This window comes from Micromonospora sp. NPDC049240, assembly GCF_040647835.1.
Lineage (GTDB): Bacteria > Actinomycetota > Actinomycetes > Mycobacteriales > Micromonosporaceae > Micromonospora.
In genome coordinates this window covers 114,780-172,450 of sequence record NZ_JBEZCX010000011.1, presented here as the reverse complement: position 1 = coordinate 172,450, position 57,671 = coordinate 114,780, and the positions used below count along the sequence as shown (strand labels likewise).

The 57,671-nt window shown below is 73.0% G+C and carries 46 protein-coding genes (2 of these 46 cut by a window edge); 19 read left to right on the top strand and 27 right to left on the bottom strand.

Going from position 1 to position 57,671, the window contains the following annotated elements; genetic code table 11:
- From AB0B02_RS18660 to AB0B02_RS18635, 6 genes are all read left to right on the top strand, one after another.
- Window positions 1-1,126 carry the 3' portion of an ABC transporter ATP-binding protein gene (locus AB0B02_RS18660; protein ID WP_357301799.1) on the top strand. 2 nt of this gene lie to the left of the window's left edge, so only the last 1,126 of its 1,128 coding nucleotides appear in the window; its start codon straddles the left edge of the window (only 1 of its three bases is visible, at window position 1); its stop codon occupies window positions 1,124-1,126.
- On the top strand, window positions 1,123-2,100 hold the full coding sequence (locus AB0B02_RS18655) for an ABC transporter permease (RefSeq protein ID WP_281941130.1): 978 nt from the start codon (window positions 1,123-1,125) through the stop codon (window positions 2,098-2,100). The genes AB0B02_RS18660 and AB0B02_RS18655 overlap by 4 nt, the downstream gene beginning before the upstream one ends.
- Window positions 2,101-2,103: 3 nt before the next feature.
- Window positions 2,104-3,138 (top strand): ABC transporter permease, encoded by a 1,035-nt coding sequence (locus tag AB0B02_RS18650; protein WP_281941128.1) that lies wholly within the window; start codon window positions 2,104-2,106, stop codon window positions 3,136-3,138.
- Between the two features lie 55 nt (window positions 3,139-3,193).
- Complete coding sequence (locus AB0B02_RS18645; protein ID WP_281941126.1) at window positions 3,194-4,201, top strand: ABC transporter ATP-binding protein; 1,008 nt, start codon at window positions 3,194-3,196, stop codon at window positions 4,199-4,201.
- 34 nt (window positions 4,202-4,235) lie between these two features.
- A complete protein-coding gene (locus tag AB0B02_RS18640; RefSeq protein ID WP_357301795.1) occupies window positions 4,236-5,645 on the top strand; it encodes a GH1 family beta-glucosidase in 1,410 nt (469 codons plus the stop codon).
- A 124-nt stretch (window positions 5,646-5,769) separates the two neighbouring features.
- Complete coding sequence (locus AB0B02_RS18635) at window positions 5,770-7,653, top strand: ricin-type beta-trefoil lectin domain protein (RefSeq protein WP_357301792.1); 1,884 nt, start codon at window positions 5,770-5,772, stop codon at window positions 7,651-7,653.
- Window positions 7,654-7,722: 69 nt separating this feature from the next.
- Here AB0B02_RS18635 and AB0B02_RS18630 read toward each other — a convergent pair whose 3' ends face one another.
- On the bottom strand, window positions 7,723-8,964 hold the full coding sequence (locus AB0B02_RS18630; protein WP_281941123.1) for an ROK family transcriptional regulator: 1,242 nt from the start codon (window positions 8,962-8,964) through the stop codon (window positions 7,723-7,725).
- 139 nt (window positions 8,965-9,103) lie between these two features.
- Here AB0B02_RS18630 and AB0B02_RS18625 point away from each other — a divergent pair, with 139 nt between their 5' ends.
- On the top strand, window positions 9,104-10,465 hold the full coding sequence (locus AB0B02_RS18625; protein WP_281941121.1) for a glycosyl hydrolase family 18 protein: 1,362 nt from the start codon (window positions 9,104-9,106) through the stop codon (window positions 10,463-10,465).
- A gap of 43 nt (window positions 10,466-10,508) precedes the next feature.
- Here AB0B02_RS18625 and AB0B02_RS18620 read toward each other — a convergent pair whose 3' ends face one another.
- Entirely contained in the window at window positions 10,509-11,981 is a 1,473-nt protein-coding gene (locus AB0B02_RS18620) for a M1 family metallopeptidase (protein WP_357301788.1), read from the bottom strand.
- 80 nt (window positions 11,982-12,061) lie between these two features.
- Here AB0B02_RS18620 and sthA point away from each other — a divergent pair, with 80 nt between their 5' ends.
- On the top strand, window positions 12,062-13,465 hold the full coding sequence (sthA, locus tag AB0B02_RS18615; protein ID WP_281941117.1) for a Si-specific NAD(P)(+) transhydrogenase: 1,404 nt from the start codon (window positions 12,062-12,064) through the stop codon (window positions 13,463-13,465).
- Window positions 13,466-13,758: 293 nt separating this feature from the next.
- Here the strand turns inward: sthA and AB0B02_RS18610 are convergent, their stop codons facing one another.
- The 6 genes from AB0B02_RS18610 to AB0B02_RS18585 form a co-directional block, all read right to left on the bottom strand.
- Window positions 13,759-15,546, bottom strand: coding sequence for a gamma-glutamyltransferase family protein (locus tag AB0B02_RS18610; RefSeq protein WP_357301784.1), 1,788 nt, complete (start codon window positions 15,544-15,546; stop codon window positions 13,759-13,761).
- A 36-nt stretch (window positions 15,547-15,582) separates the two neighbouring features.
- Entirely contained in the window at window positions 15,583-16,614 is a 1,032-nt protein-coding gene (locus AB0B02_RS18605; protein ID WP_357301781.1) for an ABC transporter ATP-binding protein, read from the bottom strand.
- Window positions 16,611-17,591, bottom strand: coding sequence for an ABC transporter ATP-binding protein (locus tag AB0B02_RS18600; protein WP_357302034.1), 981 nt, complete (start codon window positions 17,589-17,591; stop codon window positions 16,611-16,613). Before AB0B02_RS18600 ends, AB0B02_RS18605 begins: the two co-directional genes overlap by 4 nt.
- A gap of 110 nt (window positions 17,592-17,701) precedes the next feature.
- Window positions 17,702-18,586, bottom strand: a complete 885-nt coding sequence (locus AB0B02_RS18595; protein ID WP_357301778.1) for an ABC transporter permease — start codon at window positions 18,584-18,586, stop codon at window positions 17,702-17,704.
- Complete coding sequence (locus tag AB0B02_RS18590; protein ID WP_357301775.1) at window positions 18,583-19,527, bottom strand: ABC transporter permease; 945 nt, start codon at window positions 19,525-19,527, stop codon at window positions 18,583-18,585. The genes AB0B02_RS18595 and AB0B02_RS18590 overlap by 4 nt, the downstream gene beginning before the upstream one ends.
- A 1-nt stretch (window position 19,528) precedes the next feature.
- Window positions 19,529-21,064, bottom strand: a complete 1,536-nt coding sequence (locus AB0B02_RS18585; protein WP_357301772.1) for an ABC transporter substrate-binding protein — start codon at window positions 21,062-21,064, stop codon at window positions 19,529-19,531.
- A 168-nt stretch (window positions 21,065-21,232) separates the two neighbouring features.
- Here AB0B02_RS18585 and AB0B02_RS18580 point away from each other — a divergent pair, with 168 nt between their 5' ends.
- Together AB0B02_RS18580 and AB0B02_RS18575 are read left to right on the top strand one after the other, a co-directional pair.
- Window positions 21,233-22,861 carry an acyl-CoA dehydrogenase family protein gene (locus AB0B02_RS18580; RefSeq protein ID WP_357301769.1) on the top strand — a complete coding sequence of 543 codons (1,629 nt, stop codon included), beginning with the start codon at window positions 21,233-21,235 and terminating at the stop codon, window positions 22,859-22,861.
- Window positions 22,862-22,864: 3 nt separating this feature from the next.
- Complete coding sequence (locus AB0B02_RS18575; RefSeq protein WP_281941100.1) at window positions 22,865-23,686, top strand: MOSC N-terminal beta barrel domain-containing protein; 822 nt, start codon at window positions 22,865-22,867, stop codon at window positions 23,684-23,686.
- 35 nt (window positions 23,687-23,721) lie between these two features.
- On the opposite strand, the gene AB0B02_RS18570 is transcribed toward AB0B02_RS18575, so the two are convergent.
- Window positions 23,722-24,279: a GNAT family N-acetyltransferase gene (locus tag AB0B02_RS18570; RefSeq protein WP_281941098.1), complete on the bottom strand. Its 558-nt coding sequence runs from the start codon at window positions 24,277-24,279 to the stop codon at window positions 23,722-23,724.
- Between the two features lie 33 nt (window positions 24,280-24,312).
- Here AB0B02_RS18570 and AB0B02_RS18565 point away from each other — a divergent pair, with 33 nt between their 5' ends.
- Window positions 24,313-25,530, top strand: coding sequence for an aminotransferase class I/II-fold pyridoxal phosphate-dependent enzyme (locus AB0B02_RS18565; protein ID WP_357301764.1), 1,218 nt, complete (start codon window positions 24,313-24,315; stop codon window positions 25,528-25,530).
- Window positions 25,531-25,548: 18 nt separating this feature from the next.
- On the opposite strand, the gene AB0B02_RS18560 is transcribed toward AB0B02_RS18565, so the two are convergent.
- A complete protein-coding gene (locus AB0B02_RS18560; protein ID WP_357301761.1) occupies window positions 25,549-26,133 on the bottom strand; it encodes a DUF664 domain-containing protein in 585 nt (194 codons plus the stop codon).
- Between the two features lie 89 nt (window positions 26,134-26,222).
- On the opposite strand from AB0B02_RS18560, the gene AB0B02_RS18555 reads away from it, so the two are divergent.
- On the top strand, window positions 26,223-27,227 hold the full coding sequence (locus AB0B02_RS18555) for a WYL domain-containing protein (protein WP_357301758.1): 1,005 nt from the start codon (window positions 26,223-26,225) through the stop codon (window positions 27,225-27,227).
- Window positions 27,228-27,258: 31 nt separating this feature from the next.
- Here the strand turns inward: AB0B02_RS18555 and AB0B02_RS18550 are convergent, their stop codons facing one another.
- The 7 genes from AB0B02_RS18550 to AB0B02_RS18520 all read right to left on the bottom strand — a co-directional run bounded on the left by AB0B02_RS18550 (window position 27,259) and on the right by AB0B02_RS18520 (window position 35,449).
- Entirely contained in the window at window positions 27,259-27,570 is a 312-nt protein-coding gene (locus AB0B02_RS18550) for an NIPSNAP family protein (RefSeq protein WP_281941086.1), read from the bottom strand.
- Between the two features lie 23 nt (window positions 27,571-27,593).
- A complete protein-coding gene (locus tag AB0B02_RS18545; protein ID WP_281941084.1) occupies window positions 27,594-28,409 on the bottom strand; it encodes a TetR/AcrR family transcriptional regulator in 816 nt (271 codons plus the stop codon).
- A 100-nt stretch (window positions 28,410-28,509) separates the two neighbouring features.
- Entirely contained in the window at window positions 28,510-29,811 is a 1,302-nt protein-coding gene (locus tag AB0B02_RS18540) for an SWIM zinc finger family protein (RefSeq protein WP_357301754.1), read from the bottom strand.
- The gene (locus AB0B02_RS18535; RefSeq protein WP_357301750.1) at window positions 29,808-32,597 is read right to left on the bottom strand and encodes an SNF2-related protein; all 2,790 of its coding nucleotides are present in this window, start codon (window positions 32,595-32,597) and stop codon (window positions 29,808-29,810) included. Before AB0B02_RS18535 ends, AB0B02_RS18540 begins: the two co-directional genes overlap by 4 nt.
- Window positions 32,598-32,675: 78 nt before the next feature.
- Window positions 32,676-33,509: an ABC transporter permease gene (locus AB0B02_RS18530; RefSeq protein ID WP_357301747.1), complete on the bottom strand. Its 834-nt coding sequence runs from the start codon at window positions 33,507-33,509 to the stop codon at window positions 32,676-32,678.
- Window positions 33,506-34,477, bottom strand: coding sequence for an ATP-binding cassette domain-containing protein (locus tag AB0B02_RS18525; protein WP_357301743.1), 972 nt, complete (start codon window positions 34,475-34,477; stop codon window positions 33,506-33,508). The genes AB0B02_RS18530 and AB0B02_RS18525 overlap by 4 nt, the downstream gene beginning before the upstream one ends.
- A gap of 93 nt (window positions 34,478-34,570) precedes the next feature.
- A complete protein-coding gene (locus tag AB0B02_RS18520; protein ID WP_357301740.1) occupies window positions 34,571-35,449 on the bottom strand; it encodes an alpha/beta hydrolase in 879 nt (292 codons plus the stop codon).
- A gap of 105 nt (window positions 35,450-35,554) precedes the next feature.
- On the opposite strand from AB0B02_RS18520, the gene AB0B02_RS18515 reads away from it, so the two are divergent.
- Both AB0B02_RS18515 and AB0B02_RS18510 read left to right on the top strand, forming a co-directional pair.
- A complete protein-coding gene (locus AB0B02_RS18515; RefSeq protein ID WP_357301736.1) occupies window positions 35,555-37,504 on the top strand; it encodes a BTAD domain-containing putative transcriptional regulator in 1,950 nt (649 codons plus the stop codon).
- Between the two features lie 60 nt (window positions 37,505-37,564).
- A complete protein-coding gene (locus AB0B02_RS18510; protein ID WP_357301733.1) occupies window positions 37,565-38,932 on the top strand; it encodes a pyridoxal-dependent decarboxylase in 1,368 nt (455 codons plus the stop codon).
- A 38-nt stretch (window positions 38,933-38,970) separates the two neighbouring features.
- Here the strand turns inward: AB0B02_RS18510 and AB0B02_RS18505 are convergent, their stop codons facing one another.
- The 4 genes from AB0B02_RS18505 to AB0B02_RS18490 are packed head-to-tail and all read right to left on the bottom strand — an operon-like array spanning window position 38,971 to window position 49,318.
- Window positions 38,971-39,762 (bottom strand): class I SAM-dependent methyltransferase, encoded by a 792-nt coding sequence (locus tag AB0B02_RS18505; RefSeq protein ID WP_357301730.1) that lies wholly within the window; start codon window positions 39,760-39,762, stop codon window positions 38,971-38,973.
- A gap of 46 nt (window positions 39,763-39,808) precedes the next feature.
- Window positions 39,809-40,654, bottom strand: coding sequence for a serine/threonine-protein kinase (locus tag AB0B02_RS18500; RefSeq protein ID WP_357301727.1), 846 nt, complete (start codon window positions 40,652-40,654; stop codon window positions 39,809-39,811).
- A gap of 52 nt (window positions 40,655-40,706) precedes the next feature.
- A complete protein-coding gene (locus tag AB0B02_RS18495) occupies window positions 40,707-42,896 on the bottom strand; it encodes a UvrD-helicase domain-containing protein (protein ID WP_357301724.1) in 2,190 nt (729 codons plus the stop codon).
- Window positions 42,896-49,318, bottom strand: a complete 6,423-nt coding sequence (locus tag AB0B02_RS18490) for a DEAD/DEAH box helicase (RefSeq protein WP_357301721.1) — start codon at window positions 49,316-49,318, stop codon at window positions 42,896-42,898. Before AB0B02_RS18490 ends, AB0B02_RS18495 begins: the two co-directional genes overlap by 1 nt.
- 156 nt (window positions 49,319-49,474) lie before the next feature.
- On the opposite strand from AB0B02_RS18490, the gene AB0B02_RS18485 reads away from it, so the two are divergent.
- Entirely contained in the window at window positions 49,475-50,881 is a 1,407-nt protein-coding gene (locus AB0B02_RS18485; RefSeq protein ID WP_357301718.1) for a CBS domain-containing protein, read from the top strand.
- 34 nt (window positions 50,882-50,915) lie between these two features.
- Window positions 50,916-51,830 (top strand): hypothetical protein, encoded by a 915-nt coding sequence (locus tag AB0B02_RS18480; RefSeq protein ID WP_357301715.1) that lies wholly within the window; start codon window positions 50,916-50,918, stop codon window positions 51,828-51,830.
- A gap of 28 nt (window positions 51,831-51,858) precedes the next feature.
- Here AB0B02_RS18480 and AB0B02_RS18475 read toward each other — a convergent pair whose 3' ends face one another.
- Complete coding sequence (locus tag AB0B02_RS18475; protein ID WP_357301712.1) at window positions 51,859-52,257, bottom strand: hypothetical protein; 399 nt, start codon at window positions 52,255-52,257, stop codon at window positions 51,859-51,861.
- Between the two features lie 97 nt (window positions 52,258-52,354).
- Between AB0B02_RS18475 and AB0B02_RS18470 the strand changes: the two genes are divergently transcribed.
- From AB0B02_RS18470 to AB0B02_RS18460, 3 genes are read left to right on the top strand one after another with little or no spacing between them, the layout of a single operon-like run.
- Window positions 52,355-52,627 (top strand): hypothetical protein, encoded by a 273-nt coding sequence (locus tag AB0B02_RS18470; RefSeq protein WP_357301709.1) that lies wholly within the window; start codon window positions 52,355-52,357, stop codon window positions 52,625-52,627.
- Complete coding sequence (locus AB0B02_RS18465) at window positions 52,620-53,231, top strand: DUF6879 family protein (RefSeq protein WP_357301706.1); 612 nt, start codon at window positions 52,620-52,622, stop codon at window positions 53,229-53,231. Before AB0B02_RS18470 ends, AB0B02_RS18465 begins: the two co-directional genes overlap by 8 nt.
- A gap of 3 nt (window positions 53,232-53,234) precedes the next feature.
- Window positions 53,235-55,628, top strand: a complete 2,394-nt coding sequence (locus AB0B02_RS18460; protein ID WP_357301703.1) for a tetratricopeptide repeat protein — start codon at window positions 53,235-53,237, stop codon at window positions 55,626-55,628.
- Window positions 55,629-55,642: 14 nt separating this feature from the next.
- Here the strand turns inward: AB0B02_RS18460 and AB0B02_RS18455 are convergent, their stop codons facing one another.
- The 5 genes from AB0B02_RS18455 to AB0B02_RS18435 form a co-directional block, all read right to left on the bottom strand.
- Window positions 55,643-56,110, bottom strand: a complete 468-nt coding sequence (locus AB0B02_RS18455; RefSeq protein WP_357301700.1) for a hypothetical protein — start codon at window positions 56,108-56,110, stop codon at window positions 55,643-55,645.
- Window positions 56,111-56,113: 3 nt separating this feature from the next.
- Complete coding sequence (locus AB0B02_RS18450; RefSeq protein WP_357301697.1) at window positions 56,114-56,599, bottom strand: hypothetical protein; 486 nt, start codon at window positions 56,597-56,599, stop codon at window positions 56,114-56,116.
- 64 nt (window positions 56,600-56,663) lie between these two features.
- A complete protein-coding gene (locus AB0B02_RS18445) occupies window positions 56,664-57,152 on the bottom strand; it encodes a hypothetical protein (RefSeq protein WP_357301694.1) in 489 nt (162 codons plus the stop codon).
- Between the two features lie 6 nt (window positions 57,153-57,158).
- Entirely contained in the window at window positions 57,159-57,470 is a 312-nt protein-coding gene (locus tag AB0B02_RS18440; protein ID WP_357301691.1) for a hypothetical protein, read from the bottom strand.
- Window positions 57,467-57,671 carry the 3' portion of a hypothetical protein gene (locus AB0B02_RS18435; RefSeq protein ID WP_357301688.1) on the bottom strand. It continues 104 nt past the right edge of the window, so 205 of the gene's 309 nt are visible here — the last part of the coding sequence; its start codon lies beyond the right edge, outside the window; its stop codon occupies window positions 57,467-57,469. Before AB0B02_RS18435 ends, AB0B02_RS18440 begins: the two co-directional genes overlap by 4 nt.

Below are 57,671 nucleotides of genomic sequence, written 5' to 3'. Positions count from 1 at the left end.
GACGACGACCGAGAGCGCCCCGGCGCCGGCCGACGAGGTGGTGCTGGAGGCCGTCGGCCTGACCAAGCACTTCCCGGTCCGCCGGCGGCTGCGCGACCTCCTCTCCCGGACCTCGGCGGTGGTGCACGCCGTCGACGACGTCTCGATCGCGCTGCGCCGCGGCCGGGTGACCGCGCTGGTCGGCGAGTCCGGCTCCGGCAAGTCCACGGTGGCCCGGCTGCTGGCCCAGCTCTATCCGCGCACCGCCGGCGACATCCGGCTGCACGGCGTCCCGACCCGGGTCCGCGGCGGCCGGCGCTTCCGGGCGTACGTGCGCCGGGTGCAGTTGATCCTCCAGGACCCGTTCGCCTCGTTGAACCCGGTGCACACCGTGCGCTACCACCTCACCCGGTCGCTGCGCATCCACGGCAACGCCGGCGACGGCGCGGACGGGCTGGAGAAGGCGCTGGCCGACCTGCTCACCCGGGTCAGCCTCACCCCGCCCGAGCGCTACCTCGACGCGTTCCCGCACGAGCTGTCCGGCGGCCAGCGCCAGCGCGTCGCCATCGCCCGGGCGCTCGGCGCGGACCCGGAGGTGCTGCTCGCCGACGAGCCGGTCTCCATGCTGGACGTCTCGATCCGCCTCGGCGTGCTCAACCTGCTCCAGGACCTCAAGGACCGGCTGAACCTGGCCATCCTCTACATCACCCACGACATCGCCTCGGCCCGCTACTTCGCCGACGAGACGATCGTCATGTACGCCGGCCGGATGGTCGAGGGCGGCGACAGCGAGACGGTCACCCAGCGGCCGGCGCACCCGTACACCCGGTTGTTGATCGATTCGGCGCCGGACCCGGAGCGGATCACCGGCGCGGGCGCCGACGCTGTCGCGGCGGCCGGGCCGGACCACGGCGAGCCGCCGAGCCTGATCCGCCCGCCGGCCGGCTGCCGGTTCCATCCGCGCTGCCCGCACGCCATGCCCCGGTGCGCCACCGACCTGCCGCCGCCGATCCCGATCGACGACGGGCCCGGGCACTGGGCGGCGTGCTGGCTGTTCGACAGGGCCACCGTCGCCGAGGAGGGAACCGGAACCGCCGAGGCGACCGAAACGGCCGGCACCGCCGCCGGGCGGGAGGCTGCCCGATGAGGTTCCTGCTGCAACGGGTGGCCTTCTACCTGTTCACCGCCTGGGCGGCGATCACGCTCAACTTCTTCATCCCCCGGATCGTGCCGGGCGACCCGGTGCAGTCGTTGATCTCCCGTAACCAGGGTCGGATCAGCGCCGACGCGATCGCCTCGCTGCGGGTGCTGTTCGGGCTGGACTCCGACCGCAACCTGTGGGAGCAGTACGTCGCCTACTGGGGGCAGCTCCTGCACGGCGACCTGGGCCTGTCGTTCACGTTCTTCCCGGCGCCGGTGTCGGAGGTGATCGGGAGCAGCCTGCCGTGGACGGTCGGTCTGGTCGGCGTCACCACGGTGGTCAGCTTCCTGCTCGGCACCGCGCTGGGCGTGGGCGCCGGCTGGCGGCGCGGCTCGTGGATCGACGGGCTGCTGCCGGCCACCACGTTCCTCTCCTCGATCCCCTACTTCTGGCTGGGTCTGGTGGCGATCGCGTTGTTCGCCGGGCCGGGCAGCTTCTTCCCCTCCTCCGGCGGCTACGAGCCGGGGCTGGTGCCGGCGTTCGACGCGTACTTCATCCCGAGCGCGCTCCAGCACAGCATCCTGCCCGCGGCGACCATCCTGGTCTCCTCGATGAGCGGCTGGATCCTCAGCATGCGCAACATGATGGTCACCGTCGCCAGCGAGGACTACATCACGGTCGCGCACGCCAAGGGGCTCTCCGAGCGCCGGGTGGCGCTCAGTTACGCCGCGCGCAACGCGTTGCTGCCCAACGTCTCCGGCTTCGCGTTGTCGCTGGGCTTCATCGTCGGCGGCACGCTGCTGGTGGAGATCGTCTTCTCCTATCCGGGCCTGGGGTTCCAGCTCTTCCAGGCGGTCGGCAGCAAGGACTACCCGCTCATGCAGGGCATCTTCCTGATCATCACGATCTCGGTGCTGGTGGCGAACCTGCTCGCCGACGTCGCGTACCTGCTCCTCGACCCGCGGACCCGAAAGAGCTGAGCGATGACAATCTCCCCGTCGAGCATCGAGCAGGTCATCCCCGGCCAGGGCGCGATGGCGCAGCCGTCGGCCCGGGCGCGGCGCCGCCGGTTCCGCTTCGTGGCCAACGCCAAGGCCGCGACCGGCCTGGCCATCCTCGGCGTGTACGTGCTGCTGGCGGTCATCGGGCCGTGGATCGCGCCGTACGACCCGGACGCGCGAGGCGCGGACGTGCTCCAGGCGCCGTCGACCCGGCACTGGTTCGGCACCACCCACCTCGGGCAGGACATCTTCAGCCAGATCCTGGTGGGCGCGCGCAGCGTGATGGTGGTGGGCCTGATCGCCGGCGTGCTGGCCACGATCCTGTCCGTGCTGATCGGGGTGACCGCCGGTTACCTGGGCGGCGCGGCCGACGAGGGCCTCTCCGCGCTGTCCAACGTGTTCCTGGTGATCCCGGCGCTGCCGCTGATCATCATCGTGGCGTCGCTCGTCGACCAGGCCGGTGACCTGCTGGTCGCGCTGATCATCGGGCTCACGTCGTGGGCGTGGGGCGCCCGGGTGCTGCGCGCCCAGACGCTGTCGTTGCGGCGCCGCGACTACGTCGAGGCGGCGCGGGCCAACGGCGAGCGGACCTGGCGGATCATCGGCTTCGAGGTCCTGCCGAACCTGACCGCGATCATCGCCTCCGGCTTCGTCGGCACGGTGATCTTCGCGGTGATGTCGGAGATCACCCTGGCGTTCATCGGCATCTCGTCGGTCAGCTCCTGGAACTGGGGCACCATCCTGTTCTGGGCCCAGGGCCAGCAGGCGCTCGCGCAGGGCGCGTGGTGGTGGTTCGTGCCGGCCGGGCTGGCCATCGCGCTGCTCGGCACCGCGCTCGCGCTGATCAACTTCGGCATCGACGAGTTCGTCAGCCCCCGGCTGCGCACCGGCGGTCGGACCCGGATCCGCACCGCGGACGGCCGGACCGTCCGGATGCGGGTCGGCTTCACCCCCGTGCTGGCCCCGACGGCGGCCCCCGTCGAGATGCAGGACACCCGAAAGGACGTCGAGCCGTGAGCGCGAGGAGTGCAGCGGAGCGGAGCCCCGCAGTCGCGAACGAAGGGAGGCTCAGGTGAGCGACCAGGTGCTGGAGATCCGGGGACTGTGCGTCGACTACGGCGTCGGCGCGGACGCGGTGCGGGCGGTCCGCGACGTGGACCTGACGTTGCACCGCGGCGAGGTGCTCGGCCTGGCCGGGGAGAGCGGGAGCGGCAAGTCCACCCTGGCGTACGGGCTGACCCGGCTGCTGCCGCCACCCGGCGTGGTCAGCGGCGGCCAGGTGATCTACCACCCGACCGACGGCCCGCCGGTGGACGTGCTCACGCTGAGCCCCGCCCGGCTGCGTGAGTTCCGCTGGGCGGAGACGTCGATCGTGTTCCAGGGCGCGATGAACTCGCTCAACCCGGTGCACCGGGTCTCCACCCAGCTCCTCGACGTGATCAAGGCGCACGAGCCGAGGAGCACCGCCGCCGGCCGGCTGGCCCGCGCGAAGGACCTGCTGCGGCTGGTCGGGATCGCCGCCGACCGGCTGGACAGCTACCCGCACCAGCTCTCCGGCGGCATGCGGCAACGCGTCATGATCGCCATGGCGCTGGCGTTGGAGCCGCAACTGGTCATCATGGACGAGCCGACCACCGCGCTGGACGTGGTGATGCAGCGACAGATCCTCGGCCAGCTCACCGAGCTGCGCGAACGGCTCGGCTTCGCGGTGCTGTTCATCACCCACGACCTGTCGCTGCTGGTGGAGTTCTCCGACCGGATCGCCATCATGTACGGCGGCCGGATCGTCGAGGAGGCGCCCGCCGCCCGGTTGTACGCCGAGCCGCTGCACCCGTACACCGAGGGGTTGCTGCACTCGTTCCCGGCGCTGCACGGGCCGCGCCGGGAGCTGACCGGCATCCCCGGCTCCCCACCGGACCTGCGCGCCATGCCGGCCGGCTGCGCGTTCCACCCGCGCTGCCCGAAGGCGTTCACGCCGTGCGACGAGCGCCTGCCGGTGCTGGGCCCACCCGGTGTCGACGATCCGACCAGGGCCGTCGCGTGCTGGCTGCACCCGGCCGTCGCCCCCCTGCCCCGCTGAGAAGTCCGAGCCCACCGCTACCGCGAGGAGAACCATGGACACCGACCTCAACCGCCCGAGCGTCGATCAGGCCGACCCGATCGACACGCTGCCGCCGACCTTCCGGTGGGGGGTGGCGACGTCGTCGTACCAGATCGAGGGCGCGGTGGCCGAGGACGGTCGCACGCCGTCGATCTGGGACACCTTCTGCCGGGTCCCGGGAGCGGTGGCCAACGGCGACCACGGCGACGTGGCCTGCGACCACTACCACCGGATGCCGCAGGACGTGGCGCTCATCGCCGACCTGGGGCTGGACACCTACCGGTTCTCGGTGGCCTGGCCGCGGGTGCAGCCGGGCGGGCGCGGGCCGGCCAACGCGGCCGGGTTGGGCTTCTACGACCGGCTGGTGGACGAGCTGCTCGGCCGCGGCGTGGACCCGTGGGTGACGCTCTACCACTGGGACCTGCCGCAGGAGCTGGAGGACGCCGGCGGCTGGCCGAACCGGGACACCGCGTACCGCTTCGCGGACTACGCGGAGCTGGTCTTCGCCGCGCTCGGCGACCGGGTCCGCACCTGGACCACGCTGAACGAGCCGTGGTGCTCGGCGATGCTCGGGTACGCCTACGGCGACCACGCCCCCGGCCGGCGGAACCTGGGTGACGGCATCGCCGCCGCGCACCACCTGCTGCTCGGGCACGGGCTGGCCAGCCAGCGGCTGCGCACGGTCGCGCAGACGCCGATCGAGCTGGGGCTGACCGTGAACCTGTCCACCGCCGACCCGGCGACCGACAGCGCGGCGGACCGGGACGCGGCGCGGGCGGCGGACGGGCTGGGCAACCGGCTCTACCTGGACCCGGTGCTGCGCGGGTCGTACCCGCAGGACGTGATCGAGGACCTGGCGGCCGAGGGGGTGCGGATCCCGGTCGAGGACGGCGATCTGGACGTCATCGCCACCCCGATCGACGTGCTGGGCGTGAACTACTACTTCGGGCAGCTGCACTCCGGCGTGGACGAGCAGGGCCGGGAGCGCGACGACGACGGCCGGCCGGTGCGCCGGGTGGTCCGCCGGGACCTGCCGCGCACCGCGATGGACTGGGAGATCGTCCCGGAGTCCTTCACCGACCTGCTGGTGCGGCTGCACCGCGACTACCCGGGCGTGCCGATGGTGATCACCGAGAACGGCGCGGCGTTCGACGACGAGCCGGACGCGGAGGGGTTCGTGGCCGACGACGACCGGGTCGACTACCTGACCGAGCACCTGCGGGCGGTGGCCCGGGCCCGGCAGGCGGGCGCGGACGTGCGGGGCTACTTCGCCTGGTCGCTGCTGGACAACTTCGAGTGGGCGTACGGCTACGACAAGCGGTTCGGCATCGTCCGGGTGGACTACGACACCCAGCGCCGCACCCCGAAGCGCAGCGCGCTGTGGTACCGCGACACCGTCCGGCGAGCGCGCGAGCGGCGCTGATCCGGCGTAGGGGGCGGCCACGCGGAGCTTCCCGGGCGGCCGCCCCTTTCTTTCATGTCTTGACATAAGCCCGGAACAACGGTTCGCTCATTCACGGATGTCTATTCATCCGGAAGGAGCACCCGTGTCCCCCACCACCGTTGCCCGCCTCGCCGGCCGCGTCGCCCTGACGCTCTGCCTCACCGCCGGCGCCCTCGCCCCCACCACCGCGGCCCACGCCGCCGGTGAACGCGTCGACGTCTGGCTCACCGCCACCTCCGACAGCGGCGGCCGGACTGTCACCCGTGGGCTGCAACAGCAGAGCCCGCTCGCCTTCGCCGCCACCAGCCCCGGCGCCACGCACACCATCACCGTCGACGAGAACACCCGCTACCAGCCGTTCGAGGGCGCCGGCGCGTCCATCACCGACACCACCGCGTACCTGCTGCGCGGCGGCCCGATCAGCGCGGCCACCCGGGACGCGGTGATGCGCAAGCTGTTCAGCCCCACCGACGGGATCGGGCTGTCGTTCGTCCGCAACCCGGTCGGCGCGTCCGACCTGTCCCGGCCCGGCAACGTGTCCCTCGACGACACCTGCTGCGACCTCAACGACTTCGGCGCGAACGGCTACGACACGAACGTCGAGCTGCTCACCGCGCAGGCCCGCCAGCTCAACCCGGCGCTGCGGGTGATGGTGGTGCCGTGGAGCGCGCCCGGCTGGATGAAGGACAACGGCCGGATGGACCAGATGGGCTGGCTGAAGTGGGAGCACTACGCCACCTACGCGCAGTACCTGGTCCGGACCATTCAGGCGTACGCCGCTCGCGGCGTCACCGTCGACTACCTGTCGGTGCAGAACGAGCCGAACTGCTGCCAGTCCGGCAACCCCACCGCGATGGACTACCCCGGCATGAGCTGGAACGCCTCCGGCCTGACGGAGCTGACCAAGAACTTCGTCTACCCGGCGTTCCGCGCCGCCGGGATCAACACGAAGGTGCTGGTGCACGACTGGAACTACGGCGACTACGGCACCATCGGCTCCGGGCTGCTCGCCGACAGCGTGGTCCGCACCGACCCGCTCTTCGGCGGCATCGCCTGGCACGGCTACTTCGGCGACCCGGCGGTCGGCAGCCAGGTGCGCGCGCAGTACCCGGCGGTGCCGCAGTTCAGCACCGAGCACTCCGGCGGCACCTGGATCACCAACCAGCACAACGAGGACATGGCCGACATCGTGAACTACTCCCGGAACTGGAGCCGCAGCGTGGTGAAGTGGAGCCTCGCGGTCAACCAGAACATGGGCCCGCACAACGGCGGCTGCGGCACCTGCACCGGCCTGATCACCGTGCAGGAGGGCGGTGCCCGGGCCGGCCAGGTCGACTACACGATCGAGTACTACACCACCGGCCACCTGACCAAATTCGTCCGGCCCGGCGCGACCCGGATCGACTCCACCGCCAACGGCACGGTGCAGAACGTGGCGTACCGCAACCCGGACGGCTCCAAGGCGCTGCTGGCGCACAACGGCGGCACGTCCGCGCAGTCGGTCCGGGTGGTGTGGGGCGGGCAGTCCTTCAGCTACACGCTGCCGGCCCGTACCACCGCCACGTTCACCTGGTCCGGCACCCAGTCCGGCGGCGGCGCGACGCCGACCGGCCCGGTCACCGGCATCGGCGGAAAGTGCCTGGACGTCACCGACAACGCCAGCGCCGACGGCACGCCGGTGCAGATCTGGAGCTGCACCGGGGCGGCCAACCAGCGCTGGACCCGGGCCGCCGACGGGACGCTGCGTGCGCTCGGCAAGTGCCTGGACGTGGCCGGCGGCGGCACCGCCGACGGCACGAGGGTGCAGCTGTGGGCGTGCAACGGCAGCGCCGCCCAGCAGTGGACCGCGACCGCCGGGCGGGACCTGGTGAACCCGCAGGCGGACAAGTGCCTCGACGTCACCGGCAACACGTCCGCCGACGGAGCGAAGACACAACTGTGGAGCTGCACCGGCGGCGCCAACCAGAAGTGGACGCTGCCGTCCTGACCTCCCGGGTGGCCGGGCCGGCGGTGACGCCGGTCCGGCCGCTGCCGCGGGTGACGCCGGTCCGGCCGGTCAGCGGCCCGGCGACCGCCGCGCCGGGGCCGGCCGGACCGCCGGCTCGCGGCGCACGCCGCCGTCGCGCAGCAGCCGGGCCATCGGCAGGGTGGCCGCGCCCATCGCGACCGCGTCCGGTCCGAGCCGGCACAGCTCGACCGAGGTCTGCGCGTACGGCTGGCGCAGCGCGTGGCGCGCGGTCGCCTCGCGGATCGCCGGCAGATGGCGCTCGCCCAGCGCCAGCCCGGCCCAGCCGCCCAGCACCACCCGCTCCGGATTGAACAGGTTCACCAGGTTGGCCAGGCCGGCGCCGAGGTAGCCGACCGTCTCGTCGATCACCGTGGCGGCGGTGCGGCTGCCGGCGCGCAGCAGGTCACCGAACGCGCTCTCCTCGTCCCCGCCGGGCGCCGGGCGGCCCCGGTTGGCCCGCCGGAACCGGTCGAGCACCCCCTCCGCCCCGACGTACGCCTCGAGGCAGCCGAGGTTGCCGCAGCGGCAGCGCCGGCCCCCGTACACGATGGTGGTGTGACCCCACTCGCCGGCGCTGCTGTGCGCGCCGCGATAGCCGACGCCGTCGGCGACCACGCACGCCCCGACGCCGGACCCGACCAGGACGACCACCGCGTGCCGGACGCCACGGCCGGCGCCGAACCACATCTCGGCCTGGCCGAGCGTCTTGGCGCCGTTGTCGATGTGCACCGGCACGTCGGTGCCGGCGCGCAGCATCGCCCCGAGCGGGACGCCGTCCCAGCCGAGCGTCTGCGCGTGCACCACCGCGTCGGCGGCGCGCTCGACCGTGCCGGAGACGGCGACGCCGAACCCGAGCACCGCGGCCGGGTCGACGCCCGCCTGCTCGGTCACCGCGGCGAGGCCGTGCAGCAGGTGCCTGGCGACCTGTCGCGGGTCGGGCTCGGCGGCGGCGATCGGGTACTCCGCCTTGGCCAGCGCGGTCATGGTCAGGTCGAACAGCTCGACCTGCACCCGGGTCTCGCCCACGTCGGCGCCGACCAGGTAGCCGTGGCCGGGGGCGACCCGCAGCAGGACCCGGGGGCGACCGCCGTCGGACTCCACCGAGCCGGCCTCCTCGACCAACCCTTCGGCGATCATCTCGCCGACCAGGTTGCTCACGCTGGCCAGGCTCAACGCGGTGGACTGGCCCAGCTCGTGCCGGCTGAGCGGGCCGTCCAGCCAGATCCGGGTGAGCAGGACCGACCGGTTGGCCCGGCGCATGTCGCGCACCGTGGTGCGTCTGGCGTCCACGTTCGCCGCCGTCCTTCCCCGGGGCCGCGCGTCGGCGGCCCGCATTTCAGACCCTGAATCAAGTGCTGACAGACTACTGCGCATTTACACTTAACAAAGTTAACTGATAACCTCCGCCGCATTGATGAGGAGGTATGTCATGCGACTCGGACGTGGGACGACCGCTCTGCTCGGTGGCGTCGCGCTGCTCGCCGCCACCGTGGCCCTGCCCGCCGCCGGTGGCTTCGCCGCCGCCGCGAACCCCACCGCGCTGGTGGCCTGCGACGCGCCGGCCTGGGCCGAGGGCGTCACCTGGACCGCCGGCAGCCGGGCCAGCTACGCCGGCCGGCTCTACCAAGCGTTGGTCACGCACACCCCGCCGGTCGGCGCGGGCTGGACGCCGGCCGCCGTGCCGGCGCTCTGGACCGATCTCGGCGCCTGCACCGGCGGCACACCGTCACCCAGCCCGACCACCCGGCCACCGTCACCCACGCCCAGTCCCACCGCGTCCCCCTCCCCCACCCGGACCCCCACGCCGACCCCGACCGCGACGTCCACGCCGGGCGGTGACACCTGTGCGCTGCGGTCCCGGCCGACCGGCAAGGTGCTCCAGGGCTACTGGGAGAACTGGGACGGCGCGGCCAACGGCGTGCACCCCGGACTCGGCTGGATCCCGGTCACCGACGCCCGGATCACCGGTCACGGCTACAACGTGGTCACCGCCGCGTTCCCGGTCATCCGCGCCGACGGCACCGTGCTCTGGGAGGACGGCATGGACGCCGGCGTCCGGGTGCCCACCCCGGCGCAGGTCTGTCAGGCCAAGGCCGCCGGCCTGACCGTGCTGCTCTCCATCGGCGGCGCCGCCGCCGGCATCGACCTCAGCTCCGCCGCCGTCGCCGACCGGTTCGTCGCCACCGTGGTGCCGATCCTCAAACGGCACAACTTCGACGGCATCGACATCGACATCGAGACCGGGCTGACCGGCAGCGGGAACATCAACCAGCTCTCGCCGTCGCAGGCCAACCTGATCCGCATCATCGACGGGGTGCTGGCCCAGATGCCGGCCGGTTTCGGGCTCACCATGGCGCCGGAGACCGCGTACGTCACCGGCGGCAGCGTCACCTACGGCTCGATCTGGGGCGCGTACCTGCCGATCGTCAGGAAGTACGCCGACAACGGCCGGCTCTGGTGGCTGAACATGCAGTACTACAACGGCTCCATGTACGGCTGCGCCGGTGACTCGTACCCGGCCGGCACGGTGCAGGGCTTCACGGTGCAGACGCAGTGCCTGAACAACGGGCTCACCGTCCAGGGCGTCACCATCCGCGTCCCGTACGACAAGCAGGTCCCCGGCCTGCCGGCGCAGCCCGGCGCGGGCGGCGGCTACCTGAGCCCGTCGCTGGTCAGCCAGGCGTGGCACGGAGTGCCGGGACTCAAGGGCCTGATGACCTGGTCGATCAACTGGGACGGGTCGAAGGGCTGGACGTTCGGCGACAACGTCCGGGCGCTCCAGGGCCGCTGAGCCCGGTCCGGGGCCCCGCCGATCCGCGGGGCCCCGGACCCGGTCAACCGACCTTGATCTGCTTCGGCGTGGTCTTCGAGTCCAGCCAGGCGTTGACCAGCTCGGTGAAGTCGCGGCCGGTCCGCTCGTTGAGGAACGCGATGAACGACGCGCGGTCCTGTTGGGTGTTGCGCTGGTCCTGCACCCAGGCGCGGGCCAGCACGAAGAACGTCTTGTCGCCCACCTGCCGGTGGATCTCGCGGAGCATGGCCGCCGGGCAGAGGTAGACGTTGCCCTCGGCGAACCGTTTCGGGTCGGGTTTGCCGGGCGGGCCCAGCTTCTTGCGCAGGACCGCGTCGCCCTCGCGCAGGTAGCGGTCCAGGCTCGCCGCGCTCAGCTTCAGCGTCTCCTGGGTGTACAGGTCCTGGGCGTACTTCGCCCAGCCCTCGTTCAGCCACAGGTCGGTCCAGCTCGTGGGCGTGACGGAGTTGCCGAACCACTGGTGGGCGTACTCGTGCAGCAGGTCGCTGCCCCAGCGGTCCCGGCGGGCCCGGGTGTCCTCGATCTTCCCGCCCATCGTGATCATCTGCTGGGTCTCCATGCCCGACGCCGAGTCCACCACCACGACGCCGCCGGAGGGGAACGGGTACGGGCCGAACTTCTTCTCCAGCCAGGCCAGGTACTGCGGGGACTTCTTCAGGTACGGCACCAGATCGTCGTCGGCGCCCTTGCGGTACCAGTAGGTCAGCGGCACGCCGCGCGGCCCCTTGGCGGTCAGCTTCTGGTACTTCCCGACCGCGAGCGTGGTCAGGTACGTCGCGACCGGGTCGGCGCTGCGGTAGGAGAACGTGGTGCCGGACTGCCCGGCCGGGGTGCCGCCGGCGATCGCGGTCCACCCCGCCGGCACGGTCACCCGGATGTCGTAGAGCGCCTCGTCGGCGGGCTGGTCGTTCGCCGGGTACCAGGTGAACGCCCCGAACGGCTCCTGCATCGTCCAGAGGCCGCCCTCCTTGGTGACGGTGAGGCCGAGGTCCTCCACGTCCTTGCGGTGCGACGGCATCGGCGTGGTCCGCGGCCGGCCGTGGTACTCGACCACCAGCGTCACCGGTTTGTCGGCCACGACCGGCGCGGTCACCGTGAGCTTCTCCCGGGCCACCGCGGCGGTGACCGGTGTGCCGTCCAGCGTCACGCCGTCGAGCTGGTAAGGCATGAAGTCGAGCACGAGGTTCGGCGCGTCCCGGACCGGACGGATCCGCAGCGTGGCGACGCCGGTGAGGGTCCGGGTCGACGGCGCCCACTCCACCGCCAGGTCGTAGTGCAGGACGTCCAGCGCGTCGGTGCCCCGCGCCGGGTAGACCTTGTCGGCCACCGGCGTGGAACGGCCCGCCTGCCAGGCGGTGTAGTCGACGGCGGGAACGGTCGGAGCGGGCGTGGTCGGCGGAGTGGACGGGTCGGCGGCCGGCGCGGCGGGGTCGGTGGTGCACCCGGCGGCGAGCAGCGGCGCGAGAAGCAGGATCAGCGGTACGCGGCGACGCATCAGCGCACCATACGGGAAAGATCCACTTCTGGGGGCCCCTCCGCTGGCGTCCGCCGGGACATGCTGCCAGGCTGTCGGGCGTGTATGACTACGACCTGCTGGTGCTGGGCTCCGGACCAAGTGGACAGAAGGCGGCTATCGCCGCGGCCAAGCTGGGCCGTCGCGTCGCCGTCGTGGACCGTCGCGACATGCTCGGCGGGGTGTGCATCAACACCGGCACCGTGCCGTCCAAGACGCTGCGCGAGGCGGTCCTCTACCTGACCGGGCTCAGCCAGCGTGACCTCTACGGAAGCAGCTACCGGGTCAAGGAGGACATCACGGTCGCCGACCTGGCCGCCCGGACCCAGCACGTGATCGGCCGGCAGACCGACGTGATCCGCGACCAACTGGCCCGCAACCGGGTCACGATGATCACCGGCACCGGCCGCTTCGCCGACGCGCACTCGGTCTGGGTCGACGCCGGCTCCGGCCGGGAGACCCGGGTCAGCTTCGACAAGGCGGTCATCGCCGCCGGCACCCGCCCGGCCCGCCCGGACAGCGTCGACTTCGACGACCGGACGATCGTCGACTCCGACGGCGTCATCAACCTGCAGGCCGTGCCGCGCAGCATGGTCGTGGTCGGCGCCGGCGTGATCGGGATGGAGTACGCCTCGATGTTCGCCGCGCTCGGCACCAAGGTGACGGTGGTGGAGCGCCGCGAACGGATGCTCGGCTTCTGCGACGAGGAGATCGTCGAGTCGCTCAAGTACCACCTTCGGGACCTGTCGGTCACCTTCCGCTTCGGCGAGGAGGTGGCCTCGGTGGAGAAGCACCGCACCGCCGCGCTCTGCGTGCTGCGCAGCGGCAAGAAGATCGTCGCCGACACGGTGATGTACTCCGCCGGCCGCCAGGGGCAGACCGACGCACTCGCGCTGGAGGCGGCCGGGCTCACCGCCGACCACCGCGGCCGGATCCAGGTCGACGCCGACTACCGCACCGCGGTCGAGAACATCTACGCCGTCGGCGACGTCATCGGCTTCCCGGCGCTGGCCTCCACCTCGATGGAACAGGGTCGCCTGGCCGCGCAGCACGCCTGCGGGGAACCGGCCCGCGCGATGCCGGAACTCCAGCCGATCGGCATCTACACCATCCCGGAGATCAGCTTCGTCGGGAAGACCGAGGACGAGCTGACCGAGGCGTCCACCCCGTTCGAGGTGGGCATCGCCCGCTACCGGGAACTGGCCCGGGGGCAGATCGTCGGCGACCCGTACGGCATGTTGAAGCTGCTCGTCTCGCCGACGGACGGGCGGCTGCTCGGCGTGCACGTGTTCGGCACCGGCGCCACCGAGATCGTCCACATCGGGCAGGCGGTGATGGGCTGCGGCGGGACGGTCGACTACCTGCTCGACGCGGTGTTCAACTATCCGACGCTGGCCGAGGCGTACAAGGTGGCGGCGCTGGACGCCGCCAACAAGATCCGCAACATCACCCGGATCGACGGCTGAGCGATCGCACGGTCGGCTGCTGGCCCGGCTGCTGGCGGCCACCACCGGCCGGTCGAGCGTCTGGGCGGACGAGCCGTGGCGCTCCACGTGGACCCCGGCCGCGATGGCCGCCCTGCTCACCCGGACCGAGCACCTACTCGACACCACCCCCCACCCCCACTCCCCCCACCCCTCCCTCTCCCCCGCGATCTTGCAGTTGCGGCCCGGCGGAAGCCCGATTCGTCCGCGATGCCGGGGCCGAATCTGCAAGATCGACGCGGCGAGGGAGGGGTGGGGTGGGACGGGACGGGGGGTCAGCGGCCGGTGGCGTAGTTCTGGGCGCCTCGGGGGTTGGCGGCGGCGGACAGGACGCCGGTGGCCGGGTCGCGGGTGACGGCGCACAGGCGGCCCAGGCTCCACGGGTCGGCGCGGCGCACGGTGTGGCCCTTCGCGCGCAACGCGGCCCGCACGTCCGGGTCGATCCGGTCCTCCACCACCAGCACACCCGGCTCGACCTCACGCGGGTAGAACGACGCCGGCAGGCTGGTGGTGTGCCACGCCGGCGCGTCGATCGCCTCCTGCAACTCCTGCCCGCCGGCGAGGTGACGCAGCAGGAACAGCAACTGCCACTGGTCCTGCTGGTCGCCGCCGGGCGTGCCGCAGGCCAGCACCGGCTCGCCGTCCCGCAGCACCAGCGTCGGGCTCAACGTGGTACGCGGACGCCGGCCCGGCCGCAGCGACGACGCGAGCCCCTCCTCCAGCCAGCACATCTGCAACCGGCTGCCCAGCGGGAAGCCCAGCTCTTCGATGACGGGCGAACTCTGCAACCAGCCGCCGCTCGGGGTGGCCGAGATGATGTTGCCCCACCGGTCCACCACATCGACGTGGCAGGTGTCGCCGCGGGTCACCCCGTCCGCGCGTACCGTCGGTTCGCCGGTGCTCGGGTCCTGCGGGCCGGTCCGCCGAGCGGCGTGCGCGCGCAGGTGCGCCGGAAGCCGCGGCGACGCGCCCGCCGGGTGACCGGGGCGCAGCCCGGTCGCGGCGCGCTCGCCGATCAACGCGGCCCGCTCACCGGCGTACGCCGACGAGAGCAGCGCCGCGCCCGGTACGTCGGTGTCGCCGTACCACGCCTCCCGGTCGGCGAAGGCGAGCTTCAGCGCCTCGGCCTGGGCGTGGATGCCGTCCACCGTGGACGGGTCCAGCGCGCGGGGATCGTCGAGCGCGTCGAGCGTCGCCAACGCCTGCAACAGCACCGGGCCCTGGCCCCAGAAACCGGTCTTCGCCACGGTGTGCCCCCGCCAGTCGAGCGTGACCGGCTCCTCCCAGGTGGCCGACCAACCGGCCAGGTCGTCGCCGGTGACCAGGCCGGCGTGCGGGCGACCGCTGGAGTCCCGGAACGGGCGGCGACTGAACCGGTCGATCGCCTCGGCGACGAAACCCTCCCGCCAGGCGCGCCGGGCCGCCTCGATCTGCGCCACCCGGTCCGCCCCGGCATCCCGCCCGGCCTCGACCAGGCGGCGCAGCGTCTCCGCGTACGCCGGGTTGGTGACCATCTCCCCCGGCGCGGGCGGGCGGCCGTCGCGCAGCCAGAGCCGCGCGGAGGTCGGCCAGTGCTCGGTGAACAGCGACCGGACCCGCGCCACGGTCTGCCCGGCCGCGCCGACCAGCGGATGACCGGCGGCGGCGTAGCCGATCGCCGGTTCCAGCACCTCGTCGAGCGTGCGGGTGCCGTGGTCGCGCAGCAGGAGCAGCCAGGCGTCCACCGCGCCGGGCACCACGGCGGCGAGCGGGCCGGCGCCGGGCACCAGGTCCAGACCGAGCGCGCGGAAGTGCGCGACGGTGGCGCCGGCCGGGGCCGGGCCCTGGCCGCAGAGCACCCGCGGGGTGGGATCGCCGGCCGTGGCGAGGATCGCCGGCACCTCGCCGCCGGGACCGTTGAGGTGCGGCTCGACCACGTGCAGCACGAAACCGGCGGCGACCGCGGCGTCGAACGCGTTGCCGCCGCGCTCCAGCATGCCCATCGCGGACTGGCTGGCCAGCCAGTGCGTCGAGGAGACCATGCCGAACGTGCCGCGCAGCGTCGGCCGGGTGGTGAACGTCATCGGGCGGCTCCTGCGGGCGACGGCGGCCCGGTGAGCCTACGCCGCGCCGCCGTCCCGGTCCGGCCCGCCGTCCGGTCGCCGCCCGCCGGTGGGGCGAAGCACGCCGTCCAGCGGGAACAGGCAGGCGGCGTGCTGGCCGGGACCGACCTCGGCCAACGCCGGATCGGTCCCGGCACACGCGTCGCGGGCCTGCGGGCAGCGGGTACGGAAGCGGCAACCGCTGGGCGGGTCCACCGGGCTGGGGATGTCACCGGAGAGCACGATGCGCCGGCGTTCCCGCTCGACGCGGGGATCGGCCACCGGCACCGCCGACAGCAGCGCCGCCGTGTACGGGTGCGCCGGCCGCTGGTAGATCCGCTCCGGTGGGCCGGTCTCCACGATGCGGCCCAGGTACATCACCGCGATCCGGTCGCTCATGTGCTCGACGGCCGCCAGGTCGTGCGCGATGAACAGGTAGGTCAGCCCGAGATCGCGTTGCAGCCGCCGGAGCAGGTTCATGATCTGCGCCTGCACGCTCAGGTCCAGCGAGGCGATCGGTTCGTCCAGCACGATCAGGTCCGGCTCACCGGCCAGCGCGCGGGCCACCCCCACCCGCTGACGCTGGCCGCCGGACAGCTCGTGCGGGTGCCGGTCGGCGGTCTCCGGCCGCAGGCCGACCAGCTCCAGCAGCTCCGCCACCCGGGACCGGCGGGCGGCGGCGGACGTGGCCAGCCGGTGCACCACAAGCGGCTCGGCGACGCTGTCCGCGACCGTACGGCGCGGGTCCAGCGACGCCTGCGGGTCCTGGAACACCATCGCCACGTGCCGGCGCATGCCGCGCAGGCGACGCCGGGACAACCGGGTCACGTCCGCGCCGGCTACCCGGACCCGGCCGGCGGTCGGGTCGACCAGCCGCATCAGCGCCAGGCCGGCGGTGGACTTGCCGCTGCCGGACTCACCGACCAGGCCGAGCGTCTCGCCCCGGCGGACCGCCAGCGTGACGCCGTCCACGGCGCGGACCACGCCGGCCGGGGTCGGGAAGTGCACCGCCAGGTCGTCCAGTTCGGCGACCACGTCCGCCGCTGTCATGGCGTCTCTCCCGGATAGAAGGTGCGGACGGTGTGCCCGTCACCGACCGGCGTCAGCGGGGGCAGCTCGTGCTCGCACCGGGGGTCGGCGCGCACCGGGCAGCGCGGCCAGAACGCGCAGCCCGGCGGCAGGTCGAGCGGGCTCGGCGGGGCGCCCGGGATCGCCACCAGGTCCTCCCCCCGGCGGGCCGGGTCCGGCCGCGCCGCGAGCAACGCCCGGGTGTACGGGTGCGTCGGCGCGTCGAACACCGCGTCGACCGGGCCCTGCTCGACGATCCGCCCCCCGTACATCACCGCGACGGTGTCCGCGATGCCGGCGACCACGCCCAGGTCGTGGGTGACCCAGACGACCGCGGTGCCGAGCCGCTGCTGGAGGTCGGCGACCAGCTCGACGATCTGCGCCTGGGTGGTGACGTCGAGCGCGGTGGTCGGCTCGTCGGCGATCAGGAGGTCCGGCTCGCAGGCCAGCGCCATGGCGATGACGACGCGCTGGCGCATGCCGCCGGAGAACTGGTGCGGGAACGCGTCGACCCGCTGCGCGGCGGACGGGATGCCGACCAGGTCGAGCAGCTCCACCGCCCGGGCCCGGGCGGCGCGGCGGGTCAGCCCGAGGTGCGCCTCGGCCGCCTCGGTGACCTGCCGGCCGACCGGCAGCACCGGGTTGAGCGAGGTCATCGGGTCCTGGAACACGAACCCGACGTGCCGTCCGCGCAGCCTGCGCCGACGGTCGTCGGGCAGCGCGCTCAGCTCGGTGTCGAGCAGCCGGACCCGGCCGGTGACCGTGGCGGCGCGTGGCGCCAGGCCGGTCGCCGCGAGCAGCGTCATGCTCTTGCCGCTGCCCGACTCGCCCACCAGCGCGAACGTCTCGCCGGCCCGCACCTGCCAGGACACGCCGGCCACGGCGCGGGCCGGCCCGCGCCGGGTGCCGACGGTGACGGTGAGGTCCTCGACGGAGAACACGGCATCGCCACTGGTCATGCGGTGCTGGCTGGGCATGCGCTCGTGGCCCTCGCTTCGCTCGGTGCGCTCGCTCATGCGGTGCTGGCTGGGCATGCGCTCGTGGCCCTCGCTTCGCTCGGTGCGCTCGCTCATGCGGTGGTGCTCCTGCGGGCCTCGCTGAGGGTGAGCTGGCGGGGGTCGAGCACGTCGCGCAGCGCGTCACCGACCAGGTTGAACGCGAGCACGGTCAGGAAGATCGCCGCGCCCGGGAACACGCCCAGCCACCAGGCGTCGGTGACGAAGCCCCGCCCGTCGAAGAGCATCCGACCCCAGGCCGGCGCCGGCGGCTGGATGCCCAACCCGAGGAAGGACAGCGCCGCCTCGGACAGGATCGCGAACGCCAGCGACAGCGACGTCTGCACGATCAGCGGCGCGGCGATGTTGGGCAGCACGTGCCGGCGCATGATGCGCAGGTCGGACGCGCCGATGGAGACGGCGGCCCGGACGAAGACCTGCTCGCGGACGGCCAGCACGCCGGCACGGGTGATCCGGGCGAAGATCGGGGTGTAGACCACGCCGATGGCGACCATGGCGGTGAGCAGGCCGGGCCCGAGCACCGCCACGATGGCCACCGCCAGCAGCAGCACCGGGAACGCGAACAGCACGTCCATGCAGCGCATCAGCACGCTGTCCAGCCAGCCCCGGTAGTAGCCGGCGAACAGCCCGAGCGTCACGCCGGCGACCAGCGCGATGCCGACGCTGACCACGCCGACCTGGAGCGAGACGCGCGCCGCGACCAGCACCCGGCTGAGCACGTCCCGGCCCAGCTCGTCGGTGCCGAACGGGTGCGCCCCGCTGGGTGGTCGCAGCATCGCGTCGACGTCGACGTCGTTGACGCCGGACGGAGCCAGCCAGGGACCGGCGACGCCCACCACGACCAGCAGCAGCAGGACCAGCGTGCCGCCGACGGCGAGCGGGTCGCGGCGCAGCGCGTCCAGCACGCGACGCCTGGTGCTCTCGGATGCGCCGCTCACTTGACCGTGATCCTCGGGTCGAGGCGGGCGTAGAGAATGTCCACCAGCAGGTTGACCAGCAGGAACAGTGCCGCCACGAGCAGCACGGCGCCCTGCAGGACCGGATAGTCGCGGGCCTGGACCGCGTCGAACGTGAGCCGGCCGATGCCGGGCCAGGCGAACAGCACCTCGATGACGATCACGCCGCCGAGCAGGCTGGCCAGTTGCACCGCGACCACGGTGACGACCGGGATCAGCGCGTTGCGCAGCACGTGCCGCAGGATCACCACCCGGTTGCGCAGCCCCTTCGCCTCGGCGGTGCGCACGTAGTCGGCGGAGAGGACCTCCAGCACCGAGGAGCGGATGAACCGGGTGAGGATCGACGCGGTGACCAGGCCGACGGTGACCGCCGGCAGCGCCACGTGCGACGCCCACCGGCCCGGGTCCTCGGTGAGCGCCACGTAGCCCGACGGCGGCAGCCAGCCCAGCACACCGGCGAAGAGGATGATCCCCATGATGCCCATCCAGAAGTCGGGCACCGAGACGCCGAACTGGCTGAACACGCGCGCCGCGTGGTCGACCGCCGAGCCGCTGCGCACCGCCGCGACGATGCCCAGCGGGAACGCCACCAGCAGCGCGAACACCACCGCGGTGAGCGCCAGCGACAGCGTCGCCGGCAGTCGTTCCAGCACGATCCGGCTGACCGGCTGACCGGTGCGGAAACTGACCCCGAGGTCGCCGGTGAGCGCGTGACCGAGGTAGCTGGCGTACTGCACGGGCAGCGGCTGGTCGAGGCCGGCGCGCGAGCGCAGCGCCTCGTACGTCTGCGGGTCGAAGCGGGTGCCGAGCGCCACCCGCACCGGGTCCCCCGGCACGAGTTGCAGCAGCAGGAAGACCACCAGGGTCACCCCGAGCAGCACGACCGCGGACTGGAGGACCCGCCGCAGGACGAAGCGGGTCATGTCACTTGCCGAGGGCGACCGTGCGGAACCGGATCGCCCGGTCGCTGCGGACGTCGTAGCCGGAGACCTTCTTCGACCAGCCCTGCACCACGTCCGGGTTGTACAGGTAGAGGTAGCTGGCGTCGTCGACGATCTGCTTCGCCGCCTGGTCGTACGCCTGCTTGCGGGCGGCCTGGTCGGTCTCGGTGCGGGCGGTGTCGAGCAGCTTGTCCACGGCCGGGTTGGCGTACTTGTGGAAGTTGAACGTGCCGCCGCTGTGGTGCTGGGCGTAGTAGAACTCGTCCGGGTCGACGTTGCCCAGCCAGCCGAGCATGAAGCCGTCGAAGTTCCCCTTGGCCTGCTCGTCGAGCCACTGGGCGAAGTCCAGCGTACGGATCTTCACGGTGATCCCGACGTCCTTGAGCTGCGCGGCGATGACCTGGGCGGCGGTGACCGTCTCCGGGTACTCACTCGTGACCATCAGGTCCATGGTGAGGTTGCCGACGCCGGCCTGGCCGAGCATCTGCTTCGCCTTGGCCGGGTCGTGCGAGAAGGGCGCGTAGTCGTAGAAGAACGCGCTGTCGCGCGGGATGGCGGTCTGGTTGACCGTGGCGAGACCGAACTTGGCCGCCTTGGTGATCGCCTCCCGGTCCAGCGCGTAGCCGATCGCGCGGCGGACCTCGGGGTTGTCGAACGGTTTGCGGGCCTCGTTGAGCGCCACGTACCAGTAGTCGGTCGACGGCGCGGTCTTCACCACCGGGTCGTCCCCGTCGCGCAACGACTTCACCTGCTGCGGCGGCAGGTTGTCGGTCCACTGCACCTGGCCGCTGCGCAGGTTCTGCAGCGCGACGGTCGGGTCCTTGACGAACGTGAAGGTGACGCCGTCGAGCTTCGGCTTGTCGCCCCAGTAGGTGTCGTTGCGGACCAGCTTGATGCTGTCACCCGAGGTGTAGCCGGCGACCTTGAACGGGCCGCTGCCGACCGGCGCGGTCTTCACCTTGCCGGACTCCACGTTGGACTTCTCCACGATCGCCACGCCCTTGAAGCCGCCCAGGTTGGCCAGCAGGTTGGGGGTGGGCGCGGTCAGCGTCACCACGACGGTGGCCGGGTCGGGGCCGGTGACCGACTTGACGGTGGCGAACTTGTAGGCGGTGTTCAGCTTCTGCTTGATGATCCGCTCGTAGGAGTAGACCACGTCCTCCGAGGTCAGCGGCGACCCGTCGGAGAACTTCGCCCCGTCGCGCAGGGTGAACGTCCAGGTGAGCTGGTCGGCGCTGGTGGTCCACTTGGTGGCCAGCGACGGCACCATCTTCAGGTCGGCGTCCGGCTCGACGAGCGTGTCGTAGACGTTCTCCAGGACCTGGAAGCTGTAGTAGGCGGACGTCTTGTGCGGGTCGAGCTGGTCCGGTTCGCCACCGATCGCGGCGTTGAGGACGCCCCCCGCGCCCCCGGCACCGCCGTCACCGACGTCGACGGCCTCGCCGCCGCTGCATCCGGACAGGACACCGGCCGCGAGCGTGAGCGCCGCGCCGATCACACCGAGCTTGTTCCTGGACATTGGCCCCCCTGCCGCTTTCCGAACAAAAGAAAGTTTCGGCCACTCTTCTCGCCGAGCGGGATGATGTCAAACGAATCGAGCCGAATCGACCGGTCGACACGCGGTTGCCGGTCGGGGTTGAACGGTGGTTCAATCCACCTTCCGCCACCGCGCGCTGGGAGTGCCGCCGTGACCACACACGAGGTCGTCAACCAGGTCCCGCCGCTGGTCGGCCACGACACCGCCGACGATCCGGCGCTGCTCGACGGTCTGGCCCGGGAGGGCGCCGGCTGGGCCGCCGCCGGGCTGCGCGAGCTGGGCCGGCTGGCCGGCGGCGAGGCGGCCAACGAGCACGGCCGGCTGGCCAACGAGCACCCGCCGGTGCTGCGCACCCACGACCGCTACGGCCACCGCGTCGACGAGGTGGAGTTCCACCCCTCCTGGCACGAGCTGATGCGTACCGCGGTCGGGCACGGCCTGCACGCCGCGCCGTGGGCCGACGACCGGCCCGGCGCACACGTGGCCCGGGCCGCCGGCTTCTACGTCTGGCGGCCCGACGCCGGGCACGGCTGCCCGATCTCGATGACCTACGCGGCGGTGCCGGCGCTGCGGCACAGCCCCGAGCTGGCCGCACGCTACGAGCCACTGCTCACCAGCACCGACTACGACCACGGGCTGCGTCCCCCGCTGGGCAAGCGGGGCCTGCTGGCCGGCATGTCGATGACCGAGAAGCAGGGCGGCTCGGACGTGCGCGCCAACACCACCACCGCCCGGCCCGAGCCGGACGGCAGCTACCGGCTGGTCGGGCACAAGTGGTTCACCTCCGCGCCGATGTGCGACCTGTTCCTCACGCTCGCCCAGGCGCCGGACGGCCTCACCTGCTTCCTGGTCCCCCGGGTGCTGCCCGACGGCGCTCGCAACCCGATGCGGCTGATGCGGCTGAAGGACAAGCTCGGCAACCGCTCCAACGCCTCCGCCGAGATCGAGTACGAGCAAGCGGTGGCGTGGCGCGTCGGCGACGAGGGCCGCGGCGTGCGCACCATCATCGACATGGTCAACCTGACCCGCCTGGACTGCGTGATCGGCGCCGCGGCCGGCATGCGCCAGGGCGTGACCACCGCCGTGCACCACGCCACGCACCGGCGGGCGTTCGGCCGCTACCTGGCCGAGCAGCCGCTGATGCGTAACGTGCTGGCCGACCTGGCGGTGGAGTCCGAGGCGGCCACCGTGCTGATGACGCGGCTGGCCGGCGCGACCGACCGGTCGGCGCGTGGGGACGCCGGCGAGACCGCGTTCAAGCGCCTGGCGCTGGCGGTCGGGAAGTACTGGGTGTGCAAACGCTGGCCGGGGCACGCCGCCGAGGCGCTGGAGTGCCTGGGCGGCAACGGCTACGTCGAGGAGTCCGGCATGCCGCGGCTGTTCCGCGAGTCGCCGCTGAACTCGATCTGGGAGGGCTCCGGGAACGTCGCCGCGCTGGACGTGCTGCGCGCGCTCACCCGGGAGCCGCAGGTGCTGGCCGCGTACGAGGCGGAGGTCGCCACCGCGGCCGGCGCTGACCCGCGCCTCGACGCGGCGGTCCGCGCGGTGCGTGACGAGCTGGCCGACCACACCGACCTGGAGCTGCGGGCCCGCCGCGTGGTGGAGCGGCTCGCGCTGGTGCTCCAGGGCGCGCTGCTGGTCCGGCACGGCCACCCGGCGGTCGCGGACGCGTTCTGCGCGTCCCGGCTGGGCGGCGACCACGGTCAGGCGTACGGGACGCTGCCCGGCGGCCTCGACCTCGCCGCGATCATCGACCGGGCCACCCCGAAGGTCGGCTGACCGGTGCGACTCGTCTCGGCCCACGTCCACCCCGTGAAGTCGCTGGCCGGCGTGGACGTCGACCGGGCCACGGTCGAGCCGTGGGGGCTGCGCCACGACCGGCGCTGGGTGCTGCTGCAACCGGACGGCGCGGTGCTCACCGCCCGCACCGTGCCCCGGATGCTCGGGCTGACCGCCGTGCCCGGCGTCGGCTCCCTCACGCTCACCGACCGGGCCGGCGGTTCGTTGGTCGTCCCCGAGCCGGTGGCCGGCCCGCCGGTCGCCACCACGCTGTCCCGGCTGGACTCGGTACGCCTGGCCACCGCCGAGGCGCACGACTGGCTCACCGAGCGCCTGGCGCGCCCGGTGCGGCTGGGCTGGCTGGACGACCCGCGCCGGCGCCCGGTGTCGGAGGCGCACGGAGGCCGCCCCGGCGACCCGCTGAACCTCGCCGACGCCGGCCCGCTGCTGGCCGCCACGCTGCCGTCGCTGCGCCGGCTGCGGGACTGGATCGTCGAGGGCGCGCTGGAGCGGGGCGAGCCGGCGCCGGACCCGCTGCCGATGGCCCGGTTCCGGCCCACCGTGGTGCTCGACGGCCCGGTCGCGCCGTTCGCCGAGGACGGCTGGACCCGGGTGCGCATCGGCGCGGTCGACTTCCGGGTCGCCGAACGCTGCGACCGCTGCTCACTCACGCTGATCGACCCGGTGACGCTCACCAGCGGCAGGGAGCCGATCCGCACGCTGGCGCGGCACCGGCGGTGGGACGGGAAGGTGTGGTTCGGCATCCGACTGATCCCGGTCGGCGCCGGCGAGATCCGGGTCGGCGACCCGGTCACCGCCGACTGACCGCCTCCGGGCCCAGGGGCCGCACGCGGGCCGGCTCAGCCCGCGCGGGGGCGCCACTCGTCAGCGAGGACGGCGAAGACGAGCTGGTCGGCCCACTCGTCACGGAACCGGTAGCTGCGCACGTGCCGCGCCTCCCGGCGCATGCCGAGCCGGGCCAGCAGCCGGGCGGACGCCTCGTTGCCGGCGTGGCACCGGCCCGTCACCCGGTGCAGCCCGAACGGGCCGAACCCCCAGTCCAGCAGCGCGCCGGCCGCCTCGGTGGCCAGGCCCCGGCCGCCGTGGTCGGGATGGAAGACGTACCCCAGCTCGGCGGTGCGGTCGGCGCGGCTGCGCCAGACCAGCTCCACCGTGCCGATCACCCGGTCGCCGGCGACCGCGGCCAGTGTCAGGCAGTCGCCCTCCGCCCGCAGCGCGTCCTCGCCCACCATCGCGGCCACCGACGCCCGGGACTGCTCCCGGGTACGCGGCTGCGCGAGCGTCCAGCGGCACACGTCGGGACGTCGCTGCCAGGCGTGCACGTCGTCCAGGTCGTCGGGCGTGACCGGGCGCAGCAGCAGTCGCGGCGTCCGCAGTGGATACGTCGGGCGGGCCATCGGGCGATGGTAGAGCCGCCTAGGGTGAACGACATGCGCGTTTCCGCCGACGACCGCAACCCGCTCACCCGGCTGACGCTGGAGCAGCTCCGGCAGCGCACCAGCGTCAAGTGGCGGCTGCACCCGCCGGACGTGCTCCCGCTGTGGGTGGCCGAGCAGGACGTGCCGCTCGCGCCGCCGGTGGCCGACGCGCTGCGCCGCGCGGTCGAGCAGGGCGACACCGGTTACGCGCACGGGACGGGCTACGCGGAGGCGCTCGCCGGGTTCGCGGCGCAGCGCTGGGACTGGCCGGACTTCCCGGTCGGGCGCAGCACGCTGGTGCCCGACGTGATGATGGGCGTGGTCGAGGTGCTGCGGCTGGTCACCGAACCGGATGACGCGGTGGTGGTCTGCCCGCCCGTCTATCCGCCGTTCTACGCGTTCGTCTCGCACGCCGACCGGCGGGTGTTGGAGGCCCCGCTCGGGCCCGACGGACGGCTCGACCTCGCCGCGCTGGACGAGGCGTTCCGCCGGGCCCGGCTGCTCGGCGCACGGCCCGCGTTCCTGCTCTGCAACCCGCACAACCCGACCGGCGTGGTGCACCGCCGTGACGAGCTGGCCGCCGTCGCCGAGCTGGCCGCGCGACACGGCGTCCGGGTCGTCTCCGACGAGATCCACGCTCCGCTGGCGCTCGCCGGCGCGCGGTTCACCCCCTACCTCACGGTCCCCGGCTCCGGGAACGCGTTCGCGCTGCTGTCGGCGTCCAAGGCGTGGAACCTCGCCGGTCTCAAGGCGGCGGTGGCGGTCGCCGGGCCGGACGCCGCCGCCGACCTGGCCCGGATGCCGGAGGAGGTCGGCCACGGGCCCAGTCACCTGGGGGTGCTCGCGCACACCGCCGCGTTCGCCGCCGGCGGGCCGTGGCTGGACCAGCTCCTCGACGGCCTCGACGCCAACCGCGCGTTGCTCGGGACGCTGCTCGCCGAGCACCTGCCCGCGGTGTCCTGGCAGCCGCCCGAGGGCACCTACCTCGCCTGGCTGGACTGCACCCGGCTCGGCGTGCCCACCGAGACGTCGGGTGACGGCCCGGGCGTGGTCACCGACCTGTCCGGCCCGGCGCGGATGTTCCTCGACGACGCCCGGGTGGCGCTCAGCTCCGGGCACGTCTTCGGCACCGGCGGCGCGGGCTTCGTCCGGCTCAACTTCGCCACCTCGCCCGCCGTGCTGACCGAGGCGGTGACCCGGATGGGCCGGGCCGTCGCCGCGCCGGGGTGAGGGCGGGCCCGCGCCGGGTCAGGTGGTGGTCCGCCGGTCGAGCGTCTCGCGCAGGATCTCCGCGTGCCCGGCGTGCTGCCGGGTCTCGGCAATGACGTGCATCAGCACGGCGCGCGCGCTCAGCACCGTGCCGGGCTCCTGCCAGGGCACGTCCGGCACCGGATGCGCCGCCGACAGGTCGGCCAGACCGGCGACGATCTCCTCGGTACGGGCGGCGACCCGCGCGTACCGGTCGAGGATGGCGGGCAGCGTGTCCTCGGGCAGCATCTGGAACGTCCGCTCCCGTTCGATCGCCCAGCGCGGCAGTTCGCGCGCCGTGCCGGCCAGGAACTCCGCCCAGGTCACGCCGTCGGGCAGGGTGAAGGTCATCACCGCCGGGCCGTCGACCACGAACCGCAGCCAGGCCTCCTCGCCGGACGCGACGTGCTTGAGCACCCCGCCCAGGCAGAGCGCGCTCACGGTGGGGCGCTCCCCCGCCTGGGCGTCGGTCAGGTCGCGCACCGTGGCGGTCAGCGCGGCGCGGGCGCCGGCGAGCGCCCGGAGCAGGTCGGTCCGCTCGGCGTCGAGCGTGGTGGACGGCGCGGTCGGGGCGGTCACGGTCATCGGTTCCTTCCGGTCGGCGATCGGTGCCGGTCCACGGTCGCAGGCGTAGCGGTCAGTTCCTGTCCGCTACCCGGGGCAGAATGCGGCCCATGTCGACGACGTCCGCCCGCCTGCTCGCCCTGCTGTCCCTGTTGCAGGCCCGTCGCGACTGGCCGGGCGCGGTGCTGGCCGAACGGCTCGGAGTGAGCGCGCGGACCGTGCGCCGCGACGTCGACCGGCTGCGCGAGCTGGGCTATCCGATCGCCGCCGCCAAGGGCCCGGACGGCGGCTACCGGCTGGGCGCCGGGGCGGCGCTGCCGCCGCTGCTCTTCGACGACGAGCAGGCCGTGGCGCTCACCGTGGCGTTGCAGACCGCGGCGACCACCGTGACCGGCATCGAGGAGTCCGCCGCGCGGGCGCTGACCACGGTCCGGCACGTCATGCCGGCACGGCTGCGCCACCGCGTCGACGCCCTGCGGGTGGTCGCCGTGGAGAAGTCCGGCGGCCCGGCCCGGCCCCGGGTCGAGCCGGGCCTGCTGGTGACGCTCAGCGCCGCCGTGCACGCCCGCGAGGTGCTGCGCTTCGACTACCCGGCCGGGCCGGCGGCCGATCCACCGGCCGGCCTGCCACCGCCGCGCCGGGTCCAGCCGCACCACCTGGTCACCTGGGGCGGGCGCTGGTACCTCGTCGCCTGGGACCTGGACCGCGACGACTGGCGCACGTTCCGCGTCGACCGGATCAGTCCGCGCACCCCGACCGGCCCCCGGTTCACGCCCCGCGAGCTTCCCGGCGGCGACGTGGCGGCGTACGTCGCCGGCCGGTTCCACGGCGCCGGCGGCCCCGGTGACTGGCCGTGCCGCGGGGAGGTGATCCTCGACCTGCCCGCCCGGACGGTCTCCACCTGGACCCGCGACGGCCTGGTCGAGGAGCTCGGCCCGGACCGCTGCCGGCTGGTGCTCGGCGGCTGGTCCTGGCCCGGCCTGGCCGCCCTGCTCGGCCGGTACGACGCCGACATCGAGGTGGTCGGGCCGCCCGAGCTGCGGGACGCGTTCGCCCGCCTGGCCCGGCGCTACGCCGCCGCGGCCGTCGGCACCCGCCGGCCGGCTCCCCCGTGACCACCGCCTCGCCCGCAGCGCGGCGACGGCGTCAGTCGGTCGGCAGGAGCGGACGCATGAACGTGCGCTCGTACCGCAGCACGCACCCCGACTCGTCGCGGATCCGGTCGGCCGCGACGAACTCCGGGTCCACGCCGAACCGGGAGCGGTACCGCTCGTACGCCGCCAGGCTCTCGAAGCTGAACAGCGCCTCGGCCCGGTCGCTGGCGCCCTCGGCGGGCAGGAAGTAGCCGTGGTGCACGCCGCCGTGCCGGGCCACCAGCGTCATCCAGGCGCGGGCGAACCGTTCGAACGCCTCGATCCGGGCGGGATCGATGGTGTAGTGCACGACGCACGTGATCATGCGACCACCCTAGCGGCGCGCGGTCACCGCCCGGCGTCACCGGCGTCGCTCGGGGGCGAGCCCAGTGGACCGGCCCCGCCCGTGCGCTCGGCGACCACCACCGCGACGCCGTCCAGCACCCGCCGCAGCCCGAACTCGAAGGCGTACTCCGGGCCGTAGGCCGCGCCGTGTGCCGCCCCGGCCGCCGAGCCGACCCGGGCCGCGGTCGGGTAGCTGCCCGAGGTCATGAACTTCTCCAGCCACGGGCCGTGGATCTGCCACCACTGCCCGTCGGTCATCCCGGTCTCGCGTTCCAGCTGCGCGCCGTCGTGGTCGGCGCGGGCGATGCTCTTGACGTGCCCGAGGATCAGGGTGAGCACGGCGTCCATCTCCACGTCGTCCAGCCCGATGTCGGCCACGGCGCGCAGCTCGTAGTCGTACTTGGCGAGCGTGTGGGGGCCGAGCACCGGGCGGCTGGTCTCGGCGCGCAGCAGCCACGGGTGGGCGCGGTAGAGCGCCAGGTTGTCCCGGGCGATCCGGTCCAGCCGGCCGCGCCAGCCGCCCGGCACGTCGGCCGGGCGCGGCATGTCGCCGTAGACGGTGTCGACCATGACGTCGAGCAGCTCCGACTTGCCGGGCACGTAGGTGTAGACCGACATGGTGCCGGCGCCCAGCGCCTCGCTGACCCGCCGCATGGTGAGCGCGTCGATGCCCTCGGCGTCGGCGATCTCGACGGCCGCCCGCACGATCCGGTCGACGCTCAGCCCCGGACCGGTGCCGCGGCTGGTGGGCTCCCGGGTGCGCCACAGAATGGCCAGGCTGCGTGCGGGGTCGGCCTTGCCGCTGCGCTCCTTCGACATAGTGGCTCCATCCTACCGGCGCCATACCGTATGGCGTACGGGCCGTCCGCTGAGGCGGCCGGCCGGAGCGGGACCCTCCGGCCGGCCGCCGGTCCACGGATCAGTCCCTCGACAGCTCCAGCAGCGCGTCGGCCGGGTCCGGTCCGGGCGGGCCCGCCGGCCACCACCGGCCGGAACGCCTGCGGAACGGGTACCAGCGGCCGTCCGGGCCGTAGCGCACCTGCACGTCCCGGCCCACGGTCCAGCGGTTGCGCCAGTTCCGCACCTGCGGCGTCGCGCCGCCGATCCCGCCGGCCTCGCGCAGCGCGTCGGTGGTTCGGGACACCAACTCCTTCGGCGGGCTGAACACCGCGTCGACCGCGGCCAGGCCGGCGGCACCGGCGTACTCCCAGGCCCTGATCGCCAGGGGCAGGTCGTCGACCCGGCCGCTGGCCTCGGCGAGGCGGCGCGCGGCCCGAGACCGCGGCATCCGCGACGCCAGCCGCACGGCGTCCGACCAGGCGTCGTGCTCGGGCGCCAGCGCCTCGGCCGCGTCGGCGGTGAGCAGACGCCGGGCCCGGGACGCGGCATCCGCGGCGAGCACGCCCAGCGCCTCGGCGTCCAGGCCGGGCGCGTCGTGCGGGGCCAGCAGCGGCGTAAGCGCCACCGGCTCGTCGCGGACCGCCGGCGGCGGTCCGGGCAGGGCGGCCGGGACGGTCGCGTACGCCTCCTCGGCCCGGACGCCGACGGCGTCCGCCGCGCCGGCGGCGACCGCGCGGCCGGCGTTACGCGTGCGCAGCTCCTCGATCAGCTCCGGCTCCGCCCGCCCCCGCATCAGCAGCAGCACGAACGGATCCCGGTCCAGCAGCCAGGACGCCTGGTAGGACAGCGCGGCGGCGTGCCGGCAGGGATGGTCCCAGGACGGGCAGTCGCACGACGGCTCCAGGTCGCCGTAGCCGGGCAGCAGCCGCACCCCGGCGTCGTCGGCGGTGGTCACCAGGTCCTGCGGCATGTCCCGGTCGAGCAGCGCGGCGATGTGCCCGGCCCGGGCGGCGACCCGGTCCAGCAGGCGGTCCCACTCCGCGTCCGCGAGCGTGGAGATCCGGACCTCGGTGTGGTGCGGGGTGTACTGGTCGCCGTCGTGCACCGGCGCGGAGATCCGCCCGGGGCTCACCGTGATCGGCCCGACCTGACCGGCGAACGCGTACCGCCGGCCCTTCCTGAGCTGTTCCGGGTCGAGCGCGGTGTGTTCCATCGACTCGATCCAGGCGTTGCCCCACCAGGTGTCGGCGAACTTCCTGCCGATCCGCCGGCCCGGCCCGAACGCCGGGAAGCTCCGGGCCCGCCCGTCGTCCTCGACCGGCCCGGTCGCCTCGTCGTCCGGCTCGTCGTCGAACTCGACGTCGAAGTCCACGTCCGTCATCCCTCGTCGCGCAGCCGCACGAGCCGGAGCAGTTCGGCGTCGGACAGTTCGGTCAGCGCGGTCTCGCCGCCGGTGAGCACCGCGTCGGCCAGCTCCCGCTTGGACTCCAGCAGCGCGGCGATCCGGTCCTCCAGGGTGCCCTGGGCGATCAGTCGGTGCACCTGCACCGGCCGGGTCTGCCCGATCCGGTACGCCCGGTCGGTGGCCTGCTCCTCCACGGCCGGGTTCCACCACCTGTCGTAGTGGATGACGTGGTCGGCCCGGGTCAGGTTGAGACCGGTGCCGGCCGCCCGGAGGGAGAGCAGGAACACCGGCGCCGCGCCGGCCTGGAACCGGCGGACCATCTCCTCGCGCTGCGGCACCGGCGTGCCGCCGTGCAGCAGTTGCGCCGGCACGCCCCGCTCGGCCAGGTGCCGCTCCAGCAGCCGGGCCATCCGCACGTACTGGGTGAAGACCAGGGCGCCGCCGTCCTCGGCGAGGATGGTCTCCAGCAGGTCGTCGAGGAGCTGCAACTTCTCCGAGCGGCCGGAGAGCGTGCCGTGCGGCTCCTTCAGGTAGTGCGCCGGGTGGTTGCACACCTGCTTCAGCCCGACGAGCAGCTTCAGCACCAGCCCTCGGCGGGCGATGCCGGTCGGGCTGGCGCGGATCTCGCCCATCACCTCGTCGACGACCCGGCGGTAGAGCGTCTCCTGCTCGCCGGTGAGCGACACCAGGTGGTCGGTGACCGTCTTCGGCGGCAGCTCCGGCGCGATGCCCGGGTCGGACTTGCGGCGCCGCAGCAGGAAGGGACGGACCAGACGGGACAGCCGGTCCACGCCTGACGCGTCCCGGTCCACCTCGATCGGTCGGGCCCACCGGGCCCGGAACGTGCCGACCGTGTCGAGCAGGCCGGGCGTGGTCCAGTCGAGGATGGTCCACAGCTCGGAGAGGTTGTTCTCCACCGGCGTGCCGGTGAGCGCGAGGCGGGCGTCGGCGGGGATCTCGCGCAGCGCCCTCGCGGTGCCGCTGAGCCGGTTCTTCACGTACTGCGCCTCGTCCGCGACCACCATCCCCCACCGTCGCCCGCCGAGCACGGCCGCGTCCAGTCGCATGGTGCCGTAGCTGGTCAGCACGAACCCGTCGGTGCGGTCGTCGAGCGTGCGGGCCGCGCCGTGGAACCGGCGGACCGGCACGCCCGGCGCGAACCGGCGGATCTCGCGTTCCCAGTTGCTCAGCACCGAGGCGGGGCAGACCACGAGCGTCGGCCCGGCGAGGGCCGGGCCGGCGCGGCGGCGCAGGTGCAGCGCGACGACGGTGACGGTCTTGCCCAGACCCATGTCGTCGGCGAGGCAGCCGCCGAAGCCGAGCGAGGTCATCCGGTCCAGCCAGCGCAGCCCCCGCAGCTGGTACGCGCGGAGCGTGCCGTCCAGCCCGGCCGGCGGGGCCAGCCGCTCGGGGCCGCCGTCCGGCTCGGCGATCCGCTCCCGCAACGCGCCGAGCCAGCCGTCGGCCACCACCTCGACGCGCTCGTCGTCCACCTCGGTGCTGGCGATCAACGTGGCGGCCAGCGCGTCGTACGCCTTGAGCGGAGGGAGCTGCCGCTCCCGGGCCCGGCGGGCCAGCTCCGGCTCGACCGCCACCCACTGCTCGCGCAGTCGGACGATCGGCCGGGACTTGGCGACCAGGTCCATCTCCGCGTCGGTGAGCGCCTCGCCGGCGAGCGTGAGCTGCCAGCTCCGCGGCATCGGCGCGGCCGAGCGGAGGACGCCGGCCGGGTCGGCCGGCTGTTCCGGCGGCGAGGAGATCAGGACGCGGGCGGTGAGCTCGCGGGACAACCGCGGCGGCCACTCGACGTCGATGCCGGCCGCGGCGAGCCGCCGTTCGGCGCCGCCCAGCAGGTCGATCAGGTCCTCGTCGAGCAGTTCCAGCTCGACCGGGGCGGCCTCGTCGAGCAGCCGGGCCAGCGGCTGCCACACCGTCGCGGCCCGGCGCACCGCGCGCATGGCCTCGAACGTGGCCTGCTCGCCGAGGCCGTGCGCGTCGCCCTCCCAGAGCGCGGCCGCGTCGCTGACCACCGTCGGGTCGGCGAGGCTGCGCAGGCGGACCACGGCGGTGAGGCCGGTGGTCGCGAAGTCGCCGCGCCCCACCAGCCGCAACGCCACCCGCAGCCCGGTGTCCACGCCGGCGGAGACCTCGCGCGCCCAGTCGCGCAGCTCCTCCACCGGCTGCGGGTCCAGGCTGGTGAACCGGTCGTCGCCGGTCAGCCACGGTGCCGCCGGGATGCGCGGCAGCGTGTCGGCCACCGCGTCCAGGAACGCCCGGACCAGGTCCTCGGCGTCGGGCAGCACGAGCGTTTCGGCGAACGGGTCGACCGGCACGGCGCGGGCCCCGGCCGGCATCGCCGCGGCGAGCGCGCGGATGCGCGCCACGTCGGCGACGTCGAAGGGGCCTACCCGCCAGGCGTCGTGCCCGTCCGGGGTGACGCCGGGCAGCAGCCGGCCCCGCGCCACCAGGTGCAGGCCGGTGACCGCCACCGCCGACCAGAACGCGGCGGCGGGCGTCACGTCCGCCGCGTCGCGCAGCGCGACGAGCTGCCGGACCGCGTCGGCGACCGGCACGGCGCAGACCCGCACCTGCCACGCCGCGACCGGGCCGTCGAGGGGCAGGGCCAGCGTCAGCTCGCGGACGTCGCCGAGTTCGTCGCACTCGTCCGGCACCGCGTCGCCGGTCGGATCGTAGAAGCTGACCGTGCCGGCCCGGGGCGGATCGCCCGGCTCGAAGACGACCGCGAACCGCCCGAGCAGCACCTCGTACCTCCCGATCGCGCCGGCGGTCCACCCCGTTTGGCGTACAACGTACCGTAGCTTACCCGTCCGGCCGGGCGGTCAGTCGCGCAAGGAGCGGTATCCGCGGACCGACAGCGGCAGGAAGACCGCGACCAGGACCAACGGCCACGCCACCGCCAGCACCGGGTAGTGGGACTCCGCCCAGGAGTCACCGCCCCAGCCGGGATTGCCGAACAGCTCCCGGACGGCGCCGACGGTGGCCGACAACGGGTTCCACTCCGCCACCACCCCGAGCCACGCGGGCATGGTGGACGGCGCCACGAACGCGTTGGACAGGAAGCCGAGCGGGAACTCCAGCGTCTGCACGCCGGCGACCGCCTGCTGCCCCTTCATCACCAGGCCGAGGAAAATGCCGACCCAGACCAGGGCGAAGCGCAGCAGCAGGATCAGCCCGAACGCGGCGAGCGTGTCGCCGACACCGCCGTGCGCCCGCCACCCGACGGCGAGGCCGGCGAGCACCATCACCGCCAGGGTCACCACCGCGAACAGCATGTCGGCCGCGGCGCGGCCGATCAGCGGGGCCAGCGGCGACACCGGCATCGACCGGAGCCGGTCGGTGACGCCACGGTCGACGTCGGCGGAGACGGCCAGGGTGGTGAGGCTGATGCCGAACACCATGGTCATGGCGAACATGCCGGGCATCAGGAACTCGCGGTAGCTGCCGCCGCCCGGCACCCGGAGCGCGCCGCCGAACAGGTAGGCGAACATCAGCACCATGACGACGTCGAAGCCCAGCGACGCGATCAGCGGCCCCGGGTCGCGGCGCCAGTGCGCCAGGCCGCGCCGGGTCAGGGTGACGCTGTCGGCGAGCAGGAACGGTCGCCCGGGCACGGCGGCCGAACCGGCCGCCGTGGGCAGGGTCGTGCCGGTCACGCGGCCACCTCCTCGGCGGCCCGCGAGCGGCGGCCGGTCAGGTGCAGGAACACCTCGTCGAGCGTCGGACGGCGCAGCGCCACGTCGGCCACGGAGACGCCGCCCGCGTCGAGCGCCCGCAGCACCTCGGTGAGCGCGCCGACCCGGTCGCCGACCGGGGCGCTGACGCGGCGGCGGTCGGGGTCGACCGCCGGCTCCGCGCCGGCGACCAGCCGCAGCCGCGCGGCGGCCACGGCCAGGTCACCGGCGTCGCGCAGGACGAGGTCGATCCGGTCGCCGCCGAGCCGCGACTTCAACTCGTCGGGGCTGCCCGCGGCGACGACCCGCCCGCTGTCCAGCACCGAGATCTGGTCGGCGAGCTGGTCGGCCTCGTCCAGGTACTGCGTGGTGAGCAGCACGGTGGTCCCGGAGCGGACCAGCTCACGGACCGACTCCCAGACCTCGTTGCGGCCGCGCGGGTCCAGGCCGGTGGTCGGCTCGTCGAGAAAGAGCACCGACGGCGTGAGGGTCATGCCGGCGGCGAGGTCGAGCCGGCGCCGCATGCCACCCGAGTACGCCTTGACCGGCTTGTCGCCGACGTCGGCGAGGCCGAAGCGCTCCAGCAGCTCGGTGGCGCGCTGCCGGGCCCGCTTCGTGCCGAGGTGGCAGAGGCGGCCGAAGATGACCAGGTTCTGGTAGCCGCTGAGCACCTCGTCCAGCGCGGCGTGCTGCCCGACCAGACCGATGCGGTGGCGCACCTGGTCGGGCCGGCGGGCGACGTCGAAGCCGGCGACCTCGGCCCGCCCCTCGTCGAAGCGGAGCAGGGTGGACAGGATCCGCACCGCGGTGGTCTTGCCGGCACCGTTCGGGCCGAGCAGACCGCACACGGTGCCCGGGGGGACCCGCAGGTCGAACCCGTCGAGGACGTTTCGGTCCCCGTACCGCTTGCGTAGCCCCGCCGCGATGATCGCGTGTTCGCCCGCTGCCACGTCGCGCCCTCCTCCGCAGTGTCGCCTCGACGGCGGACCCTAGCGTACATCATACGGTAGAGGATACGGGAGCGCCGGAAGCCGGGAGCGCCGCTACCGGGCCAGCAGCGCGCGCAGCGCGGCGCTGACCTCGGCCGGCGCCGACTCCGCCAGGAAGTGTCCGGCGGAGGTGGTGCGGTGCTCCAGGTCCGGGGCCCAGGCCCGCCACACCGCCGCCGCGTCGTAGCCGAGCGCCGCACCCCAGTCCTGCTGGATCACCGTGACCGGCATCGCCAGCCGCCGCCCGGCGGCCCGGTCCGCCCGGTCGTGCGCGACGTCGATCCCGGCCGAGGCGCGGTAGTCCGCGACGATCGAGTCGACCGCCTCCCGGGAGGCCCGCAGGTACTCGGCGCGCACGTCGGCCGGAACGGCCGCCGGATCGCCGGCCCAGGCGTCGAGGAAGTACCCGAAGAAGTCGTCCGCGCTGGCCGAGATCATCCGCTCCGGCAGGCCGGGCGGCTGGGCCATCAGGTAGAGGTGGAACGCGACCGACGCGGAGGCGCCGTGCAGCACCTCCCACATGTCGAGGGTGGGCAGGACGTCCAGCGACGCCAGGTGGGTGACCGCGTCCGGGTGGTCGAGGCCGGCCCGGACCGCGACCAGGGCGCCCCGGTCGTGGCCGGCGAGCGCGAACCGCTCGTGGCCGAGCGCCCGGGCCAGGGCCACCACGTCGGCGGCCATGGTCCGCTTCGCGTACGTGTCCTCGTCGCGCGCGGCCGGCTTGTCGCTGGCCCCGTACCCGCGCAGGTCCGGGCAGATGACGGTGTGGTCGGCGGCCAGGTCGGCGGCGACGTGCCGCCACATCAGGTGGGTCTGCGGGAAGCCGTGCAGCAGCACGATCGGGCGGCCCGAGCCGCCCACGGCCACGTGCAGCGCCACGTCCTCGGCGACGGTGACCCGTCGCGTGTCGAATCCGGCGATGGTGGAGGTCATCGGTCGTTCCTTTCTCCGCTCGACTGGTGCCCGACCAGCGTCGCCGCGCCGGATGAGCAACCGATGAGCGCGGTACGGTGGCCCGGTCGAGGAGAGGGACGGTCGGTGCGGGTCAACTTCGGTGTGCTCGGTCCGGTGACGGCCTGGGACGACACCGGCGCACCCGTCGACCTACGGGGTCCACGGCACCGCGCGGTGCTGGCCCGGCTGATCGTGGCCCGGGGTCGGGTGGTGCCGGTCGGGCACCTCGTCGAGGACCTCTGGGACGACCCACCGGCCGGCGCGGTCGGCGCGGTCCGCACGTTCGTGGCGGCGCTGCGCCGCGGCCTCGAACCGCACCGCCCACCGCGGCAGCCGGCCCGGCTGCTGGTCACCGACGGACCCGGGTACGCGCTGCGCGCCGCCCCGGACACGGTCGACGCCTGGCGCTTCGAGACCGCGGTCGCCGACGCCGCCGACGCGCTGCCCCGGCCGACGCTCGACAGGCTCGACGCGGCGCTGGGCCTGTGGCGCGGGCCCGGGTACGCCGACGTCGACAGGTCGTGGGCACACGCCGAACGCGCCCGGCTCGACCAGGTGCGGCTCACCGCCGTCGAACGCCGGGCCGAGGCGCTGCTCACGCTCGACCGGGCCGCCGACGCCGTACCCGACCTGGACGCCCACGTGGCGGACCACCCGTGGCGGGAGGACGGCTGGCGGCTGCTGGCGCTGGCGCTCTACCGGGCCGGGCGGCAGGCCGACGCGCTCGCGGTGCTGCGCCGGGCCCGCGAACTGCTGCGCGACCAGCTCGGCCTGGACCCCGGCCCGCGACTGCGCCGACTGGAGACCGATCTGAGACGCCAGGCCGACCCCGAGCCGGCCGGTCCCGCGCACGTCTGGGCCGAGGCCGCCGCGGCGTACCAGCGCAGCGTGGTGCCGGGCGCGCGGGCCCGGCTGGAGTCCACCGTCGGCCTGCTGCGCAGCCTCGCGGTGACCGGGCCGGGCGGCCTGGCCGCCGCCCGTGACCAGCGGCTGGCGGCCATCGACGCGGCCGAGCAGCTCGGCGACCCGGACCTCACCGCGCGGGTGATCGGCGGGTACGACGTGCCGGCGATCTGGACCCGGTCGGACGACCCGGAACAGGCGGCCCGGGTGGTGACCGCGGCGGAGCGGGCGCTCGCCGGTCTCGGCCCGGACGCGCCGGAGACGACCCGGGCGCGGCTGCTCGCCACCATCGCGGTCGAGTCACGCGGCCGGCCGTCGACGCGGGGTCCCGAAGCGGCCCGGCAGGCCGAGGCGATCGCCCGGCGACTGGCCGACCCGGGGCTGCTGGCCCAAGCGCTCAACGCCGTGTTCCTGCAGACGTTCCACCGCACCGGGCTGGCCGCCGAACGGGACGCCGTCGGCGCGGAACTGGTCGCCCTGGCCGCCCGGCACGGCCAGGCCCCGGTCGAGATCCTCGGACACCTGATCCGGATGCAGGCCCGCGGCGCACTCGCCGACTTCGCCGTCGCCGACGGGCACGCGGACGCCGCGGACCGGCTCGCCGACCGGCACGAGTCCCCGCTCACCGGCGTGTTCACCACCTGGTACCGGGCCATGCGGACCGCGGCGACCGGCGCGCCGTACCCGCGGGCCGAGGCCGCCTACCGGTCGGCCGCGCCCCGGCTGGCCGGCTGCGGCATGCCCGGCGTGGCGCGCGGCCTGCTCCCGTTGGCGCTGCTGTGCCTGCGGGTGTGGCACGACCGGCCCGCCGACTTCCCCGACGACACCGACTGGGGGCCGTACGCGCCCTGGGCCCGCCCGCTGGTCCTGCTCGCCACCGAGCGCCCCGCCGACGCCGCCGTCGCACTGCGCCGGACCCCCGCGCCCCCGCCCGACCTGCTGTGCGAGGCGCTGTGGTGCCTGACCGGTCGCGCCGCGGTGGCGCTCGGCGACCGGGCCGCGATGCGGCGGGCCCGGGCCGCGCTCGCCCCGGCGGCGCACGAGGTGGCCGGCGCGGGCAGCGGCATGCTCACCGCCGGCCTGGTCGCCGCGCACCTCGACCGGCTCGACGCCGCCCTCGGGTCGACGTGACCGGCGGCCCCGCGACGTCCCTGCGACGCGCGTGACCGGCGGCCGGGCTAGGGTGCGGCGATGGACGAGCCGAGGGAGCTGTTCCGGCGGGCCGCCGACCACGCCGCCGACTACCGGCGGTCGCTGCCGGAGCGGCCGGTCGGCCGGCCGGTCGACCAGGCCGCGCTGGACCGGGCGTTCGCCGCCCCGCTGCCGGCCGCGCCCACACCCCCGGAACAGGTGCTGGCGGAGCTGGTGGCCGCCGCCGACCCGGGGCTGGTCGCCACCGCCGGGCCGCGCTACTTCGGCTTCGTCGTCGGCGGCGCGGCCCCGGCCGCCACCGCCGCCGACATGCTCGCCGCCGGCTGGGACCAGATCGCGTTCAACGCGGTCACCTCGCCGGCCGCAGTCGCCGCCGAGACCGCCGCCGGCACCTGGCTCAAGGACCTGCTGTGCCTGCCGGCGTCGGCGTCGGTCGGCTTCGTCACCGGCGGCCAGGCCGCCAACACCGCCGGGCTCGCCGCCGCCCGACACCAGGTCCTCGCCGACGCCGGCTGGGACGTGGAACGGCGTGGCCTGCTCGGCGCGCCGCCGATGCGGGTGCTCGCCGGCGCCGAACGGCACGCCACCATCGACCGGTCGCTGCGCCTGCTCGGCCTCGGCACCGACGCGCTGCGCGAGGTGCCGGCCGGCCCGCAGGGCGCGATCGACCCGGACGCGCTGGCCGTGGCGCTGCGCGACGCCGGGCCCGGCCCCACCGTCGTCTGCCTCCAGGCCGGCAACGTCAACACCGGCGCCTGCGACGAGCTGCGCCGGGCCTGCGACCTCGTGCACCGGTACGGCGGCTGGGTGCACGTGGACGGCGCGTTCGGGCTGTGGGCCGCCGCCAGCCCGGCCACCCGGCACCTGGTGGACGGCATCGAGGCGGCCGACTCGTGGGCCTGCGACGGGCACAAGTGGCTCAACCTGCCGTACGACACCGCGTTCGCGTTCTGCGCCCGACCCGACGCGCACGCGGCGGCCCTGTCGTATTCGGCCGCGTACCTCGTCGGTTCCGGCGGGGTGCCGGCGGGCGCGGACCTGACCGCGGAGTCCTCCCGCCGCGCCCGTGGCTTCGCGGTCTGGGCGGGCCTGCGGGAGCTGGGCCGCGACGGCGTCACCGCGCTGGTGGACAGGTGCTGCGCGCTGGCCCGCCGGTTCGCCGACGGGCTTTCCGCGGCCGGGTTCGAGGTGGTCAACGACGTGGTGCTCAACCAGGTGCTGGTCGGCTTCGGCGACGACGCGCGCACCGACCGGGTGGTGGCCGCGGTGCAGGCCGACGGCACCTGCTGGGTGGGCGGGACGACGTGGCGGGGCCGACGGTTGATGCGGATCTCGGTGTCGAACGCGACCACCACGGCGGCGGACGTGGACCGGTCGGTGGCCGCGATCGTCCGACTCGCCCGCTGAGCCGCCGACGCACGGAGGAACACGCGGAGCGCGACCGCTCAGAGGTCGCGAACGCCGTACTGCAACCAGACGTGGACCCGCTCGGTGACCTTGTCCCGTCCGTCGAGCGCGTCGCGCACCTCGGCGGTGAACGCGGCACGGCGCTCCACGGTGGGTAACCGGTCGGCCGACATCGCCGAGAAGACGCCACCGACCATGTCCTCGACGGTGAGCGCGGCGTCGTACGCCACGCCTGCCTCGGCGTACCGGTAGCCGGCAGTGAGCAGCGCCTCCCGGGTGAGTCCGCGACCGGCCTCGTCGGTCTGGCAACTGGCGGTCACCGGATGCCCGAGCAGCTTCTCCAGACATCCACGCAGCGCTCTCGACCACTCGGTGTCCTGCAACCACAGGGGCGTGCCATTGGTGATCACGGCGAGGCCACCGCCGGGACGCAGCAGCGGTCGGGCGGCGGTGAACGTGGTCCCCCGGTCCATGAAATGGATCGCGACGGCGATGGTCAACGCGCCGACCGTTCCCGGTCCGAGCAGCCGGGACAGTGCGGGCAGGTCGCTGTCGCCGCCGAGCACCCAGGTGGCGTTCGTCGTTCCGGCGTCCAGGGCGGCTCGACGGGCGAGGGCCAGCATGTCGGGCTCCGGGTCCAGGCCGATGAGGGCACCGGTCCGGCCGGCGAGCGGCAGGCTCAACTGGCCGGTGCCACACCCGAGGTCGACCACCGTGTCGGTGGCGTCGAGATGCAACATGTCCGTTAGGGCGTCGAGCACCTCGGGCGGGTACCCGCGCCGGTGCCGCGCGTAGAGGATGGCGACCTCGCCGGTGAAACCCTTCGTCACTACGGTAGCCTGCTCGCCGCCGCGGGCCGGAAGCCAGTCATTCTGCTCAGGGCAGCTCTGTCTGGAACGGGACGAGAAGTCGCTGCACCTCGATGGCACTCGCGGGCCGGTCGGTCGGCTTCTTGCCGAGCAGACAGTAGATGAGATGCGCCAGATCGTCGGGAACGGTGCTTCGGTACTCGGTGATGACGGGGATGGGTGCCTGCATGTGCCGGCGGAGCAGTTCCGGGGCGTTGCCGGCCTCGTAGGGCGGACGTCCGGTGAGCATCTCGAAGAGGACACAGCCCAGTGCGTACAGGTCGGCGGCCGGTCCCACCGGATCACCCGCTGCCTGTTCGGGGGCGATGTAGGCCGGTGTCCCCAGCGTGTGCCCGGTGGCCGTGAGCCGCGACGCCTCGACGGGTCCGAGGAGAGCGGCGACTCCGAAGTCGAGCACCTTGACGGCGCCCGTCGGAGTGATCATGAGATTCTGCGGTTTGAGGTCGCGGTGCACCAGCGAGGCGGCGTGGGCGGCGGCAAGCACGGCGCACACCTGGACGGCGATGGTGGCGGACTCGGCGACATCGAGCCGCTCCCGCTCGGCGATGAGGTCGGTGAGCACGGCGCCGGGCACCAGTTGCATGACGAGGTAGAGGTCTCGACCATGCTCGCCGAGGTCGTGGATGGCCGGCACACCCGGGTGGTCGAGGCGCGCGGTGACCCGCGCCTCCCGCCGGAATCGCCGCACCGCCGTGTCGCGCTCATCCTCGGAGACCTCCGTCTGCCGGAGGAACTTGACCGCCACCGGCCGGTCGAGCCGCTCGTCATGGCCCGCCCAGACCTCACCCATCCCGCCCCGGCCGATCGGGTACGTCAGCTCGTACCGGTCGCCGATGCGGTCCCGCGCCTGCACTCTCCGCCTCCGATCCCACACGCGCACGACCGAACAGGTCGGCCGTGCAGCCTCACGGTAGCTGCCGCTGCACGAGGCGGCTGGTCAGGAACGGGCTGGGGGTGCCGTGCCAGAACACCGCCAACTCGTCACGGGGCCGGGTGGCGGCGACGAACAGCAGGGACCGGTCCCGCTGCCGCTCGCGTTGGTACCGCTTCGGATCGGTGTCGCGGAACCGGGAGATCATCTGCCGGGGTACGAGACCGTCGGCGACCCCGGCGATGATCATGCGCTGGTACTCGAGGCCCTTGAACCGGTGCATGGTGCCGACGTGTACACCGTCGGACCGTTTCGGACCGTCCGGCCCGATCTCCACCGCCGGTACGCCGTCCGCCTCCAACCGGGCGATCACATCCGACGCGTATTCCCTGGTGGGCACGCAGATGGCCACCGAACCGTCGGTCGGAGTGCCCCAGGCACGCAGCTGCGCCGTGATCAGGTCCCGCTCCTGCGCCCACGTCGCGGCGCCGCGGAACACCGGCGGTCCACCACGGAGCAGGGAACGGTAGCCGGCGAGGTCCTCCTCGCCGCCGTCGAGGTCGTCGTACACCTCGCCGGTCATGATCTGCAACGCGTCGGCGAGGATCTGCCGGGTGGTGCGATAGCTGAGGGTGAGCCGGGACGAGCGACCGCGGATGTTGATACCGAGACTGCCCAGCGTCACGTGGTTGTCGTAGATGCGTTGGTGGGTGTCGCCGGTGAGGAACATGTCGTCGGGTCCTGGGGCGACCATGGCGCGGAGCATCTTCCAGTGGGCGGCGCTGAGGTCCTGCGCCTCGTCGACCACGATGTGCCGGTAGCGTGGGCGCCGGAACCCCCCAGAGGAGGATTCGGTGGAGACGCTGGCGGCGGCTGCCGCCCGGTCCATCTCCAGGCGCGCGGCGCGCTGGGCGACCTGACGCCATGTCCAGGCACCGCGCTCCTCCAGCCAGCTGGTGAACCGTTCGGTGAGCCGCCAGATCCGGTCGCGTTCGATGCGGGTCAGACTACGGCCCCGGTTGGGGCGACGCGCCTTGAAGTAGTCGGTGCGCGAGTTGAGCACCTGCCCGATGATCACCTGCGTCCACTCGGCGGCAAGGAAGTCCGCGTCCCAGCCGGATTCCCCGACCTCGATGAGGAATTCGCTCCACAGCTCGGGAACCCGGTTGTCGTCGACGATCCGCCGGTTGCCGCCGGCCTTGGCCTCGGTGACCACCCGGCTGGCGAGCCGGTCGATGTTGATGATGTCCACTCGGGCCACCAGGTCCTGGCCGCCGAGGGCCAGCAGGCGGGTCCGAAGGTCGGCGGCGAGGTTGCGGTTGAAGGTGGTCAGCAGGATCGGCTTGTCCACTCCCGGGGGCAGTTGGCGGGCGAGGTGCGCGACCCGGTGCAGGGCGACGATGGTCTTCCCGGTGCCGGGTCCGCCGCCGACCCGGGCCGGGCCCGTGTACGGCTTCTCCACAAGCTTCTTCTGGGTGGGGTGCAGGAAGATCTGCCACCGTTCGAACGTCTCGGCGATGATCGCCTGGAGCGCCTCGTCGTCGGAGGTGACCTGTGTGGCCGGGCGCTCGACCGCGGCCTCGAAGTCGTCCGGGTCGACCTGCCCCTCGGCGCGCACCGGCTCGGTGACCTGCTGCAACACCTCGTCGTACGGTTTGCCGTCGAAGAGCGCGAAGAGCACGTCGGTGGTGAGCTGCGGTGCCCGGTCGAGCAGCTCCAGCAACTCGGCCTCGGTGGCGAGTTCCCGGATCTGCGGCAGCAGCGGCTCGGAGACGCCCAGCTCCACCAACTGGGTGTCGGTGTACCGGGCGAAGAGGGGCTTCGGCTTCGGCGCCGGCTCGGGGTCGGGTTGCGGCGGCAGGACCCGGCCGACGATGCTGTCGCCGACCGGCCCGAGATCGATGACCTCGATGCCGCCGGTGACCCGGTTGATCCGGTAGGCGTAGCGGGTGAGGTCGTCGTACACCTCGCTGCGGTGCTTGACCGCGACGAGTAGGTAGTCGCGGTCGGCGATGTGGAGCAGCAACGCCCGGTAGTCACGGTTGACCCGCGCGGACATCAGCCGGGAATCGCCGTTGAGCGTCTTCAGTTGCAGGCCCGGGTTCTCCGGGTTCTGCCGGAACTTGTGCATGAACTCGTAGACCGCGCCGATGTCGGCGCGGGTGAGCTTCATGACCTCCTTGTCGGCGCGGTCCAGCATCCGCAGCGTGGCCACGGTGTTCATCAGCGCTCTCCCCCATTCGCCGCGAGCTGTGCTGCCAGGTCCTCGGCCGACCACTGCTGTGCGGTCCTCGCGTGCCAGCCCGCCCGGGCGTACGCCCGGTCGCGGTCGTCGGTCTCCGGGTCGCCGTCGGGGCCGGTGAGGACGACGGCGATGCGCCGGTCGGGCCAGGCCAGCTCGGCGGGCCAGCCGTCGTCGCCGAGTTCGTAACCCACGACGGGCACGGGGAGCCGCTGCTGTGCGAGGTCTCGCACGAGCCGTTCCAGCGCGCTCTCGTCGGGGTCCAGGTACTGCAGGACCTCCCGCCACGGCGAGTCGTCCTCGACGAGGCCCGGTCCGGGTGGCGCCGGCTGGGGGGTGACGCCGAGCCAGGTGGCGGTCTCGTCGTCCAGGGGCAGAGCCGCCCGAGGCTGGACGAGACCGGTGACCTCGGTGACCGCCATCGATGCCGGGTCGAAGGCATCCAGGTCGGACACGGCGAGTTGACCGGCGTCACCACCGCCGTTGGCAAGGAACTGGATGACGTTGCCCCAGGCGAGCCAGCGGGCCCAGCGAACCTTGTGCCCCGCGCTGCTCACCGCGGCGGGCAGGTCGTCGATGACGGTGAGGGCAGACCAGGTCGGCATCGGTTTCGACCGGCCGTCGACGAGGACCGTCACCGGGCAGTCGGCGCCGTCCCGGGCGCGGGCGACCATGATGTGCTTCCCGGTCGGTCCGGGGAGCGGCTCGTCACGCAGCGCCGCGAGGAGGCGTTCCGCGACGCCGGTCGAGTCGGTCGCGGTGTGCGCGTCGGCCTGCTTCAGCATGCCGGCGAGGACCGCTTCGGCGCGTCGCTGCCAGCGGGTGAGGTCGGGGTCGGCGAGGAACCGCAGAAGCTGCTCGACCGGGTTGGTCCAGACGGTCTCGTCCAGTTCGTCGGGATCCGCGCCGGGCAGGAACTTCCGGTAGTTCTCGCGGGCCGTCCGCTTGGCCACGCCGCCGTACGGCATCCACCGGCCCGACCCGTCACCCATTCCCCAGGTCTTGACGTCGTCCCAGGTGGCGGCGAAGACGAGATAGCCGTGCGCCCGCAGGCGGGCGCGTTTGTCGGCGTCGTCGGCGAGCCGGTTGTACTGCGAGGAGGCGTGGTACTTGAACCCGTCGAGGTAGACCACGACGTCCGGGGACGGCCCGTCGAGACGGGTGAAGTGCACGTCGGGACGGGTGCCACGGATGGTGTTCTGCAGCTTCATCTGCCAGTGGGTGACGCTGTGCCCACCGTCGCGGGTGAACTTCAGGTCGGCGATCCGGCGGCCGTCGTGCTGGGTCACCCGTTCGATGCGGAGCCCGGAGCGGGGGGTGTCCCCGAGGGTGAGCAGTTTGGTGAGGAACTGCAGTTCCAGTTCGCTCTCCACCTGATGGATCAGGGAGATCTCGTGGGTACGGGTGCCCTTCTCCGTGTCCCAGGTGTCGAGCAGCCGGGCGAGCATGGCCAGCGCCTCGTCGCGGTCCATGAGGGCGAAGTGCTCGTTGCGGGCATAGCGCAGCAGACAGCGGTGACACGCCTTCCTCGCCTCGTGCTGGCAGCCGCATCGGGAGATGGTCTCCCGGGCCAGTTCGAGGATGGCTCGGAACTCGTCCGGGTCGGCGAGGCGGTCGAGGTAGCCGGTGCCCTGGGGCTGGGTGTCGTAGACGACCACGAAGTTGCGGGTGCCGTCGCTCTGTCCGTCGGGCATGGTCGCCGGAACGGCTTGCAGGTGTGCCGGGTCACCGCCGTACTGGGCGGCGATGCCGAGCTGGATCGCCGCCGAGAACGACAACAGGCGCTCCTGCACCAGGGCGGTGGCCGCCGGGATCAGGATCCGCAGGGCCTCGGTTTCCAACTCGTGGGCGAGGATCAGGTCGACGTGCGCGCCCGGACCGGCCGGTGACCGCCGGTAGGGACACCAGGGCAGGTGATGTTCGGCCCCCTGGATCACGGTCGCGCCGGACGCCTGCGCGGCGAGTTGCTGGCTGTTGGTGGTGGCGCCGTCGACGGTGGTGCCACCGCAGGAAACGCACGTGTGGAACCGGTTGATCCGCACCTCCTCGCCGGCGAAGAGTTCCGTGGCCCGGTCGTACCGCTGCGCGCCGAGGTTGAAGTGCCGGATCATCGCACGGCGGCTGTAGTCGACACCGAACGTCTCGTGGCGGTGCCGCCACGACGAGTCGATCTTCGCCGGGTCGACGTCGACCGCGTGCGCGGTGGCGTAGAAGCGACGGTCACGGTCGTCGCTGTCGTCACGGATGCGCGCGTCGTCGCGCTTGTCCCGGCTGTACACGCGGAGTGGCCGAAGCACGTGGAACACCCGACCGTGATCGGCGATGCCCTGGTCCCCGCAGCGCGGGCAAGGGCTGGCGTCCTCCCTGGCCAGGTGCGTGCGGACGTAGCCGCACTGCGCGCAGACCCGCCACTGCTCATAGGCGGGTCGGTCGGCGGTCCCGACGTCGAGTCCGGAGATCTCGTGCTTGTAACCGCGGATGTAGTAGCTGTTGCCGGGCGCGATCTCGGACAGCGCCTGGCGGGCCGGACGGGCGTACTCCCGTAGCTCGCTGTGGAAGCGACGATCCCCCTCGACCTGCTCCTCCCAGGTCAGCGTGGCTTCCAGGTCGGTCCGCGAATCGATCAGAGCATAGTTGGGCAGCAGTCCGAACTCGACCAGCGTGCTATGCGCGGCGGCGGCCCCGACCTCCCGCAGTCGCCGTCGGACGGCGCGCTGCTCGGCCCTGAGCATGCGGATCTCCCGAGCGTGGTCCGGGTCGCTGTCGACGAGCCGACCGGTCGCCGCGGCGATCTCCTGAAGCCGACGCCGCAGGTCCGACAGGCGGCTCTCCCAAACCTCGTCAGCTTCCTTGACGCGATGGACCACGCCGTCCACCGCGAACTCGCGAAGCCGGGCGGCGGCGACCGACGAGATCCTCTTACCGAAGAGGGCGAGGAACCCGTCGGCGAGCCGATGGCCGTCCTCGCGGCTGGCCTGGGCGAGGTGGGTGAGCCAGCCGCTGGCGCCGAAGAGCACGTGAGCCCGCCGGGGCATCGGCAGCACGCCGGGCAGGCGGCCCCGAGCGGACAGGTCGATCAGGTGGGCCAGGTACTGACGGCGCAGGATCTCGACGGCGGACAGGAAACAGCCCGGCGGGACGATCTGCCCGGCGATCATGTCCCGTGGATCGGTGAGGTAGTAACGGTCCCGGGGCGTCCGGCCCACCAGGGTGAGCACGAAGGCGTTGCCACTCCTGCGTCCGGCGCGGCCGGCCCGCTGGACGTAGTTGGCCGGTCCGTGCGGCAGCGACGCGAGGACGACCGCCGACAGGTCCCCGATGTCGATGCCCAGTTCCAGAGTCGGAGTGCACGACAGGACGTTCGGGTCGGTGTACCGGGCGCCGTCGCGGAACTCCGCCTCCACCTTCTCCCGCTGCGAGCGGGTGAGCATGCCGGTGTGCTCACCGGTCACCACCCGGAAGACCGGGCGTTCCAGATAGAGCCGACGGTAGTAGTCGTCCGGCGCGGTCTCGTCGGTGACGGCGCGCAGCCGACCCCGGCAGCGGTACTGCCGGCACGGCTGACCGATCCAGTCGGCGACCCGGTCGGGATGCTCGGTCTGCTGCCAGTGGCAGGTGTCGCAGCCGACGCCGGCGCGCACCGCCGCCTCGTCGTCGAGTCGCGTCACCCGCAGGTGGCCGGGCAGCAGACCGTACACGGTGTTGCCGTCGTCGGTGCCGCCGGCGGCGACCACGCCGGCGGCGGCCAGTGCCGGCAGCAGTTGGCTGAGGTAGCCGGCCGTGTCGGCGGGGTCGAGGCCCAGGCAACGGTGCGTCCAGTCCTGGTACCAGTTGCCCCGCGCGGTGATCACGTCGAACTCGGAGCGGGCCTTGGGGCCGGCCAGGAGGAACGCGGGCGCCGACAGGCCCTTCGGGAACGCGGGCATGCCGGCAGGGCGACCGCCCCACACCTGCCAGCGGATGCCACCCCGGCTCAGATACGGCTTCAACCACTCGTGGTAGACCGCGCCACGGACGCGCAGCCGCTCCAGCAGGCCCCGGAGGAAAGCCAGGTAGCGGGCCTCGTCGGGCGGGGTTTCGTCGAGCCGGGCGCGGCCGGTGCGATGCACGTCCCGGCAGATCGCCGCCGCGGCGGCCGGGTCGTCGAGGGCGACCTCGACGGCGACACTGCGGGTCAACTCCAGGGTACGGCCCTGACGGGACCGCAGGCCGGTCTCCATCACGGCGGCGAACGCCAAGCGTTCACTGATCAGCGTCCACGTTTCGCGGCTGCCGGTGTGTTCGCCCCCGAGCAGGCTGTCGACGTCCGGCCGGTCGTGCAGGTCCGGCGGCACGACGCTGGACAGCACGTCGGGCTTCGCCGCCGCGGTGATCATGTCGGCGAGCAGGTCGTCGAGTCCGGCCGTCACGCCGGGACGCAACTGGTCGGCCAGCAACGACCGTAGGGAGAAGGCGTAGGAGCGGTTGGCGACGAAGCCGGCCCGGTGCGCGGCGTCCTGCACCGAGTCGTTGAACAGCAACGTCTTCTTCTCCGCCGGGTCGAGTTCGCCGCCGGTGAACAGTTGCGTGATCGCCACCGAGGCAAGGGTGGCCAGGCCGGCACCGAGGAAACGGATGCCGTGGTCGAGCCGGCACGACGGGCAGCGGTCCTTCTCCGCCGCGTCGAGAGTGGAGAAGTCGCCGAGCACCACGATCGCGTCGTCGGCGGGTTCCCGGTCCCGGACCGGGTCGAAGGGCCGCACCCGACGCCCGTGCTCCAGCATCAGCAACTCGGCGGTGAGCTGCTGGATCTCGTCCTCGGTGGCGGCGATCAGGGCGCGGACGCGGCGCTTGTCCCGTCCGACGCTGGCCCGGTAGATCCGGTCCGGGTCGATCTCCAGTTCCTGCGGGTCCTTCTCCGGGGACAGGGCCATCCAACCGGACCGGCCGCAGTGCCGGCAGTAGACCGCCGGCAGAAGCGGGTGGCGGTTGTCGGCCACCACCGCGTCGATGTCCGGGCTGAACGGGTCGGGCTCACGGGGAACCTCGCCGTACCAGCCGAAGGCCGGCTGCCGGGAGGTGCTCCGCAGCAGCCGGGAGACCGACCGGGCCCAGAGGTGCGTCTCGATGTTGAGCAGCGGCCGGTCGGGCACGTCCGGATTCCGCGCCTGGGACAGCAGGCCCACGAAGCGGGCGAGCGCTCTGGCGGTGGTGTCGGGCCGCGACTTCATGGCACTGCCCCAGCCGGTGGCGTTCTTGCGGGGCAGCACCTCGATGATCTCGTCGAGCGTGCACGGTCGGGCCTGAAGCGAGTCCAGCACCGCCTTGGTGAGCGGGTGCTCGCGCAGCAGCCTGCCGAGGCGGGTGGGGTTGTCGAGGCAGCGCTCGCCGACGACCAGTGCGGCCACCTCGGCCATCATCTCGTCCGGGTCCCGGGCGTCGACCGCGGCGAGTTGTTCCGGGCTGGGCAGCGGCAGCCCGAACTCCTGCTTGTGGAGGAACTCGCCAGGTTCGTAGCGGTCCTCCCCCACCAGGGAATCGGCGTCGAAGGGCACGCCGAAGACCTGCCCGGCCACCTCGCGGATCGCGGTCCGACCGTCCCGGCCTCCGCCCTCACCGAGGGTGGCGGAGGTGGCCACCGGGCAGATCGGCCCGAGCGGACGGTCGGGTTCGGCGACGCCGAGCATGGCGGCGAGGCGTCGCAGCAGCATCGCCACGTCGGTGCCCTGCGCGCCGTCGTAGGTGTGGAACTCGTCCAGGACCACGTACGCCGGCTCGGCGTCCTCCCACAGCGGCAGGTCGTCGACGCGCTGGAGCAGCAGGTCCAGCATCTTGTAGTTGGTGATCAGGATGTCCGGCGGGTTGCGGCGCATCTCCGACCGCTTGGTGGACACATGCGGGTACTCGATCGCCGCGATGTCGCCGATGTAGAGTCCGGCCGTCACGCCGGCGAGCGCCGGATCGGACAGGAAGTCGTCGATGCGCTGCGTCTGATCGGTGGCGAGGGCGTTCATCGGATAGAGCAGGATCGCCTTGATCCCGGCCCGGCCCTGCTGCCTCCGGCGCCGGCAGTGATCCAGCACCGGAATCAGGAACGACTCCGTTTTGCCAGAGCCGGTGCCGGTGGTGATCAGGGTCGGCTCGGCCGTCCGGTTTCTGGTCGACAGCCGGGCGAACGCCCTGGCCTGGTGCAGGTAGGGAGCGAAGTCGGCCGGGGCCCAGTCGAGGCTTGCCCGCCAGTCGTCCGCCGCCTGGCGAAAGGGGGTACGGATCCGCAGGTACGGGCCACGGAAGATGCCCTGCTCCGGGTGGGACAGGAACGCTTCCAGACTCTGGCGTACGCCGTCCTCGGTCAACCCGAATGTGGTGGTCAGATATTGGGTGAGGGTCCAGCGCAGGGTGTCGGCGGCGATGGTCGGCCTCATGAGCGGATCACCCGGGGCATGCTACGTCAGGTTCCCCAGTGGATTGAATGCTTGATCAAGCACAGTGGAGCTGAGTCGGATTCGCGACACCGCAGGTAATGGATCAGCGCCTACGCTGCCACGCACCCACGACGTTCTCCTGGAGCAGCAACAACCATGCCGAACACCCCCTCCCGTCCACGGCGCAAACACCTGCTCAACGGTCGCCGGGTTCGCATTGCCGATCTGATCGACGCCGGTCTGCTGAAGCCGGGCGATGAGCTCTTCTTTCAGCAGCGAATCGGGGACGCACCACATCAGGCCACGGTGACGGACCGAGCGAGGCTTCGGCTGCCGGACGGCCGGGAGTTCAGCACCCCGTCCCGCGCTGGTGCCACAGTGGCCGGACGACGTGCCGTGGCCGGTTGGTCGGCCTGGCAGGTGGGCCGGAACGGCCCTTCGCTGCATCGCCTACGGCTGGAGCTGCTTCAGGACGTCGCCAAGGAGGTCGGCGCGGACCAGGAGACTTCCCACGAGGAGGCCGAGGCGGTCCGCCATCGCTTCGCGACGCTAGAGGCAGCCCGAGCGGCAGCCGAGTCCGATCAACCCCGGTCGTTCACCGTCCGCGAGTTCATCGGCCTCTGGGGTTTGGAGGACCGGGACCGGATGGCGACGGCGCAGGTCGAGGCGGACCTGGCGAATCACGGCCTGACCACCAGCCCTGACTTCCGAGCTGTCAGTCTGGATCGAATCATTCGGGTAGTCACGCCGCCAGAACAGGACGAAGACGAGAGTTCGACCGAAGGGTCCGCGGAGACCGCTGAGGCCATCGCCGACGAACTCAGCGAAGAGGGCGTCGACATCGGGCTGACGCTGGAGAACCTGTTCCCGCACCGGATGTCCCTGGTCTCAGTGCCGCCCTCGGCCACTTTCGAAGAGGCCATCACCGCCATGCAGATCAATGACTATTCGCAGGTCGCCGTGCTGGCGAACTCGCACCAGCTCTACGGCTCGGTGTCGTGGGAGTCGATCGCTGCCGCGAAACACCGGAACCCGAACGCCACGTTCAGTGACGCCATCGACCGAGGGGCCCGCGACCGCGTCTTCGACTACGACAGGCGTCTGTTGGACGTGCTGGGCACCTTGCAGCAGCACGGGTTCATCTTCGTACGCGACGACCAGAGGAAGATCAGCGGAATCGTCACCGCCGCCGACGTGGTGCGCAAATACGACGAGACGGCGACGCCGTTCTTCCTCATCGGTGAGATCGATCAAGAGCTACGCCACCTCATCGTGAACACCTTCGACGAGGAGACGGTGAAGCAGGCGTGCCTCGCCGCCAAGCTCACCTTCAAGTCACTGGAGACCATGTCGATCGGCCAGTACCAGGCCGTGCTCAACAACGCCGGATGCTGGGCGCAACTTGGCTGGCCTCTGAACCGGGAACTGTTCATCGCCCGACTGGACGAGCTGCGTAAGGTGCGCAACAAGGTCATGCACTTCAATCCCGATCCGGTCAGGCCGGCGGAGGTGGCGAAGCTTCGTCATTTCCTCGATCTGATCCGCCTCTACATCGGCTCGTGACTCCGCCATCGGCGAGGCAGAGGGGCGGTACGACGTGTCGTCGCTGACGAGTGAGGTGCGGGATGCCCGCAGCCCGGTGGCGCGGTGGCTTCGCGCGACGTTCCCGCACCACCGCGACGTGCAGGCCGCCTACCGGGAGGCGGCCGGCGTGGCCCGGGTGCTGCCGTCCACGACGGTCGCGTCGGGCACCCAGGGCGCGGCCATCGACTGGTGGTTGCGGTTCCTGATCGATCCGGCTCCGTCGGTCGGCCTCGCGGCGGCCGGGCTACGGTCGCGGCGGGCACCCTGCCAGCGTGCCGGGCTCGAACTGCTGCACGAGCTGGGCGCGGAAGACGACGATCGGATCGACCCGGCCCGGTTCGGCGACCGGTCCGACGAGTGGTGGGCGCGGGTGTCGTATGCGCTGGCGCTCATGGTGGAGTTGTATCGGGCGCCGAAGGTCGACGGCTCCCGGCTGATGTGGCTCGACCCGGGAAGCGGAGTGGCGGACCTGCTGGCGCTGGCCAACTCCGACGAGGTCGCCGACCTGATCGCGATGCGTGACCTGGCCGTGGAGAGACTGCTTCCGGCACTGCCGACCGGAGCGGTGGCGACCGGTTCGACATTCGACGGCAGCGCCGATCTTCCTGCCGACGCCGATCTCATCGTCGGCGGGGTGCTGGTGGACTTCAAGGCCGGCCAGGGAGGCAGGCCGCGGCGGGACGGCAGCCGGCCGGCGCAGCTCGCCCGCGAGGATCTGGACCAACTTCTGGGGTATGTGCTGCTGGACTACTCCGACACGTTCGCGCTGCACACGGTCGCCAGCTACGCCGTACGTTTCGGACACTACGCCGCGTGGCCGCTGGCCGACCTGTGCAAGCGGCTCGCCGGCCGCCCGGTCGACCTGCCGGCCCTACGCCGGGAGTTCGCCCGGGTGGTGCGTGGCGCCCTGCCCGCCGTCCCTGCCTGAGGCCCGCCGCGCCGATCCACCGTCACTCTCACGACGAGCCGTGCCGGTTGCCGAAGGTGATTCCGCCGTGGACGTCACGGGCCTGCACCGCCGACCCGCCGACGTCGCCGAACACGGTGTTGGTCACGTCGCCGGGGTTGGCGGTGAGGGCTGCTTCGACGCGCGCGAATCGCTCCCGGAAGGCGGCGTCGAAGGCCGGGTCACGGCTCGCCTCCTCCTGCAGGAGCGCGGCGAATCGTCGTACCGCCTCGGGGGTGGGCTGACGCAGCGCCACGTCCACGGCTTGCGAGGCGGACGGCTCGTGACGGAACCGCCGCCGGAGCAGCCGGGTCAGGTCCGCAAGGGCGGTTCGGGCGCCCTGCGCAACCTCGGTGGTGGCCCACGTGACGACCGTCGTCGCTGCCGCGAGCATGAGTGGATCGTCCATCTCGTGACCTCCCCGAGCCGACCCGAAATCCAAAGTGATCGGCCGAAATAGATGTTACTATCCGTATTCAGATCATGCTTGACGGTGGGAGGCTGGCATGAGTGGACAGCGATGGCAGGCGGACGCGTCAGCCGAGCTGAGCCGCCGCTGGGGCAAGTCCGCACACGAGTTGGGCAACACGTCCGGCGACGGCAGTTGCCCGGATGTGTGGGAGTTGAGCAACGGTGATGTGGCGGTGATCGGCCAGGATCTCACCGAGGCCTACCGGGATCGGCTTCCTGAGGGAGTCTCGGTAGACCCGGGCGAGCGTCTTATCATCGTTCCGCGGTCGACCATCATCGCGGCTAAGGCGGACATCCCTGATGCGTGAACTCCTCGGCGGAGATCCCGGCGAGCTGCTGGCCCTCGACGACTACTGGACCGACTTCGAGCAGCGGTTCTGGAAGACCGGTCGACCCGGCTTCTGGAAGCTGGAGCGGCAGCAGACGTTCAAGGAGCCGCACGACGAGGGGTGGCAGGCGTTCGCCGCCGGCCGCTGGGCGGAGTCGCTCCGGATCCTCGACGCGCGGCGCCCCGAGTTCGCCGATTACTACCGGCACGTCGTCGACAGTGGTTTCGCCACGCGACGGGTGCGGGTCGTGGCGCAGCCGCTGACTCCGTATCTGCAATGGGAGCTGCACGTGTTGCGGCTGCGCCACGAATACGGCGGCCTGACCCGCGTGGTCGGGCCGCAGCGGGTCGTCGACGCGGAGGCGGACGGGATGTTGCCCGAGCTGTACACCCTGGGCACCGACGTCATGTACGAGGCGATCTACGACGCCGATGGCGTGCTCGACGCGGCCCGCCGGTGGCGGGACCCTGCCGTGGTGGTCCGGTGCCAGGAGTTCATCGAGTCCCTGTACGACGACGGTGAGCCGCTTGACGAGTTCTTCGCCCGGTCGGTGGCCCCGCTGGAGCCCCCGCGCGTCGGTTGAGCGATGACGGAGGGCGACCGACCGGAGCACGTCAACCGGTCCGAGCTGTCCGGCCCGGCGGACCTGGTGCAGGCCCGCGACGTGTACGGCGGAATCCACTTCCACCCGGCCGAGTCGCCCCGTGACGACTCGACACCCCGCCAACTGCCCGGTGACGTGGGCGGCTTCGTCAACCGGGTCGACGAACTCGGCGTGCTCAACGGATTGCTCGGCGACGGGCCTAGCGGTGTCACGCTCGCCGTCATCACCGGCACGGCCGGTGTCGGCAAGACGTCTCTCGCACTGCGGTGGGCGCACGCCGTGCGGCAGGGGTTCCCGGACGGTCAGCTCTACGTCAACCTGCGCGGCTACGACCCGGGGCAGCCCGGTGAGCCGGCGCAGATCCTCGACCGGTTCCTGCGGGCGCTGGGCGTGCCACCCGCCGCGATCCCCGTGGACCCCGACGAACGGGCGGCGCTCTACCGCTCCCGTCTGGCCGAGCGGCGGGTCCTCGTGGTCCTGGACAATGCCGCCACCGCGAGTCAGGTGCGCCCGCTGCTGCCGGGCACGAAAACCTGCCTGGTGATCGTCACGAGCCGCAGCACGCTGTCCGCGCTGCTCAGCCGCGAAGGTGGTCGCCGCCTGACGGTGCCGCTGCTGTCGGAGAACGAGGCGGTCACCCTGCTGCACGAGGTGACGAGCGTCTACCGCACCGACGACGACCCGGCCGAGTTGGCCGAGTTGGCACGACTGTGCGCCCGGCTGCCGTTGGCGCTGCGCATCGCCGCCGAGCGGGCGGCCAGCCGCCCGCTGATGCCGCTGTCGGAACTGATCCAGGACCTGCGGGACGAGTCGGCGCTGTGGGACGCGCTCAGCACGGACGACGGCCCGGATGCCGAGGCGGTGCGTACGGTCTTCGCCTGGTCCTACCGAGCCCTGAGTCCACCGGCGGCGCGGCTGTTCCGCCTGCTCGGGCTGCACCCCGGCCCGCACGTCAGCGTGGCGGCCGCCGCCGCGCTCGCCGGGGTGCCACCCGCCCGGGTACGCCAACCGCTGGATGCGCTCGTCGGCGCCCACCTGGTGGAGCAGCGGGATCCGGGCCGCTACCAACTCCACGATCTGCTGCGCGCCTACGCGGTGGACCAGGCCCACGACGTGGAGAGCGACGAGGAACGCCGCGCCGCGCTACGCCGCGTCCTCACCTGGTACCTGCGCTCGGCGGAGGCCGCGCTGGCGCGCACCCTGCCGTTCCACCGGGGGCTGCCGGTGGAGGCATCGCCGGAGCTCGCCCCGCTGGCGTTCACCACGGCCGCGGAGGCGGACGCGTGGCTGGCCACCGAGCAGGACAATCTGGTCGCGGCCGTGCTGACCGCTGCCGACGCGGCGCTGCCGCAGGTCGCGTGGCAGCTCGCGGTGCTGCTGCGTGGTTTCTTCATGCACCAGAACGCCTTCGACCCGTGGTTCGCCACGGCGCGGGCCGGCCTGGCCGCGGCGCGGTCGCTCGGTGACCGGCACGCCGAGGCCGAGGCGTTGGAAAGTCTCGGCAAGGCCCACTTCCAGGCCCGTCAGCTCCGGGAGGCCGAGGAACACCACCGGGCGGCGCTGGCGATCCGGCGGGAGATCGGCGACGAACACGGCGTCGCGGTGTCGGTCAACGCGCTGGGGCTGCTGGCCCTACGTCACCGGCGACTCGACGACGCGCTCGGGCATTTCGGCGCGAGCCTCGACGTCTTCGCGCGACGGGGTGACCAGCGGTGGCAGGCCCTGTTGCTCAGCAACCTCGCGGAGGCCCGCTACGAGCTGGGCGACCTGACCGAGGCGGTGCCGTTGCTGGAACAGGCGCTCGCGGTGCAGCGGGCCATCGAGGACCGGGGGCAGGAGGGCAACTCGCTGTTCTTCCTCAGCATGACGCTGCGGGAACTCGGACGCCTCGACGAGGCACGTGCCGCCATCGACCGGGCGCTCGCCATCGCCGACGGGACGAGCCAGTTGTGGCTGGGGCACTGGCTGGTCGAACACGCGAGGACTCTGCGGGCGCAGGGCCAGCCGGACGAGGCGCTGGTGGCGACGCATCGCGCGGCGACCATCCAGCGGCGACTCGGTGATCGCAGCCGGGAGGCGATGGCGCTGGACGGGGCCGGTGAGGCCTACCGGGAGTTGGAGCAGCCGGAGCAGGCGGTGGCCTTCCACGTCCGGGCCGCCGCCGTCCACCGGCAACTGGGCGACGACTGGCAGCTCGCGTTGACGCTCGACCACCTCGCGACGGCCCTGGTCGACCTTGAACGGGGCGACGAGGGGGACCGGTGGCGACGGGAGGCGGTCGCGCTGCTGAGCCGGTTCCCGGACGGCCGCGCGGTCACGCTTCGCCGACATCTGACGGCGGCCCTACAGCGGGAGAGCGACCGACCGACAGGCTGACGTGCCATTGCACGTCACCAGTCGCGGGCCCAGTCCGGCGGGGGCACGACGGTGAGGTGCGGCTCGCCGGTGATCGGTTCGAGCGCGTGGACGATGCGCAGGTCCCCGTCTGCGGCGGCGTCCTCGTCGGTGACGACCCGGCCACTGCTGCCGTCGCTGCTCACCAGCAGCCACCGGTCGGGGTGAATGCTGCCGTCGTCGACCAGCGCCCGCACCCCGAACGTACGGGCAATGCTGGCGGCCAGCTCCCGCTCGCCCTGGCCGGTGGCGTCGGCGAGTTCGGTGTCCCCGGTCAGGATCCAGCCGAACCCCTCATCCTCGTCGGGCGGGGTGAACATCGCGACCGGTCGCGGGGCGTCCACCGCCCGGTCCTCGATCCGCCCCACGTAGACGGTCTCCGGCGCGATGCCGTAGTCCTCGTGGAGGAATCGGCGTAAGGGCTCGGCGGGTAGCTCGCCCTCGAAGTGGATCTGGTAACGCAACGCTTACCCCCGGTAGCTCTTGTGATGGCGAAAGATGTCCAGTGCCCGCTCCTGCGCGGCCTCGGTGAGGAAGGGATTGCGGGCCATGGCGGCCTTCGCCTTCTCGATATCGCCGCCAGCGGCAATGTACTCCTTCAGCGCGCCGTACTCGGCACGGTTCAACTGCTCCAGGCCGGGCCCGGCCTCCGGAAAGACCGTGCCGCTCGGCTCGACGGCATAGGTGCGGCCGTTCACGTGGTAGCGCTGGCGGTCCGGGTCCCAGGTGGCGCGGCCGGCGCCAATGTCCTCCAGGTCCCTGGCGACATCCGTGCCGGGCAGGACGACGGTGTTGACTTCCTTGGAGGGGTTCTTGGGCCGGATGCTGTCGAGGTTGTGACGTGGATGCGGCGGCTTCAGCGGTATCTTCCCGGCCGGTCCGGGGATGGTCTTCCGCGCCGCGTCGGCGACGTCGTCGGCAGATCTGGAGCCGACCTCGCGGGCCTCCCGCATCGCCGCCGACGCCGCCTTGGCGATGAGGCCGGACGCCGCCTCGCTGCCCGCCTTCCGGCCCCGCCTACCCAAAGACGATCTCCAACGCCTGGCCGATGAGGAAGTCGATGGCGATGTCGGCGAGCTTCTTGAACACGGGCACCTCCAGCAACGAGGCGCCCAGGGTGGAGCCGGCGGTGGCGACGGCCTGCGCGATCGCGACCACCAGCAGGGTCAGCTGGACGATCACGTTGATCTTCAGGGCCAGCACCGCCATGGCGCAGACCACAAGCGCGGCACCGACCGCTCGGGCGCCGACGGCGATCCCCCGCAGCACGTCGTGGGCCGAGTCGGGGTGGGCCCACTGGTCGTGGAAGGCGTCCAACGCCATGCCCTGGTTGCCCGCGAGCAACGCAACCGCACCGTCGGCGGCTGCCGAAGCGGCGTCGGCGTCCGCCCCGAAGGCGATCCATGCCTGGCCGAGTTGGAAGAGCCGCTCCTCGTCACTCTCCGGCCAGGTGTAGCCGAGGTCGTTGAGCAGCCCGGACAGCTCGCCCGGGAGCTGAATGCCCATCGTCGTTCAGCCCAGTCGCCGGAACAGTGCGGCGTTGTCTTCCTCGATGCGGTCGTAGGCGTCCCCCATGTCGACCAGGCCGTCACCGAAGCCGGTCAGCGCGGCGAGCACGGACGTGACCGAGCACTCGGCGATCTGTTGGGCGGCCCGGTAGGAGGCACCGATCAGGCCACCGACGTCGTCGGCACCGAAGATGTCGCCCATCCCGTCGGCCGTTCCGCGCAGTCGCTGCCAACGCGCCTCAAGCTGGGCCGCCGCCGTGCGGACACCGTCGCCCGCCGCGCGCAGTTGCACCGGGTCGATGTCGAGCGGCTTCATCGTGGTGGCTCCCGGAGCAGCGCGACCACATCCCGCAGCGCGTCGTTCATCCGCGCCATCTGCCGAACGGATCGGTCCTGCACCTCACCGAGGCTCTCCGCCAGCACATCCACGTCGACGGGCTGGTCGACGGACGCCTGCCTTCCCCGTAGGTCGTCGAGGGCCGCGTTGACGGCGGTCATCACGTGCTCGGCCAGCTCG

Bases quoted from the DNA above. Each gene is read 5' to 3' on its own strand.
- AB0B02_RS18655 (WP_281941130.1), top strand. From the start codon at position 1,123: ATGAGGTTCCTGCTGCAACGGGTGGCCTTCTACCTGTTCACCGCCTGG.
- AB0B02_RS18650 (WP_281941128.1), top strand. From the start codon at position 2,104: ATGACAATCTCCCCGTCGAGCATCGAGCAGGTCATCCCCGGCCAGGGC.
- AB0B02_RS18640 (WP_357301795.1), top strand. From the start codon at position 4,236: ATGGACACCGACCTCAACCGCCCGAGCGTCGATCAGGCCGACCCGATC.
- AB0B02_RS18625 (WP_281941121.1), top strand. From the start codon at position 9,104: ATGCGACTCGGACGTGGGACGACCGCTCTGCTCGGTGGCGTCGCGCTG.
- AB0B02_RS18620 (WP_357301788.1), bottom strand. From the start codon at position 11,981: ATGCGTCGCCGCGTACCGCTGATCCTGCTTCTCGCGCCGCTGCTCGCC.
- AB0B02_RS18610 (WP_357301784.1), bottom strand. From the start codon at position 15,546: ATGACGTTCACCACCCGGCCGACGCTGCGCGGCACGTTCGGCATGGTC.
- AB0B02_RS18605 (WP_357301781.1), bottom strand. From the start codon at position 16,614: ATGACAGCGGCGGACGTGGTCGCCGAACTGGACGACCTGGCGGTGCAC.
- AB0B02_RS18600 (WP_357302034.1), bottom strand. From the start codon at position 17,591: ATGACCAGTGGCGATGCCGTGTTCTCCGTCGAGGACCTCACCGTCACC.
- AB0B02_RS18590 (WP_357301775.1), bottom strand. From the start codon at position 19,527: ATGACCCGCTTCGTCCTGCGGCGGGTCCTCCAGTCCGCGGTCGTGCTG.
- AB0B02_RS18585 (WP_357301772.1), bottom strand. From the start codon at position 21,064: ATGTCCAGGAACAAGCTCGGTGTGATCGGCGCGGCGCTCACGCTCGCG.
- AB0B02_RS18570 (WP_281941098.1), bottom strand. From the start codon at position 24,279: ATGGCCCGCCCGACGTATCCACTGCGGACGCCGCGACTGCTGCTGCGC.
- AB0B02_RS18565 (WP_357301764.1), top strand. From the start codon at position 24,313: ATGCGCGTTTCCGCCGACGACCGCAACCCGCTCACCCGGCTGACGCTG.
- AB0B02_RS18560 (WP_357301761.1), bottom strand. From the start codon at position 26,133: ATGACCGTGACCGCCCCGACCGCGCCGTCCACCACGCTCGACGCCGAG.
- AB0B02_RS18555 (WP_357301758.1), top strand. From the start codon at position 26,223: ATGTCGACGACGTCCGCCCGCCTGCTCGCCCTGCTGTCCCTGTTGCAG.
- AB0B02_RS18550 (WP_281941086.1), bottom strand. From the start codon at position 27,570: ATGATCACGTGCGTCGTGCACTACACCATCGATCCCGCCCGGATCGAG.
- AB0B02_RS18545 (WP_281941084.1), bottom strand. From the start codon at position 28,409: ATGTCGAAGGAGCGCAGCGGCAAGGCCGACCCCGCACGCAGCCTGGCC.
- AB0B02_RS18540 (WP_357301754.1), bottom strand. From the start codon at position 29,811: ATGACGGACGTGGACTTCGACGTCGAGTTCGACGACGAGCCGGACGAC.
- AB0B02_RS18520 (WP_357301740.1), bottom strand. From the start codon at position 35,449: ATGACCTCCACCATCGCCGGATTCGACACGCGACGGGTCACCGTCGCC.
- AB0B02_RS18510 (WP_357301733.1), top strand. From the start codon at position 37,565: ATGGACGAGCCGAGGGAGCTGTTCCGGCGGGCCGCCGACCACGCCGCC.
- AB0B02_RS18495 (WP_357301724.1), bottom strand. From the start codon at position 42,896: ATGAACACCGTGGCCACGCTGCGGATGCTGGACCGCGCCGACAAGGAG.
- AB0B02_RS18490 (WP_357301721.1), bottom strand. From the start codon at position 49,318: ATGAGGCCGACCATCGCCGCCGACACCCTGCGCTGGACCCTCACCCAA.
- AB0B02_RS18485 (WP_357301718.1), top strand. From the start codon at position 49,475: ATGCCGAACACCCCCTCCCGTCCACGGCGCAAACACCTGCTCAACGGT.
- AB0B02_RS18475 (WP_357301712.1), bottom strand. From the start codon at position 52,257: ATGGACGATCCACTCATGCTCGCGGCAGCGACGACGGTCGTCACGTGG.
- AB0B02_RS18470 (WP_357301709.1), top strand. From the start codon at position 52,355: ATGAGTGGACAGCGATGGCAGGCGGACGCGTCAGCCGAGCTGAGCCGC.
- AB0B02_RS18465 (WP_357301706.1), top strand. From the start codon at position 52,620: ATGCGTGAACTCCTCGGCGGAGATCCCGGCGAGCTGCTGGCCCTCGAC.
- AB0B02_RS18460 (WP_357301703.1), top strand. From the start codon at position 53,235: ATGACGGAGGGCGACCGACCGGAGCACGTCAACCGGTCCGAGCTGTCC.
- AB0B02_RS18450 (WP_357301697.1), bottom strand. From the start codon at position 56,599: ATGCGGGAGGCCCGCGAGGTCGGCTCCAGATCTGCCGACGACGTCGCC.
- AB0B02_RS18445 (WP_357301694.1), bottom strand. From the start codon at position 57,152: ATGGGCATTCAGCTCCCGGGCGAGCTGTCCGGGCTGCTCAACGACCTC.
- AB0B02_RS18440 (WP_357301691.1), bottom strand. From the start codon at position 57,470: ATGAAGCCGCTCGACATCGACCCGGTGCAACTGCGCGCGGCGGGCGAC.